The following is a 57,671-nucleotide window of genomic DNA, read 5'->3' as shown; positions in this document are numbered from 1 at the left end:
CAAGTACGCAGGCAAACATATTCAGCGCTTCAGCCCAATCTGGCGGTTGGCCCACATCACGTTTGCCTTGAGTCTGATGATTCTGACGCTCACCGGCATGCCGCTGTTTTACCCGTCTGCACCCTGGGCATCGGCCCTGATGACGGCCTTGGGTGGACCGCACATTGCGGGCCTGATTCACCGGGTCAATGCGGTGATCTTTGCGGCGGTGTTCTTCTGGCACCTGTTCTACATGGTGTGGGGCATCGTGCGCGACTGGAAGAATTTCAAGTTCTTTGGCCCCAACTCCATGATCCCGAACCTGAAGGACGGCATGGACATGCTGGGCATGTTCAAGTGGTTCTTTGGCAAAGGTCCACGGCCACAGTTTGACCGCTGGACCTATTGGGAAAAGTTTGACTACTGGGCACCGTTCTGGGGTGTCACCATCATCGGCGTCAGTGGCTTGGTGATGTGGCTGCCCAATGTGTTCGGCGCATTCCTGCCGGGCTGGGTGTTCAACGTGGCGGCCATCTTCCACGGCGAAGAGGCGTTCCTGGCGGTGGTGTTCCTGTTCACGGTTCACTTCTTCAACAACCACTTCCGCCCCGACAAGTTCCCGTTGGAGGTGGTGATGTTCACCGGTACCTTCTCGCTTGAAGAGTTCAAGCACGAGCACCCATTGGAGTACCAGCGCCTGGTTGATAACGGCGAGTTGGAGAGTCGCTTGGTTGATGCGCCGTCAGCGGCCAAGATGAGCGCGTCCCGAGTGCTGGGCTTCACGCTCATTGCCATCGGTCTGATCCTCTTGACGGGGGTCGGTATTGGCTTCTTCACCAGCCTGTAATGGCCGGTGAGGCTCAGATCTGAAAATTGGTATTCACACCAGTGAAGGAAAGAAAAACATGGAAATAGTCAACGTAGATGTCGCCATCGTGGGCGCGGGCGGCGCGGGTTTACGTGCTGCCATTGCCCTCGCACAAACCGATCCCATGCTGCGCATTGCGCTGATCTCCAAGGTCTACCCGATGCGCAGCCATACCTGCGCGGCCGAGGGCGGCGCAGCGGGAGTGATCAAGGCTGACGACAGCTTTGACATGCACTTTGACGACACCGTGGGCGGTGGCGACTGGCTGTCGGACCAGGACTGTGTTGAATACTTTGTCAAGGAAGCGCCCAAGGAGTTGACCCAGTTGGAGCACTGGGGCTGCCCCTGGAACCGCGAGGCCGATGGTTCGGTGGCGGTGCGCCCCTTTGGCGGCATGAAAAAGCAGCGAACCTGGTTTGCTGCCGACAAGTCGGGTTTTCACATCCTGCACACGCTGTTTCAGACCACGCTGCAGTTTGAGTCGATCCAGCGTTTTGACGAGTACTTTGCTTTGGACTTGCTGGTGGACGAGGGCCGCTGCCAGGGTCTGACGGCCATGGAAATGCGCAGCGGCATGGTCAAGCAGTTCAATGCCAAGGCCGTCATCATTGCCGGTGGCGGCGCCGGGCGGATCTTTCCGTTCAGCACCAACGGTGCCATTAAAACCGGGGACGGCATGGCGCTGGCTTACCGCGCCGGGGTGCCCCTCAAAGACATGGAGTTTGTGCAGTACCACCCCACCGGTCTGCCCAATACCGGCAGTTTGTTGACCGAAGCCTGCCGGGGTGAAGGGGGTGTACTGCTCAACAAAGACGGTAGGCGTTACTTGCAGGATTACGGCATGGGCCCTGAAACGCCGATGGGTAAACCCCAGCTCAAAACCATGGAGCTCGGCCCACGCGATCGTGTCAGCCAAGCCTATTGGCACGAACTGCAAAAGGGCAACACCGTCAGCACCCAATGGGGCGAATGCGTGATGCTGGACATGCGCCATTTAGGCGAAAAAGTCATTAACGAGCGCCTGCCACTGGTTCGCGAACTGGCTATTGCTTACCTCGGTGTCGACATCGTGACCGACGCCGTGCCGATTCGCCCGGTGGTGCATTACATGATGGGTGGCATCTCCACCAATACGCAGGCCGCCACCACGCTGCCGGGCTTGTTTGCTGCGGGCGAATGCGCCTGCGTCAGCCTGAATGGTGCCAACCGGTTGGGCTCCAACTCGCTGGTGGAATTGTTGGTGTTTGGCAAGTCGGCGGCCCTGTCTGCCATCGCCCATTTGCGAACGCAACCGCCACCCAACACCGCAGCGCTTGAGGCGCGCGCCAAAGCGTCGCAAGCGCGCATTCGTGAACTCTTTTCGCGCACCGACGGCACCGAGTCGATGTCGGGCCTGCGCAAGGAGATGATGGACACGATGGAGAAAAACGTAGGCATCTACCGCACCGAGGCGGGCCTGCAAGAAGCCGTCGCCAAGATCCATGAGTTGCGCCAGCGCTACCAAAAAGTGGTACTCAACGACAAGAGCAATGTCTTCAACACCGACTTGTTCCAGGTGCTCGAATTGGGCTCAATGCTCGATTGCGCCTCTGCCCTCACGGTCGGTGCTTTGGCGCGCAAAGAGTCACGCGGCGCCCACCAACGGCTGGATTATGTGCAGCGCGATGACCAAAACTACCTGCGTCACAGCATGGCGCATTTCCAGGGCTTGGCACTCCCCACGGTGGATTATCTGGACGTGGTCATCACCAAGTCCCCGCCCGGTGTGCGGGACTATTCGGGAGACCACAAATGAAAGAACGACTGGTTCAACTGGAGGTGATGCGCTACGACCCGGAGGGCGACACCGAGCCGCATTTTCAGCGGTATGAAGTGATGTGCAAGGATGAGTGGGTGGTGCTGGATGCCCTTAACGCCATCAAGGAAAGCCTGGACCCCACGCTGGCTTATCGCTGGTCCTGCCACATGGCGGTGTGCGGTAGCTGCGGCATGATGATCAATGGTGAGCCCAAGCTCTCGTGCCATGCTTTTTTGCGCGACTACCCCGGCGTGATCCGCGTCGAGCCGCTGGCTAATTTCCCGATTGAGCGCGATCTGGTCACAGTGGCCGATGACTTCATTGACAAGCTCAAGCGTGTCAAGCCCTACCTGATTCCCAAGGAAAAGAAAACCCTTGCCGAAGGCGAGTACAAGCAAACGCCGGCACAGTTGATGAAGTACCGGCAGTTCTCCATGTGCATCAACTGCATGCTGTGCTACGCCGCCTGCCCGGAATATGCGCTGCAGCCGAAGTTCCTCGGGCCGGCCGCCATCACGTTGGCGCACCGCTACAACCAGGATTCGCGCGATGGTGGGCGTGACGAGCGTCAGGAGGTCATCGCGACCAACGAGGGCGTCTGGGAATGTTCGTTTGTCGGGGCCTGCTCCGAAGTTTGTCCCAAGGCGGTAGACCCGGCAGGGGCGCTGCAGCAGGTCAAAGTTGCCAGCACGCTGGACTGGTTCAAGGAGCACTTGTTGCCTGGAGGTAGCCCAAAATGAGTCGCAAACCCTATGTTCGCCCGGTCTCCAAAACAGGCTGGTACTTCAAACACCCGCGCTACCTGCGCTATATGTCGCGCGAGGTGACGTGCATTTTTATCGGAGCCTTTGCCTTGCTGATGGTGTGCACGCTGGAGCGCCTCTCCAAAGGGCAAGCGGCCTTTGATTCGTTCATGGCGGCCCTCACCGGGCCGTGGAGCGCGCTAGGCCTGTTGGTGATCCTGGCATTTGCCGTGCACAACGCCACCAGCTGGTTTAATGTCACGCCCAAGGCATTGCCTGTGCAAATGGGCGAAGAGTTCTTAGCCGGCAAATACATCATTGGCGCGCACTACGCGGTGTGGTTGGTGACGACCGTGTCGGTATTGTTGTTTGCGGGGGTGTTTTAGCCATGGCCAAGTCCAATAAGCCAATCTTCTGGAGCCTGTTTGCTGCCGGTGGCACCTTGGCGGCTTTTCTGGCCCCGGTGCTGGTGTTGCTGTTTTTGTTGGCAGCTTGGGGCCATGCACCGAGTGTCCTGAGCTATGCCAACCTGCACGCCTTTGCGGCCAACTGGCTGGGTAAACTGGCGCTGCTGGGTGTGATTACCTTGTTTCTCTGGCATGCGGCACACCGCTTGCGTGTGACTTTGCATGACTTTGGACTGCGCCAAGATGGCCGGGTGGCACTGGTGGTGTACAGCGTGGCGTCAGTGGGGACGGTGCTGACTTTGTTGTACCTGATTCGCATCTAGCAAATTTTTAATATAGTGCAACTTGTTTGGGTCGCTTTGAGCACCTCTTGGCGGGGGCTCAAAGTGCCTGCTATTCATTTGAATTTCAAAGGTTATTTATGCCGTCTTGGTTGATGTATGTGGCGTACGCAGTTGTTTTTTTGCTTTCGAGCACCGCTCTGTTCTTTTTTACGCTGACGCGCGGCGCCTTGTTATTGCGCAGCGTTACGGGCCGTTCAGCAAACGACGATGCCCATATTTATCCGATCTATTCCGACATGCGGCTGATCAAGCTGATCGATTTCCAACCCCTGATTGCTGCCATCCTGTTGTTTCAGTACGACCGTCTGGTCTCGGCCATTACCCACGGCCTCGGACTCATGAATCTGCTGGAGAAAAAGGTGCTGATCACCTCCTGTGCCTTTGGTAACGTCATTCCGCGAGTTGTCAAAGCGTCCATTGAGTCGGGTGTACACAGTGTTTTGATTGCAGACATCATCAAAAATGAGCTTGTAAACGCGCATGACAAGACCAGCGAATACGCCGGACAAGTGGTGTTTCTGGAAGAAAACGCCATTGCCATGAAGCAAGCCGATGAGTCGGTGGCGGCCAATGTAATTTTCTTCTTGCTCCACGAGTTGCCCCACCCGCTCAAGGCGGAAGCCTTGAAGGAAGCTGTGCGGGTTCTGGAGCCGGGCGGTCAACTGTTTCTGGCTGAATTTCACCGGCCAGATGTCTGGGTCTTGCGGGCCCTCAGCTGGACCTACTTCAAGGTTTTCGAGCCCCTGGGGCTTGCGCTCTGGAGTACCCATGATCCCGTGAAGCAGCTGGAGTCGTTTGAAGGGATCACCTGCAAGCGACGCACCGTATTCTTTGGGAATTTCCAGGTGATTGTTGCGACCAAGGCAGGGGCCAAATGATGACGGGACGCTCGCTGTGAAAAATGTCCACAAATCCGTGTTGCTTTCTTACAGCCCGGAGGAAATGTACCGGCTCGTGACCGAGGTGGATCTCTACCCCAAGTTCTTGCCCTGGTGCGCCAGCGCCCGCGAGGTCACGGTGGACGAGAGCAGTACGGTGGTCGAAATGGGCATTGCCTTTCATGGCGTTGGGCATATTTTTACCACCCGAAACCACCATATTCCAGGTCGCCAGGTGACCATGACGCTGGTGGATGGCCCTTTTTCCCGACTGGATGGCGAATGGAACTTCATCCCTTTGGGCGATGGCAGTCAGCGGGCTTGCAAGGTGGAACTGTCACTGACCTATGGGTTTAACCATGTGACGCTGGAGAAATTCGTGGGCTCGGCGTTTGACCATATCGCGTTGAGCATGGTGGATGCCTTCGTGCGGCGCGCCGTTCAGGTTTACGGAGAATGACGCGCTCCTGAAAGCTTGCCGTGACTCTATGCGGCTAAACCAGCAGCGCAGCCAGCGCCACCAGCGCCGCGGTCTCGGACCGCAGCACCCGCGGACCCAGGGTGACTGGCGCAAAGCCGCAGGCCAGGGCCAGTTCTTCTTCGTTAGCGCTTAAACCGCCTTCGGGGCCCGACAGAAAAGTGATGGCTTCGAAGGTGTTCCCGGTGGTTTGATCCAGTGTGCTGACGACCGTGCGCAAACTTTGGGTACCCGTGCGCAAGGAGAGCAGCAACGATTGCCCGGCCAGTGTGGGCTGCGCCACCTGTGTCAGCGCCCGGGCTTTGGTCCAGGCGGCAAGGCTCATCACCTCGTGAATCACCGGCACCCGGTTGCCGCCGCATTGCTCACAGGCGGCAATCGCCACGCTTTGCCAGTGCGCCACTTTCTTTTCAGCCCGTTCACCGCTGAGCCGCAGCACGCTGCGTTCAGTCATGACCGGTTGCAGGCTGGCCACGCCCAACTCGGTGGCTTTTTCGACCAGCCAGTCCATGCGATCGTTGGCGGGCATGCCCACCACCAGATGAATCGCACGCGAGGCTTCGCGCTCTACTGGGACATGCGCGTCGATCTGCACCTGCACATCGCTGCGGCCCATGCGGGTCACGGTGGCTTCGAATTCGCCGCCACTGCTTGCCAGGCCCGGTCCGCCGTTGAACAAGGTGATGCCGTCACCCGGCTGCAGGCGCAGCACCTGCACATGGCGGGCGGCTCCGGCGGGCAACTCAAGCGATTCACCGGGAATCAAGGGGGTGGGGCAGTAAAAGCGGGGCATCTTAAAACGCTATGAAAATAGTAGCTGCTTACGCAAGTGGGACGGGGGCTAGAGCCTGATTAGGCTTAAACTTTACCAAAAGAGTAGCCATTGGCCACTTCAATGCCTTCGATGCGCTCGATCAGGCGCAGCAGTGGTTTGAGTTCGCGGTAGCGTTCGCAGGTGGCGCGGATGTAGTGGATGAAGCGCGGCGTGTCTGCCAGGTACTGCGGCTTGCCATCGCGCAGGGTCAGGCGGGCGAAGATACCAGCCACTTTCAGGTGGCGCTGCAGGCCCATCCACTCGACGCCGCGGTAAAACTCGCCAAAGTCGTCACCCACGGGCAGACCGGCTTTGCGGGCTTTGTCCCAGTAGCGGATGGTGATGTCCAGGCAAAAGTCTTCGTCCCAGCTCAAAAACGCGTCGCGCATCAGGCTGGCGATGTCGTAGGTGATGGGGCCATAAACAGCGTCCTGAAAGTCCAGTACGCCCAAACGGGCACCAGGAGCGGCCACCATTAAATTGCGCGGCATGAAATCGCGGTGCACATAGACGCTGGGCCAGGCCAGATTGCGTTCAATGATGACTTTGAAGGCGTCATCCAGTATCCGGCGCACATCGCCTTCTACCGCCACGCCCCGGTGCCGGGCTATATACCAGTCGGGGAATAACTCCAGTTCACGGCGCAACAGGGCTTCGTTGTAAGGGGGCAGCACACCCGGGGTGGAGGCCAGTTGCCAGGTAATCAGGGCGTCCACCGCTTGCAGATACAAGCCTTGGTTGGCAGCGGCGTCGTCCGGGTTGATGACCTGCATCATCGTCTGCGCACCCAGGTCGGTCAGCAGCATGAAACCACTGGCTTCGTCCCAGGCCAGCACTTCGGGCGCATGGATGTGTGCGGCCTGCATCAGCTGGGCGACCTTGGCGAATGGGCGGCAGTCTTCCTTGTCGGGTGGTGCGTCCATGATGATGAGGCTGGCTTGTTCGCCATCAACACGGAAATAACGCCGAAAGCTGGCATCGGCCGATGCGCTGCGCAGCGTGTCCAAACGCAGACCATAGGCCGGTGCCAGGGGGCTCAGCCATTTATTGAAATCGGCTTCACGCTGTGCGTCGGACCAGACGGGGGCGATGAAGGGGGTGGGTTCGGGGGTAGGTGCTTGGCTCATGGATAATCCATTCTACAAACCCGAACACACGGGCGTTCCTTCTAACCCGCTCCCTCACCCAAGACTGCCCTGCACGATGCGATTTTTGATGCGCGACCTGAAACACAGAGCGTCCACTTTCAGTTTTGCACCCACCCCAATCACGCTGGTTGCCTGGGTTGTGATGCAAGCCACCGCCCTCAGCGCGCAGGAGTTGACTCAAGGGGCAACGCCGCCGGTGCAGGATGTAGCGCCAGTCGTACTCAAGAGCAGTTCTTTACTGCAGGAGCAGATTCCTGACGATCAACGCAGCGCCTTGCCCACCTTTGTCTATGGCGAGCGCATATTTGGTCGACCTGACCTGGAAACGGTGGTCGAAGGCAACGCCATGCTGCGCCGGGGCGACATGGTGATCAAGGCCGACCGGCTCGAATACGACCAGCCCACCGATCTGGCCAAAGCCACCGGACAGGTGCGCATCAACCGTGCCGGCAATGTGTACGAAGGCCCGCTGCTGGAGCTCAAGCTGGAGGCCTTTGAGGGCTTCTTCAATCAGCCGCGGTTTTACTTTCTTAAAAACGACATGAACGGCGAGGCTGACAGGGTCGACTTTATTGATGATCAGCGCGCAGTCATTACCCATGCCAGCATGACGACCTGCCGCCGCTTGCCCGGCCCCGACTGGATGCCAGACTGGATTTTGCGAGCCACCAGCATCAGCATGGACAACGAAGAAGACGTAGGCACCGCGCAAGGTGCGCTGCTGAGCTTCAAGGGCGTGCCGCTGCTGCCCATTCCGTACCTCACCTTTCCCTTGAGTGACAAGCGCAAGTCAGGCCTCATGCCGCCCACGCTGGGGTTGGACAACGTCAACGGGGTCGAGGTATCGGTTCCTTACTACTGGAACATCGCGCCAAACCGGGATGCCACCCTCACCCCCACGTTCATGAGCAAGCGCGGCGTCAACCTGGGCAGCGAGTTTCGCTACCTGGAGGCTGATTATTCGGGCCAACTGCGCTTGGATCTGATGCCCTCTGATCTGCTGCGTGACAGCAACCGCTGGGGCCTGTCATATGCGCATCAGGCGACGCTTAAAAGCGATCTCACCAACTACTTCTCAGCCAGCGGCATGGCGCTGAGCCTCAACCTGAACCGGGTCAGTGACGATAATTACTGGCGTGACTTCACCCGTTCCGAGGCCTCATTGACGCAACGCCTGTTGTCCAACGATGCTGCGCTGACCTGGAGCAATGGCAACTTCTCGAACAGTGTGCGCATGCTCAAGTGGCAGACCTTGCAGGATGTCACGGCCCCGATCGTGCCGCCTTATGACCGCGTACCGCAGTTGGCCACGCGCTACGCCCGCAGCAATGTCAACGGCTTTGATTTTTCGGTGGACGCCGACTACACGCAGTTTCAGTCGAACAGCACACTCACCCTGCAACCCAATGCCCAGCGCGCTTTCTCGCGCTTGAGCGTGAGCCACCCCTGGTTGGCGCCCGCCGGTTTCTTCACGCCCAAGCTGCAATTGAACGCCACCCAGTACCAGTTTGACACGCCGTTGACCAACGGTGACAGCGCGGCAAACCGTGCGCTGCCGACTTTCAGCCTGGACACCGGGCTGGTGTTTGAGCGCGACGCCAACTTCTTTGGTCGGGCTTTGCGCCAGACGCTGGAGCCGCGCGCCTTTTACGTCAACACACCTTACCGCGACCAGAGCCTGTTGCCCAACTACGACTCGGGTAGCAACGACTTCAATTTCGCCACCATCTGGGCTGAAAACGCCTTTGTCGGCAATGACCGCATTTCGGACAGCAACCTGCTCACGCTGGGCCTGACCACGCGTCTGCTGAACCCGGATACCGGCGCGGAAGTGGCGCGTTTTGGCGTAGCCCAGCGGCTGCGCTTTACCGACCAGAACGTGACCTTGTTAAAAACAGATGCGCCTGCGGTCAGCGGTATCAGTGATTTGCTGTTGGGTGCCGCCGTCAACTGGGACCCCAAATGGGCCTTTGACGCCACCGTGCAATACAACCCGACCACCCGGGAGTCGGTGAGCTCAACCCTGGGTGCGCGCTACAACCCAGGCCTTTACCGGGCCCTGACGGCCGCTTACCGTTTCCAGCGCGTTGCCAGCGCGACGGCCATTGCCAGTGAACAAATGGATATTGGCTGGCAGTGGCCCGTGAATGATCTCTGGGGCGACAAAGGTCAGGATCTGGGGGCCGGACGTGGCCAGGGCGAGGGCCGCTGGTACAGCGTTGGCCGCCTCAACTACAGCATGGACGAGGGTCGCCTAGTCAATACCCTGCTTGGCTTTGAGTACGATGCGGGTTGCTGGCTGGGTCGAGTGGTGTTGGAACAACTGCAGGTCAGTACCACTGCGGCGACGCAACGCATCATGTTCCAGCTTGAGTTTGTCGGTTTTACACGCTTGGGCGTGAGCCCCCTGAAGACATTGAAAGACAATATTCCAAGTTACCAGTATCTGAGAGAGCAAACCAGCCCTCCCAGCCGTTTCAGCAATTACGATTGATCCATCATGACTCATCGACTTTTGGCCTTGACCGCGGCCAGCCTTGCCCTCTGTGCAGCCCTGAGTACGCAAGCCCAGGGGTTGAAACCCCTTGCCGCGCCAAACATCCGGCTTCAGCCCACGGCCACGCTTCAGGCCGATTTCATCGTGGCCGTGGTCAACTCTGAACCCATCACCAACAACGAAGTACGTGCCGAGATGCAGCGGCTTCTGCAACAACTTGCTCAGCAGCGCCGGGCACCGCCGGACAGCAAACTGCTGGCCGCGCAAGTGCTGGAGCGCCTCATCAACGACAAGGCGCAATTGCAGTTGGCACGCGAGTCCGGGGTGCGTGTGGACGACACAGCAGTTGACCTGGCAGAGCAAAACATAGCACGGCAAAACCAGATGGAAGTGGCCGAATTGCGCCGCCGCATCGTGGCTGACGGCATGGTGCTGAGTCAATTTCGCGACCAGTTGCGCGACCAGCTCATGTTGACCCGTCTGCGTGAACGTGACGTTGAGCCGCGTGTGCGGGTGTCTGACCTGGAGGTCGATCAATACCTGCGGGAGCAGCAACAGTCAGCCACTGTTGACCCCGCTTCCCTGGAAATCAATTTGTCGCAAATCCTGGTGGCAGTGCCTGATGCCGCTACCCCGGTGCAGATAGCCGCCTTGCAAACCAAGGCCCAGCGCGCCTTGGACCGGGCCCGAGCCGGTGAAGATTTTGTCACGCTGGTGCGAGAGTTCTCGGATGCCACCGACAGCGCCAGCCGTGCCAATGGCGGCCAGCTTGGCCTGCGCACGGCAGACCGTTACCCACCGTTGTTTGTGGAAGCGACTCAAGCACTGAGCGTGGGCGATGTCTCAGCGGTGGTGCGTTCTGGTGCCGGCTTCCATGTGCTCAAGGTGCTGGAAAAGAAAAATACCGGCTTGCCGGCCATGTCGGTGACACAAAGCCGGGCGCGCCATATTTTGTTGCGTGTCAGCCCGCAATTAAGCGAAGCGGCGGCCCGCACCAAACTTGCCGACTTCAAGAAACGCATCGTGGCGGGCCAAGCTGATTTCGCCACGCTGGCACGCGATAACTCTCAAGACGGCAGCGCTGCACAAGGCGGTGATCTGGGCTGGGCCAACCCTGGCATGTTCGTGCCAGAGTTTGAAGAAGTCATGAACCGGCTGACCCCCAGCCAGGTCAGCGATCCCTTGGTATCGCGTTTTGGTGTGCATTTGATCCAGCTGATGGAGCGCCGCAACACCGCTCTAAGTCCCCGCGAGCAACGCGAGACCGTACGTGCGATGCTGCGTGAGAAGAAACTCGACGAAACCTATGCGACCTGGTCGCAGGATTTGCGCGGACGCGCCTATGTCGAAATGCGTGAGCCACCGCTTTAAATGAAACACATTCCTCGCAAACGCTTTGGCCAGCATTTTCTGGCCGATCGCAGCATTATTGAATCCATCGTTGACGCGATTGGCCCCCAACCGGGCCAGCCCATGGTCGAAATCGGGCCGGGACTCGCGGCCTTGACGCAGCCTCTGGTGGAGCGATTGGGCCATCTGACGGTGATCGAACTGGACCGCGACCTGGCCGTTCGGCTGCGTGGACATCCACGGCTCTCGGTCATTGAGTCGGATGTGCTCAAAGTGGATTTTGCCCAAGTAGCGCTTGGGTTAAGTGCTACTAAATTAAGAGTGGTTGGCAACCTTCCCTACAACATCTCCACGCCCATTCTGTTTCACTTGTTGGAGTGTGTCGACGTCATCGAAGACCAGCATTTCATGCTGCAAAAAGAAGTGATCGACCGCATGGTGGCGCGACCCAGCACCTCCGATTACGGCCGCTTGAGTGTCATGCTGCAATGGCGCTACGAGATGGAAAACGTTCTCTTTGTGCCGCCCGAGAGTTTTGATCCGCCGCCCCGGGTCAACAGCGCGGTGGTGCGCATGGTGCCGCGTGAAAATCCAGCCCCGATTGATGTGAAGTTGTTGAGCGAACTGGTGCAGGTGGCTTTCAGCCAGCGCCGCAAGCTGATGCGACACACGCTGGGCAAATGGCTGACGGACAAAGCCTTTGCCGGTGAGTTCAATGTGCAGCGACGGGCAGAAGAGGTGCCGGTTGCGGAGTACCTGGCCTTGGCGCTGGAATTGGCCGGGGAAAGCAAGGGCGCTATCGCATCTTCAGCGTAGCGTAGCGACCGCGTTGCGATGAACGCCCAAGAAAAAAGGCCCAATCTTGCGATTGAGCCTTTTTTAATGTTGGTACTTAGGTCAGGTCAAGCGGCTGCCATCCAATAGCCCGCGTTAAATGGACTGCTCATGCGCAGGGCCAAGGGCGATATGTCCAAAAGTTTGTCGGTAGGCATTTTTTCACCGGATTCCGTGGTGAGTTCAATGCCGGCCATGGCGTGGTTGCCCACATCAGTGCCCTTTGCCTCGTTCGCCCGTTCTGCTTGGCTGGTGTTTGCAGAACGGGCTACAGAAAAGAATAGAAGCATCGGAAGGGGATCTTTCGATCGCCCCAGTAGTCGGCTGCATCCCGGAAGATGTCGAGCAATTGCTCGCGTGCTTCCTTGTCAAACTTGGTGTTGGCAGGAATATGCTCCAGCACAGCAATGAAGCCAGGCTGAACGCCAGACTTGTGCAGCGGGTCGGTCATGCTGTCATACAAAGCATCAAAATTTTTGCCAACATGCGCGGACAGTTTGAACTGTTGACCAATCAAGTCGAGCACATCTTGCTTGGTCTGGGCGTTGGCCAGATTGGCGTAAAGAAAATGCTGACCCAAAGTAACAGCAGCTTCCTGCAATTCAGGCACCCGAAAAGCCCGGATAGACTGAACGATGTTTGGACGAATGCCGCGAAGCGGCAGATCCGTTGGAGCACGTTGAGGTGCTGTTGTTTCTTGCATTAATGACATATTTATTCCCCGCTTCGCCTTCAAATTTAAAAACTAAAAACTACGGCACAATCTTGCGGAAGCTCGCATAGTGATCGGCTGTGTAATAACAAACTTCGGGCGCTTTGCTTGGTCCACCGCAAACAATGCGGCGCACTCCCCGGTTGCGAGAACCTGGTGTGGCGACGGTGTATTCATGGTAAAAACCACGTTTTTCAGTCGGAAGCAAACGCTCGCGATTGCCAAAAACCACACCGTCTTTTTCATGTACAAAGGGTCCGCCCTGAAGAATCAGGGCATACATTTGCGAACCTTGTTTGGGCAACTCGGCAACCGTCATGGTGGCCTTGGCGTCCATGACGACAGGCATTTTGGCCTGCACCAAACCGGTGGCAAAAACCCCCGCAAGCACGAAGCCAGTGAGCACCAACTTAAGGCTTGATAAACGAAACATGAAAAACACTTCCCACAACACTCCGGGTTTACCCGGAAATTTCAAGGTTCGTAGTGTCGCGTATTTGTAATAAAAATGCAAGCGGCTGCCCAAAAAATGAGCAGCCGCGAGAGGGTTTTTACTGAAGTAAGTTAGTGCCAGCTACGGCCAGAGCACTTATCGAGTGGCGTTTGCATCCGCCACTGTCAAGGCTGTCATATTTACAATTCGACGCACAGTGGTACTGGCTGTAAGAATATGCACCGGTTTGGCCGCGCCCAGCAGCACGGGGCCAATGGCAATGTTGCCGCCAGCGGCTGTTTTGAGCAGGTTGTAGGCAATATTGGCGGCATCAATGTTCGGCAGCACCAGCAAATTGGCGTCACCGACCAAGGTGCTGTTGGGCATGAGGGCCGCACGGGACTTGCCGTCCAGCGCCACATCGCCATGCATTTCGCCATCTACTTCCAGCCACGGTGCTTTAACGCGCAGAATCTCCAGCGTTTTGCGCATCTTGATGGCGCTGGGTTGGTCGCTGCTGCCAAAGTTGGAATGACTCAGCAAAGCCACCTTGGGTTTGATACCAAAGCGCAACATTTCCTCGGCGGCCATGACCGTGATTTCAGCCAACTGGTCAGCCGTGGGGTCGTAGTTGATGTGGGTGTCGACCAAAAACAGCTGACGCTCTGGCAGCACCAGACCGTTCATACAGGCATAGGTATTGACACCCGTACGTTTGCCAATCACCTGGTCCATGTACTGGAGATGCAAGGCCATGCTGCCCCACGTGCCGCAAATCAAACCGTCCACGTCGCCTTTGTGCAGCAACATGGCGCCAATGAGGCTTAAACGACGGCGCATTTCAATCTTGGCCATTTGCGCGGTGATGCCACTGCGTTCGGTCATGCGGTGGTAGGTTTGCCAGAAATCACGGTAGCGATGGTCTTGCTCCACGTTCACCACGTTGTAATCGTCACCTTCGCGCAGACGCAGGCCAAACTTTTCGATGCGCTCGGCAATCACCAGTGGGCGACCAATCAGGGTCGGCAATGCCAAGCCTTCGTCCACCACAATCTGGCAGGCCCGCAGCACGCGTTCGTCTTCGCCTTCAGAGTAGGCAACGCGTTTTTTCAGGGCTTTTTTGGCGGCCGTAAAAATCGGCTTCATGACCGTGCCAGAAGCGTACACAAAGCTTTGCAAACGTTCGCGGTAGGCATCCATGTCCAGAATCGGGCGCAAGGCCACGCCACTGTCTGCCGCGGCTTGCGCCACTGCCGGTGCGATCATCATCATCAAACGCGGGTCAAACGGCTTGGGAATCAGGTATTCAGGGCCAAAGGCGAGTTTCTCGCCAGCATAGGCTGCCGCCACCACTTCGCTTTGTTCCGCTTGGGCCAACTCAGCGATGGCGTGCACTGCGGCAATTTCCATCTCGATGGTGATCGTGGAAGCGCCAGCATCGAGTGTGCCCCGGAAAATATAGGGGAAGCACAGGACGTTGTTGACCTGGTTCGGGTAATCCGAGCGGCCAGTCGCGATGATGGCGTCGTCGCGAACCGCTTTAACTTCTTCCGGGAGAATCTCAGGTGTCGGATTGGCGAGGGCAAACACCAGCGGACGGGCCGCCATTCTGCGCACCATGTCGGGTTTGAGTACGCCGCCCGCCGACAGACCGAGGAACACGTCAGCGCCTTCAATGATTTCGCTCAGCGTGCGGGCCGATGTTTTTTGAGCGAATTGAATCTTGTCTTCGTCCATCAACTCGGTGCGGCCTTCATAGACCACGCCAGCCAGATCGGTGACATAAATGTTCTCGCGCGCAATCCCCAACTTGACCAGCAAGTTAAGGCAAGCCAGGGCGGCAGCACCAGCACCGGAGGTGACCAACTTGACGTCTTTCGGGTTTTTGCCAGCGACTTTCAGCCCGTTGAGGATAGCGGCGCCCACCGTGATGGCTGTTCCGTGCTGGTCGTCGTGGAACACAGGGATCTTCATGCGTTCACGCAATTTCCGCTCGACATAAAAACAATCCGGCGCCTTGATGTCTTCCAGGTTGATGCCGCCAAAGGTCGGCTCCAGCGAGGCGATGATGTCGACCAGTCGGTCAAGGTCGTGTTTTTCGTTGATTTCGATGTCAAACACATCAATGCCAGCGAATTTCTTGAACAAAACCGCTTTGCCTTCCATCACCGGCTTGGCGGCCAGCGGGCCAATGTCGCCCAAGCCGAGCACGGCGGTACCGTTGGTGATGACCGCGACCAAATTGCCGCGACTGGTGTACTTGAAGGCGTTATTCGGGTCTTTGACGATTTCTTCGCACGGGGCAGCCACGCCGGGTGAGTAGGCCAGCCCGAGGTCGAACTGGTTGACCAGTTGTTTGGTGGCAGCAATGGCAATTTTGCCGGGGGTTGGGAACTCGTGGTATTCGAGGGCCGCACGGCGCAGAATGGCGCGTTTGTCTTCGGCACTGACGGTCGTATGGGGCATTTTGTTGTCTCCTGCTGTAATCAGTATGACCGAAAAGCCAGCCCGTCAGCGTTTATTTGGAAGCGGAATTGTAGACCGAGACCTTACTTTAAACTAACAGGTGGTTTTGTATTTCATAATATGAAATTGACATGAAGCAATTGTGGGGAATTTAGCCCCCTCTTCTCCAATCCGCTGCCGAGTCGCCTTGCAAGCCCCTTCAGGACCACTTGGAAACACCGGTGCTTGTCTCAGGCTGTGATTAATCTGGCTTGTTCCGCGCGTCGCGTGGTTTGCGGACCCGTCAGAACAAAACCCAGTACCTGACCCTGCGAATTCACAAAATGCCAGACACCGGGCTCGATGGTTTGCCAGTCTCCCGCTGTGCCGGGCGCAGGAGCGGCGACCACAATCGGCAGTGCCGGGGTTTTAATGGCGACCGGCATCAAGGGGAACACCAGCGCGGTGCGCTTACCGGCGAGCGTGGCCGCCAGAGCTTTGGTGGCGTTCATGATCGGCATCACATAGGGCAGGCCCCGGTTGCCCGCGCTGGCGTACTGGGCGCCATCGCCCAGAGCGTAAATATGCGGATCGCTGGTTTGCAAGTTGACGTCGACCAGGATGCCGCGCTCACAGGCCAGTCCAGTGGCTTGCGCCAATGTGGTGTTTGCTCTTAATCCAATAGCACTCAGCACAATATCTACGTCGGCTAGAAAGCCATTTGATAGTTCGACTTGAAGTGCGGGTGCATCAGGCGCAGTTGCCTGATTGACTGATTTCACCGTGACGCCGAAGTGCCAGGTCACACCCAAGGCGCCCAGCGCCTCGCGCAGTTGCCCGCTGGCGTCGCTGGGCAACAAGGCGGAAATCGGGCCGTTGGACGGGTCCACCACGCTGACCTGGTAGCCGCAGGCGGCGAGGTCGTTGGCAAACTCGCAACCAATCAGGCCCGCACCCATGATGAGGACGTGCTGGGCAGCCTTGGTGCCACGGCTTGTCAGGCGGTCGTGAAAGACGGAAAAGTCCCCCAGACTATTAATTGACAGCACCTGATCGGCAGCATCACCCGCCAGTGGAATCCGAATCGCTTGTGCCCCGGTCGCCAACACAAGCTGGCTGTAACTGTACTCACCGTGCGATGTGTTGATGGTTTGCGCCTGCGGGTTGATGGTCTCAACCTGCGTCTGAGCCAGCAGCGTGACGTATTGCGCCTCCGCCATCTTGGCCGCCAGCGTGCTGACCAACTGCGCAGGTCCGCGTTTTTGAGCAAAGGCGTTGGACAGGGACGGCTTGGCATAAAAGTCGCCGTGGTCCTGGGTGATCAACATCACCGGCGTGGAGGCATCAAGCTTGCGGAACTCGCGCACTGTGGTCCAGCCTGCCAGACCGGCGCCGATGATGATGATCGGGTGTGTCATGGGTTGCTTTCTGAGTGCTTAGATTTCAACCGCTTCAAAGTCGGCTTTGGCGACGCCGCAGTCAGGGCATTCCCAACTGTCAGGCACATGGGCCCAGAGGGTGCCGGGCGCAATGCCGTCTTCAGGTCGGCCGGTCGCTTCGTCGTAAACAAAGCCGCAAACAATGCAAAGGTAGGTTTTCATAAGAGTTCCTGAAATTTAAGGTAAATCGGTCGCTAGCCCCCGCTGATATTGCGTGAGTAGCTATTAAAAATAGAGCGATTGAGGCGTTGGTTTACAGCGCCTGCGCGGTCACTTTGGCCAACTGCGCTTTGTAATGGTTGGCATGGCGCTCTTCGACTTTGGCCAAGGCGGCGAAGCGCTTCTGGGCTTTTTCCAGTGTGGCGCGGAACGCGGCTGCGTGTACTTTACTTTCTTCGATCTGCTCGTTCATCTCGGTGACGGCGGCGGCGTGGCCTTCTTCTTCCGCTGTCTTGCGAAATCCGGGGTACATGGTGGTGTATTCGTAGGTTTCACCGTCGATGGCGATTTGCAAGGCCTTGGCGGGTGTCATGCTGGCCTTGGGGTAGAGCAAATCAAGATGGCCAAAGGCGTGCATGATTTCCTGGTCGGCCGTGGCTTCAAAGGTGCGTGCGGTTTCTTCATCGCCCATCTCTCGCGCCAGTTTGGCGAAATAACGGTATTTAATGTGCGCCATCGACTCTCCGGCAAAGGCAGATTCGAGGTTGGCCATGGTTTTGATCTCGGGGCGTTGGGATGTAGTCATCAATAACTCCTGGTGGTTAAACAAGTTGTTGATAGAAGTTTTCGATCAACAATGCACTAATGTTAGTTCTCATCTATTTATTAGGCTAATTGCTTTTTACTAAAAGAACGATAGGCAGCGTTGAAAGAGAGGGATAGACTCGCGCCAAAAGAGGTGATCCATGACCGTCTTCAATATCAATCTGCATGAAGCCATCTATTCGCTTTCCGATGCGCTCGACCTGGTCGGTGTCACGCATATTCACCATGGCAAACGTGTGGCTTACATGGCGGCTGAATGTGGCAAATACCTGGGGTGGAAGGGACAACGCCTGGATGACTTGTTTCAGGCGGCCATCTTGCACGACAGCGGCGTTTCCAAAACGGCGGTGCATGCCAAACTGGCTCAATTCGAATGGGAAATGGAGAGTGACCATTGCCATGCAGGGGCTGCACTTCTGAGCGCCAGTCCTTTGCTGAGCCACCTCGCTCCAGTGGTATTGCACCATCACACGCATTGGGCCGAACTGAAAAGCCTGAATTTGCCGATGGAAATCAAGCTCAGTGCCAATTGCATTTATATGGTGGACCGGGTTGATATCTTGTCGCTGAAATACCTGGTGGAAGAAACCGATATTCTGTTGGGCAAACAAGAAATTCGCCGAACCATACTGGACAAGCGCGGCGACTGGTTCTGTCCGGAACTGGTGGACGCACTCATGGAGGTGTCTGAGTCCGATGGTTTCTGGTTCGCGCTGGAGACGCACCACCTGAACGGCTATGTCTCGACCTGGTTGTCCGAAACCACGCAGCAAGGCATGGCCTTTGAAGAGTTACGCAGTCTGGTGCACCTGTTTTCCTGCATCGTCGATGCCAAAAGCCCCTTCACCAAAGAGCACTCCGATGGCGTCGCTAACTTGGCGAGGTTTATTGGGACTTTGTTTGCACTGCCAGAAGAAACCTGTGAAATGCTCGAGCTTGCCGGTCTGCTGCACGACATCGGCAAACTCAGGGTACCCGATGACCTGTTGGAGAAAACCAGCAACCTCACTGAGAGTGAGTGGATCACCATGCGCCGCCACAGTTTCGATACCTACTGCGTACTCAAAAACATCAAGGGATTTGAACAGGTAGCTCTGTGGGCTGCGCAGCACCATGAACGTGTCAATGGAACCGGCTACCCGAACCACACAAGTGGCGAAGGCTTGTCCTTTGAAGCGCGCATTATTGCCGTGGCCGATGTGTTTCAAGCGCTAGCGCAGCGGCGCCCCTACCGTGAGCCCCTGCCATGTGAGCAAATTCTGCAGATCCTGAGATTGCAAATGCAAAGTGGCAAGCTCGACCCCCGCATCGTCGCGTGCGTGGCTGCTAATTTGCAGAAATGTTGGCAAGCCGCGCTATGGGTTAGCACGCGTATAGCCCCGGATGAAGCACTGACGGAGTCCGTGACCAATCGCTGACTGAGCCAACTTGTCTTAAATCAATTTAGCTAGATTTATAAGCACGCGCTCGTTTCCATTTGTATCCAAGCGAAGCGATTCGGCACACAATTGTTTTTCGCAGTCGTTTGCGAAAAACAGAGAGCTTGGCGCCAAGTCACCCCGTGACGATCTGAGGCATTCGAATCAATGACAACGGCATGAAAAATTCAGTCGCTCTCCCCGGACGACCACGCGTTTGGCACCGTTGGGGAGAATACAGACTCATTTTTGTCGTCGTTTCTCTAATATTCATAGGTTTGGTGGCGTATCAACTCACAGTCTCCTACCAGACCGCTCGTGAATCAGCGACCGAGCATGTGCAAAATCTTGCGCTGGTACTGGAGTCAAAACTCTATTCCGATCTGGATGCAGCGCAACGCAATGTCTCCGACATGGCCACTGCCATTGAGCCTGCTGCGATGGTGGCTGAAAATGTCAGTCGCTATGAAACCAAAATAACGCCCTGGCTGAAATCCCAAGTGCTGGATATTGCATCTGCGTCAGTTCTGCAAATTTTTGGCGCCAATGGCGATTTGCTCTACAGCAACCTCGGCAAGGAAGCGCCCCTCAACATTGCCGACTCGTCGCATTTCCTTCAACTCAAGGCCAACCCGGCCAGTTCAGCAATTTTTTCGGAAGTTCTGCAGTCGCGTGTTCCTCACAGTCCCGCATTGGTCGTGGCCAGACCCGTGCGCAACCCAGCGGGTGAATTCCTGGGGGTTGCGGTCGCCGCCATTGATCTCAACGCCATTCATGAGCAATTTCGCAATATCCAACTCGGGCGCGACGGCTCGGTGTTGCTTCGTCGGTTGGACACGGGTGCGCTGGTGGTGCGCTACCCTGATGTGGTGGATGTCAGTAACCAGCCATCTCCGGATGCGCCTGTTCGTTTGGCCATCTATAAGGAAGGCCCCAACGGAGTGCTGGAAACCACCTCGCCCGTGGATGGCGTCCATCGCCTCTTTGGCTTTCGTACGTTGGGCGAGTTGCCTTTCTTTCTGGCGGTTGGGATAGCGGATAAAAGCTACCTGGCCGGTTGGCGCGCAGACGCGCTTATTCTGGGTGTTGGGGCTTTGATATTTTTGATCATCCTGGCCATTTCAGAGTATTTGCGCAGCAGTAGCGAACTCAAAGTGATTGAAAGCGAGGAACGTTTTCGACATTTAATCAACCACAACCACGCCATCATTCTCCAGATTGATCCGGCCAGTGGTCGCATTCAGGACGCTAACGAATCCGCCTGCCTGTTTTATGGCTGGACGCATGCTGAGATGTGCGCCATGTTGATTCAGGACATCAACCAGATGAACTCGGTGCAAGTGGCGGCTGAATATGCCGCAGCCGTTCAAGGAAAACGAAACTATTTTGTGTTTCCGCACCGTCTGGCCAATGGAGATGTTCGAACGGTAGAAGTTCATTCCTCGCCGATCACGGTGGGTGATAAGCCCTTGCTGGTTTCCATCGTGCACGACATTACTGAACGTGAGCAAGCCGTCGAAAAACTGCGTGTGAGCTACCTGGCCCTCAAGGCGGTGTCGCAAGGCGTTTTGATCTCGGGCGTTGATGGCCTTATCCTCTCGGTGAATGACGCATTCATGGCCATCACCGGTTTTGATAAATCAGAAATCCTGGGCCACACCTGCCGTTTTGTTCAGGGGCCGCTGACCGATCCAAAGAACGTGGCCGCGATCCGTGTGGCCCGCGAAAGCCTCACCGACTTCGCCGGCGAGGTGCTCAACTACCGCAAAGATGGTAGCGTCTTCTGGAACGAATTGACGATCTCGCCCGTGCTGGATACACAAGGAAAATTAACCCATTTCATAGGTATCACACGCGACATCACTGAGCGGAAAACAGCGGCGCTGGCACTTCAGCAGAGCGAGGAATTCAAGCTGGCCATTCTGGATTCGGTGCCCGCCGAAATAGCGGTGGTCGACTACAAAGGCGTGATTCTCGCGGTCAATGAACACTGGCGGCGCTTCGCTCTGGAGAACGGCATCAAACCAGGTACACCAGCGGCAAACACCGAAGTCGGCACCAATTATTTATCAGTATGTCAAGAGGGTCAGGACGACAGTTCCGAAGGGGCTGCGGCTGCGCGTGATGGCATTCAGGCGGTGTTGGATGGAAAATTACCCAGCTTCAGGCAAGAATACCCTTGTCACTCGCCAGAAGAGGAGCGCTGGTTCACGATGAACGTCACGCCCCTGGGTCGGGATGCGCATGGCGGTGCCGTGATCACCCATACCAACCACACCCAGCGCCGCCAGATGGAAGAACAGGTACGCCAGTTGGCGTTTCACGACGGCCTGACCAAGTTGCCTAATCGGCTTCTTTTCAATGACCGGCTGATACAGTCCATGGCCGCCAGCAAGCGCGCAGGCTTCTACTGCGCACTGATCTTTCTGGATCTGGACAACTTCAAGCCGTTGAACGATTTGCATGGGCACGACGCTGGTGATTTGCTGCTGATCGAAGTGGCCAAGCGCTTGAAGTCTTGCGTGCGCGCGATGGACACCGTGGCTCGCTTTGGGGGCGATGAGTTCGTGGTGCTGCTCAGTGTGCTGCACGCCGAAAAGGACGAATCAACCGAGCAGGCCGCCATCATTGCCGAGATCATTCGTCGGACCTTGGCCGTGACGTACCTGCTGACCATTCAGCACGAGGGTAAAGCACCTACCCAAGTGGAGCACCATTGCACCGCGAGCATTGGCGTGACCTTGTTTGTGGACCATGAAACGAGCCCGGATGACATCCTGAAGGAAGCGGATTCAGCCATGTACGCGGCCAAAACAGCGGGCCGAAACCGGGTGAAGTTTCACGAGACAAGCGACTGAGAACAACTGTCAGGGTCTATACCTGTGGTAGCAAGAAGCGCCGTTCCCAGGCGCTGACCTCGTGCAGATAGCTCTCATATTCCAGCGCTTTCACGGCGCAAAAACCGGTCACAAAAGCATCTCCTAACAAGCGACGGTTGTTAGCGCTGCCCACCATTAGCGCATGCGAGGGCAGGAAGCTGCGCGGCAGATCATGGCCATGGTCTGAGGCGTTGTCGCTGACCAAAATAGGCGAGGTGGGCACCAGCGCCTCGTCCATGCCGGCCAGCCCGGCTGCCAGCGAGGCGGCGATCGCCAGGTAAGGGTTGGCGTCAGCGCCGCCAATGCGGTTCTCGACCCGGCGCGCAGCTGGGTGACTCACCGGAATGCGCAGTCCAGTGGTGCGGTTGTCGTAGCCCCAGTGCAAATTCACCGGGGCCTGACAGCCCTTGACAAAGCGGCGGTAGGAGTTGACGTGCGGCGCAAAGATCAGCATCAGGTCGGGCACATAGGTTTGCAGGCCGGCAATAAAGTGCCGAAAACTCGCGCTCTCGGTGTCGTCATCCTGGCTGAAAATATTGCGCCCCTGCGCGTCCACCACGCTTTGGTGCAGGTGCATCGAACTGCCCGAGGCACCGCTGATCGGCTTGGCCATGAAGACCGCATTGAGCCCGTGCTTGATGGCTATCTCTTTGGCCGCGTACTTGAATAAAAAGGCCTGATCGGCCACGTCCACGGCGTTGCCGTGCATCAGGTTGATCTCGTATTGCGTCTGGCCGACCTCGTGTATCCAGGTGTCGGCTTGCACGCCAAGCGCATCGAGCGCGGTGCGAAATTCATCCCAGAAAGGGGCCAACTCATTGAGCATGTTCAGGCTGAAGGCCGACTGGCCGACTTCAGCACGGCCATTGCGGGCGGCCGGGGCGCACAGCGGCAGGTTGGGGTCGGTGTTGGGCGCGGTCAGGTAAAACTCGATCTCGGGCGCCACCACCGGCGACAAACCCTGCGCCGTGTAGCGTGCCAAGACGCTTTTAAGCAGTGAGCGGGCGGCGAACGCACAGGGCTCGCCTGTGAGCTCCACACAGTCGTGGATGGCAACGGCGCGCGGCACGCTCGACCAGGGTGATACCTTCAACGTGGCGTAGTCGGGCACCAGTCGCACATCGGGGTCGGAGTCGGGAAAAATCGGGTCGTAGGAGTAGTCGCCGGTCACCGCCTGCATCGGGATCGCCTGGGCAATGCGCAACTCACCACCCGCGGCAAAGTTGTGGGCAGGCATCAGCTTGCCGCGTGGGTAGCCCGAGATGTCAGCAAACAAGCACTCCACATCACGGATGCCATGCTGGGCAAAAAAGGCCTGGAGTTCAGCGGTGTGGGCGGTGGTCATGGTCACATCTTGATGTTGAATTTTTTGCTGATGACCTTGAAAGCATCCGGGCTGTCCCAGGCTTCGGCGCCGTAGATTTTCTCCAGAATGCGGCCATTGGCGTCGATCAGCAACGTGAGCGGCAGGTGGTCGGCGCCGAGCATGTTTTCCAGTAACAGTTTGCTGTCAATGTAGTGGCTGAAGGTGGTTTTTGCTTTTTGCAGAAAGCCTTTTGCTGCTTCGGGGTAGTCGTCGGTAGAAATGCCGATCACGTTAAATTGCTGCGCGCCCTTGCTGCGCGAAAGGCGCTCCAGTGAGCCCATTTCCTGGCGGCACGGCCCACACCAACTGGCCCACACATTGATGATCAGGGGTTTGCCGCGAAACTCGGACAGCTTGCGCGAAGGGCCGGTCAAGCCTTGCAGCGTGGCCTCGCGCAAGGTGCCGCCTTTTTCAACTTCGCCTGGCGTTGTGGCGTGGGCGCCCACTGTTGCCAGGGCCAAAGACAACACGATGCACCGGTAGATTTTGTTCATCCGAAAGAGTCTACCAGCCGAGAATTACCAGTGTGGACGTGGGTGGTATGGTCAGACCCATGAAAACACAAATTGATCACTTAGTCGTCGTAGCAAAATCCCTTGAACAAGGCGTGCAGTGGTGCGAGGCCAAGCTGGGCATCACACCCGGCGTGGGCGCCGAGCAGGCGGCGCAGGGCACCCATACCCGCCTGTTCAAAATCGCCACCCCGGCCAACCCATTGGCTTATCTGGAAATCATTGCCATCAACCCCGCCGGTAAAAAAAGCGCCAGTCCGACGGCCCGGCGCTGGTTTGACATGGACGATGCCGCGCTGCAAGCGGCTGTGGCTATTGAGCCGCGTCTGGTGCATTTTGTGGCCCATACCGATGACATCCAGGCCGCCCGCAACGCCTTGAAAGCGCAAGACATTGACCGAGGGCCGGCGGTGCACGACAAACGCCACTCACGCCGTGGCGTCTTGCAGTGGCAAATGACGGTGCGCGAAGACGGGCAGCGCCTGTTCAATGGCGCGCTCCCGAGTTTGATTCAGTGGGGCAAGTCCGATGCCGCTGAGCCGCTGCGCCTGCACCCCCGCAACAGCCTGCCGCGCTCGGGTGTGACGCTGCAAAGCCTGACGATTACCCACCCAACGGCCAGCAAGCTGCAAGCAGCGTATGAAGCCATTGGCCTGTCGGACGTCGCGGTAGAAACCGGCCCCGCCAACCTGGTGGCCGCACTGAACACGCCGCTGGGTATCGTCGTGCTGGAGAGCCACGGTATTTAGGGCTCAGCCCCGCATCAGCGCCTCAATCTCCGCCACCGCAACCGGCACGCCGCGGCTGATCAGCTCGCAGCCGGTGGTCGTCACGATGGCGTCGTCTTCAATGCGGATGCCGATGTTGTGAAACTGCGCGGGCACGCCTTCGGCCGGGCGCACATACAGGCCGGGCTCGATGGTGAGCACCATGCCGGGCTGCAGAATGCGGGCCGGTCGGTCGATGATGGTTTCACCGGTCAGGGCGTCTTTGCGCTCGCTGGTCTGACCGATCTCTGACGGCTCGATGTAGCCACCGCAGTCATGCACATCCATGCCCAGCCAGTGGCCGGTGCGGTGCATGTAAAACTGAAAGTAGGCGCGTTTTTCGATCACATCCTGCAGCGTGCCGACCTTGTTTTTGTCCAGCAATCCGAGGTCCAGCAGGCCCTGCGCCAGCACTTTCACGGTGGCTTCGTGCGGGTCGGTAAAACGGGCGCCCGCCTTGGTCACCGCAATCGCGGCTTCCTGTGACGCCAGCACCAACTCATACAAGGCTCGCTGCGGCCCGCTGAAGGTGCCGTTGGCCGGAAAGGTGCGGGTGATGTCGCTGGCGTAACCGTCCAACTCGCAACCGGCGTCGATCAGCACCAGCTCGCCACTCTGCACCAAACCCGCGTCGGCGCGGTAGTGCAGCACGCAGGCGTTGGCACCGGCCGCCACGATGGAGCCATAGGCCGGGGCTTGCGAGCCATGGCGGCGAAACTCGTGCAGCAGTTCGGCGTCGAGGTGGTATTCGCGCACCGCCTGACCCTCACGCAGCATGCGGGCTGAGAGTTGCATGGCGCGGATATGACCACCGGCGCTGATCTGCGCGGCGCGGCGCATGGTGGCTTGCTCGCTGGCGTCTTTGACCAGTCGCATTTCGTCGAGGGGGCCACACAAGTCGCGTTGTTGTTCCGGGCACAAGGTGCCATAGCGCACCCGGGCGCGCACTTTGTTCAGCCAACCGTCGACCCGTGTCTCCAATCCTTTGTGGGTGGCAAACGGGTACCAGACGGCGTCACGGCCATCTAGCAAGCCGGGCAGTTGGGTGTCCAGTTCTGCTATTGAATATGCAGCATCAAGACCAAGTTCAGCGGGGGCTGCAGCGGGTCCGAGCCTGTAACCATCCCAGATTTCGCGCTCCACATCTTTGGGCGCGCAAAACAGGGTGGATTTGCCGTCGCCGGTGATCACGAGCCAGGCTTGGGGCTCGGTGAAGCCGCACAGGTAATAAAAGTAGCTGTCGGGCCGGTACAAAAAATCGGCATCGCGGTTGCGTTGCTGCTCGGGCGCGGTGGGGATCAGGGCGACGCCCTTGGGGCCGATCAGCGCGGCCAGTTGGGCGCGGCGTTGGGCAAAAACAGACGCTGGCGTTGGGAGATTCATGGCGGGTGTTCCGTTAAAGATTGAGCGCTTGCAGTCGCGCAGGCGTACCGACATCGGTCCAGGCGCCGGTGAAGAGCTCGGCACTCACCAGGCCATTGTCCATGGCGGCGCGAAGCAGGGGTGCCAGTGGGGCTTTGAGGCCGTCCGGGTTGCCTGGCGGAATGTCGCAATACGGTGGCGCGAACAAAGCCCGGTGGTACAGGCCGATGGTGGAGTAGGTGAAGCGCGGTTGCGGGTCGTCTTTGGGCAAGTTCAATGCCAGTGCCACAGCGCCAGAGTCAGGGGTCGATAAACCAAAGTCACCGCGTGGGTTGTGTTCGGGATTGGGCACGAGCCAGAGGTGGGCCAGTTTGCCGCTGGCCGCAAAACGGTCGACAGCATCTTGGCTAAACACAAAATCGGGTGCAAATACATCACCCGCCAACACCCAAAACAGGTCGGCTGGCGTGTTGCTGGCGTCAATCGGACAGAGCAGCGGCAAGGCCCGCACAATGCCGCCCGCCGTTTCCAGGGCGCCGCCAAAGTCGCGGCCTTCGTGCGAATAGCTGATGTCAGGTTGCTCTTGTATTAATAGCTGCTCACGCAGGTGGGACGGGGGCTTTAGCACTAAAACACTCATAAAGTAGTCTGAAATCTGGTCGCCCAGCCAGGCGGTGTTGACGACCACCTTGTGAAAGCCACCGCGCACCAGCGCTTCCAGCGACCATTGCATCAGTGGCTTGCCGCGCACCGTCAGCAGCGGTTTGGGCGTGGCGTCGGTCAGCGGGCGCATGCGCTCGCCGCGACCGGCAGCCAGCAGCATGGCAGAGATCGGGGCGGCAGTGGTGGTGTGTCTTTTGGGCATGGTCGCCACTATACGCACGCCGGGCCTCCAGATTGACGTAAATCAGGTCGCGATGCGGCGCCCGGTAAAATCCGTGGTTTCGTCCCTTTCCCCACCAGAACTATCCCGGAGTTGGCACCCATGGCTGATACAGAACAAATGCAAGCAGTAGAACAACTCGAACAGGCCGCCGTCCCAAGCAGCCCTAAAACGACCAGCCAAACCGACATGGCCAACGCCATTCGTGCCCTGACGATGGACGCCGTGCAAGCGGCCAACTCAGGCCACCCCGGTGCGCCGCTCGGCATGGCCGACATGGCCGTAGCCTTGTGGGGTTCCCACCTCAAGCACAACCCCACCAACCCGAACTGGCTCGACCGCGACCGCTTTGTTTTAAGCAACGGCCACGCCTCGATGCTGCTGTACTCGGTGCTGCACCTCACCGGCTACAAGTTGCCGATGGCCGAGTTGAAGAAATTCCGCCAACTGCACAGCAAAACCCCGGGCCACCCCGAAGTGGACGTGACGCCCGGCGTCGAAACCACCACCGGCCCGCTGGGCCAGGGCATCACCAACGCGGTCGGCATGGCGCTGGCTGAAAAACTGCTGGCACAAGAGTTCAACCGTGACGACCTCGATGTGGTCAACCACCACACCTTCACCTTCATGGGCGACGGCTGCCTGATGGAAGGCATCAGCCACGAAGCCGCCGCGCTGGCAGGCGCCTGGAAACTCAACAAACTGATTGCCCTGTACGACGACAACGGCATCTCGATTGACGGTCAGGTCGCGCCCTGGTTCATCGACAACACCGCACTGCGTTTTCAGGCTTACGGCTGGAACGTGCTCGGCCCCATTGACGGCCACGACGCCGAGTTGGTGGCCGACACCATCGCGCAAGCCAAGCTGTCCACCGACAAGCCAACGCTGATCATCTGCAAAACCGCAATTGGCAAAGGCAGCCCGAACCGCGCCAATACCTCCAAGGCCCACGGCGAGCCCTTCGGCGATGCCGAAATCGCATTGACGCGTGAAGCCCTCAACTGGCCGCACAAGCCGTTCACGATCCCCAAAGACGTGGTGGCTGCATGGGACGGCAAGGTGGCTGGCGCTGCCGCCGAGAAAGCCTGGAACGACAAGTTTGCCGCTTACAAAACCGCTCACCCCGAGTTGGCCAAAGAACTGGTGCGCCGCATGAAGGGCGACCTGCCCAAGAACTTCAACCAGGTCGCTGTCGACACCGCCGTGGCGGCCCACACCAAGGCCGACACCGTGGCCTCGCGCAAAGCGTCGCAGTTGGCGCTGGAATCTTTCACCGCCGCCTTGCCCGAAATGCTGGGTGGCTCGGCTGACTTGACCGGCTCCAACCTGACCAACACCAAGTGCACGCCCAACCTGCGTTTTGACGACGTGACCGGCGCCAGCAACGGTGGCCGCCACATCAACTACGGTGTGCGCGAATTCGGCATGGCCGCCATCATGAACGGTGTGGCGCTGCATGGCGGCTTCATCCCTTACGGCGGCACCTTTTTGACCTTCAGCGACTACAGCCGCAACGCCATCCGCATGGCCGCGCTCATGAAGCTGCGCGTGGTGCATGTATTCACCCACGACTCCATCGGTCTGGGTGAAGACGGCCCAACCCACCAGTCGATTGAACACGCTGCATCCTTGCGCCTGATTCCTAATCTGGACGTGTGGCGTCCGGGTGACACGGCTGAAACGGCGGTGGCCTGGGCCGTGGCCCTGCAAAACAAGAACAAGCCCACCGCTTTGCTTTTGAGCCGCCAAAACATCAACTACGCGCCGAAATCCGGCATGGGCGACATCAGCAAGGGCGCTTATGTGCTGGCCGAGCCGACCGAAGTCGGCATGAAAAAGAAGATGCAGGCCGTCATCATCGCTACTGGCTCTGAAGTACAACTGGCACTCAAGGCACAAGAGATTCTGGCGACCCGCAAGATTGCAGTGCGCGTGGTCTCCATGCCCAGCAATACCACGTTTGACAAACAAAGCGTCGAGTACAAGATCAGCGTGCTGCCGGCCGGCGTGCCCCGCATTGCGGTCGAGATGGGTGTTTCTGAGGGTTGGTGGAAATACGGCTGCGCAGCCGTGGTTGGCATCGATACTTTCGGCGAATCGGCCCCCGCGCCGGTGTTGTTTGATCTATTCGGTTTCACACCGGTCAATGTGGCCGATACTGTGGAAAAGGTGTTACGTAAGTAATCCGGTTCAGTTTTTTAACGCGTGGAGAAAAAGCAAATGACGATCAAGATTGGTATCAACGGCTTCGGCCGCATCGGGCGCATGGTATTTCGTGCTGCCGTTCAAAATTTCAGCGATATCGAAATCGTTGGCATCAACGACCTGCTGGAGCCAGAGTACCTCGCGTACATGCTCCAGTTTGACTCCGTGCATGGCCGCTTCAAGGGCGACATCTCGGTCGAAGGCACCAACCTGATCGTCAACGGCAAGAAGATTCGTCTGACCGCCGTCAAAGACCCGGCTGAACTGAAATGGAACGAAGTCGGCGCCGACATCGTGATCGAGTCCACCGGCCTGTTCCTGACCAAAGAAACCGCGCAAAAGCACATCACCGCTGGCGCCAAAAAAGTCATCATGTCGGCACCTTCCAAAGACGACACCCCGATGTTTGTCTATGGCGTGAATGACAGCACCTACAAGGGCGAGACCATCATCTCCAACGCGTCGTGCACCACCAACTGCCTGGCGCCTGTCGCCAAGGTGTTGAATGACAACTGGGGTATCAAGCGTGGCCTGATGACCACCGTGCACGCAGCCACCGCGACGCAAAAAACCGTGGACAGCCCGTCCAACAAAGACTGGCGCGGCGGCCGTGGCATTCTGGAAAACATCATTCCTTCCAGCACTGGCGCAGCCAAGGCAGTCGGCGTGGTCATTCCTGAGCTGAACAAAAAGCTCACCGGCATGTCGTTCCGCGTGCCAACTTCCGACGTGTCGGTGGTGGACTTGACCGTGGAACTGGACAAACCAGCGACCTACGCTGAAATCTGCGCCGCCATGAAGGCTGCTTCGACCGGCGCCATGAAGGGCGTGCTGGGCTACACCGAAGAGAAAGTGGTCTCCACCGACTTCCGTGGCGAAAGCTGCACCTCGGTGTTCGATGCTGACGCCGGCATGGCACTCGACAGCACGTTTGTGAAGGTCGTAAGCTGGTACGACAACGAATGGGGTTATTCAAGCAAGTGCCTGGAAATGGCACGCGTGTTGTCCAAGTAAGCGGTTTCTCGCTCACATAAAAAACGCGCCTTGATGGCGCTTTTTTTTTTGTAAAGACTATAACTATGGGACTCGCACACTTAGTGGCACAACTTCGTTTTGACAGTGTCACTTGGACACTTTCTAAGTCACACGCCCCAAGAGTCAGGGAATATACCCGCCAAGGTACAACTGTGGTTTCCGGTTTCTGGAGGTCGCCGCTCGATGTACATCACGTTGATGCGGGCCACATATTTTGACACCTGGCCACTGACGCGGCAGCCAATGTGGCGCACTGAGTGGGGGCCAAAACCGTGGCGGAAAAACAGGGCTGAACCCTTGCGTGGTTCCACGTCGACCGAGCTGCTATCCGGACGGAACAGGCGCGTGTTGCCACCCTCCACGCCTTCGGCAGGGCCATTGAGGTAGAGCAGCATGGTCAGGCCTGAACGTACCTGCGCCGGCCACTCCAGCATGGCGCTGCGGTCTTTGCTCAGGCTATAGCCGGGCCAACTTCCATCGGTGTGGATGTTGAAGACGTCACCATCGTCATACCGGTACATATTGAGCCGGTGACTCAAGTTGGGAAACAGCGTCTCGCCTGCCAGTGTTGGCGGCAACAGGTGCGCGATGCGCTGAAACAGGGGCGCCATCAGGGCCTCGTCAGCCACCCAATGCACCGATTTATTCATGCGCATCCCTGGCGGGGTGGCAATGCCGGGCGCCTCTTCGCGAAAGCCCATGCGCTCGGAGGCCATGATGATGGCGTTGGCCTCTGCATCGGTCACCACCTGGTCAATCACAAAGGCCAACAAGCCACCCAAGTCAATATCCTTTCGAGAGGGGTGCACAGTCTGCTGTGTATCGAGACACAGGGCGTGCGGCGTGCACTCGAACGCATGCACGGGTGTCATGGGGACCACGCCGCCCATAGGCAGGGAGCCCGGCAGGTGCGCCACCGCATGGTGCTGCGGCCAACCCAAGGCTGTGCTCACCATGTGCCCACGCTGCGCCGCCTTTGTGAAGGCTTGAAATTGCTCAAGTTCAACGCCCCAGTTGGGTCAGGCGGGCGGGTTCGACGATCTCGATCCAGTAGCCGTCGGGGTCCTTGATGAAGGCCACATCCTTCATCTTGCCCTGATCAGGTCGTTTCACGAAAGTGACCTGGTTGTCGTCAAACCACTGCACTGCGGCGTCCAGATCTGGCACTGAGAAGCAGATGTGGCCAAATCCCTGCGGTTGCGCGTTGCCGTCGTGGTACTTGAAGTCTGCATCCGTCTCCGTGCCCCAGTTGTGGGTCAGTTCCAGAATGCCACGCTGGCTGAAAGTCCAGGCGGTGCGTTCGCCTGCGTCCTCGGGCGTGCTGCTGTATTCCTCCGAGCGGTGCAAAAAATAGAGCGAGAACTTCATTTCCGGGAAGTCCAGCTTGCGCAGCAAGCGCATGCCCATCACACGGGTGTAGAAGTCCAGCGCTACTTGCGGATCCTTGACACGCAGCATGCTGTGGTTATAGACAAATCCGCGGGTGGCGTCGGCCACAGTAGCGCAGACACCAGGGTAAATTTCGGTCACAAAAGGCATGGAATTAAGCAATTTGAATGAGAGTTGAGAATACCGCCCCGACATTCTCGGAGCTCGCCGGGGTGATGCGATCGTCAGGTGTATTACCTGCCCACCGCAATCAAGGGCTTTGGGCCTGCATCGCGCGCCTGAATGCGTAAACCGGGTGCCAGGGTTGTGACCGTGGCGGTGGCGTCCGCAGAAGCTTCTGCCTTCTTCTCCATCGCCAACAGACTGCGGTGCAGGTAACGCATGCTGGTGACCCGCAAGAAGGAGGCGAAGTTGGGCACCTCGCCCCGGTGCGCCATAACCTCGTTGTGGAACTGGGCGATCAGGGCGTTGGTGGTGCAACCCTCGTCCTCCGCCATTTCCGCCAGAATGTCCCACACCATGTTTTCAAGTCTGATGCTGGTCAACGCGTTGCGGATGCGGACCGTGCGTGAGCGTTGCTCGTATTGGATGGGATCCGCTTTGACAAAGTATTCACACATGGTCTGCTCCGGTGTCTGGTTTCGGTTGGATTAAATGGCTCGTTCGGTCATTTGCTGGGCGATGTAATCGGCCTGGCGGATCGCCAGTGTCACGATGGTGAGCGTGGGGTTTTCTGCACCACCGGTGGTGAACTGGCTGCCATCGCTGATAAACAGGTTAGGAATGTCGTGCGTCTGGCCGTATTTATTCACCACACCGTCTTCGGGTCTGGCACTCATGCGACAGGTTCCCATGTTGTGCGTAGACGGGTACGGTGGTGTGCGGAACGACTTGATGGAGCCTGCTGCCTCGTAAATGCGCTCGGCCTGTGTGAACGCATGGTTGCGCATGGCGATGTCGTTTTCATGGTCATCGAAGTGCACATTGGGTGCGTAGTTGCCCCATTGGTCTTTGACGTTGGTGTTGAGCGTGACGCGGTTGCTCTCCCGCGGCATGTCCTCGCCCACCAGCCACATGCCAGCCAGGTTGGTGTAGCGGTCCATCCACCAGGCAAAGTCTGCACCCCAGCCACCCGGATTCAGGAAGGCGGCCATGAAGGGTATACCCAGTGACAGCGTTTCGAGTTCATAGCCACCCACAAAACCGCGGTTGGGGTTGTGCCCTGCTTCGTCGCGCACGATACCCGCCATGGTGGTGCCGCGGTACATGTGTACCGGGTTCTTGAAGGCGGCGTAGACCGAGCCCGTCATGTGACGCATGTAGTTGCGCCCGACCTGACCGGATGAGTTGGCCAGCCCGTCCTTGTACATGTTGGAGGCCGACAGCAGCAAGAGGCGCGGGGTTTCGATGGAGTTGCCGGCCACGCAGACAATGCGGGCTTTTTGCCGCTGCTCCTTGCCGTCACTGTCAAAGTAAACCACGCCGATTACCTTGCCAGAGGCGTTGTGTTCGATACGCGACACATGCGACTGGGCGCGGATTTCAAAGTTGCCGGTGGCTTCGGCCTTGGGAATTTCGGTGTACAGCGTGGACCACTTGGCGCCGCTCTTGCAGCCCTGAAAGCAAAAGCCCAGTTGCAAGCAGCGGCTGCGGCCGTCACGCGGCTGGCTGTTGATGGCCATGTTGCCGGTATGCACCTCCTTGTAGCCGAGCTTGGTGGCGCCGTTGTACATGACCTTGAAGTTGTTGTTGCCAGGCAGACCGGGAATGCCATTGGTGCGGGTCACCCCCATCTTGTTTTCGGCCTTGTCGTAGTAGGGCGCCAGGTCCTTCAGGGTGATGGGCCAGTCCAGCAGGTTGGCACCCTTGATTTCGCCATACACGCTCTTGGTGCGGAACTCGTGCTCCTGCAAGCGCAGCGAGGCACCGGCCCAGTGCGTGGTGGTGCCGCCCACCGTCTTGCAGATCCAGGCCGGCAGACCGGCAAAGTCCTTGGCCACGCGCCAGGACCCCGATGTGGTGCGCTTGTCCAGCCAGGCAAGCTGGCTGAAGGACTTCCACTCGTCGTTGATGAAGCTGGCGCTGGACTGCCGGGCGCCGGCCTCCAGTACCACCACCTTGATGCCTTTTTGGCACAACTCATTGGCCAGCGTGCCGCCACCGGCGCCTGAGCCAATCACAACAACGACGGAGTCGTCAGAAAAATCAAATTTCGCCATGCTTATCTCCTGTATTTTTTGTGTGCGTGTGATTAACCCAGATTGGGCGGCGGGCTGGCTTCTTTGGTGGGCGCGGGCAACCACTTAAGGTCCTGGAAGCCTCGGGTGATGTAGCCACCCTTTTCCCATGCCGAGCCTGGGTAGCCGAAAACGGCGTAGGCCATGTCGTTGTCGTACAGCGAAGTCACGCACTGGCCACGAGCGGTGGCGAAGAAGGCGGTGCCTTCCATGCCGCGCACAATTTCTTCGCGCTTGGCGGCGCTGGACTTGGCAAAGTTGCCGCCAGCCGATTTATTCAGCCAGGCAATGCCATCCTTGAGCATCTTGGCCGCACCCGCATCGCCGGAGGCCTTGGCATCCAGATCCTTGGACAGCAGGGCATACACCGCATCGGGCAGTTTCTGGTGAGGGAACAGCACGCGGCCCATGGCGATCAGGGTCTGGCCTTCAGCGGTGCTCAGGGTCTTAAGTTCCAGCGCCCAGGCGGTAGAGGGTGCCAAGCCCGCCAACAGGGTGCCGGTGGCCAGCGTTCCCAGCAAAACGCCAGAACCTTTGAGAAATTCACGGCGCGCCAAAGGCATCGTGACCTTGCGGACTACACCGCTTTCTTCATCGCAGCCCGCGACCTCGGGGCTTTGCGAAGCAATGGAAATCACACGCATATTTGTCTCCAGTTTGTTTAAAAATTTTCAGTTACTTTTAAAATTTTCAAACGAAGTATTGCGCAGATATGAGCCGCGCAGGTGATAGCTGACTACTTACAGGGCAAACCCTTGTATGCGCTTTGCGCGGCAGGATGGCGCAAACAAGTCAGCTTGGCGGCAGGCAATTTTTGGATGCTTAAGTCGCCACAGGCAGTGAGTCCACGTGTAAATAACTTATGGCACTGCATAATCCCGGCTCTTCTTCAACCCACTGCCCCCCCTATGTCCTGCGTCTTTTGTAACCTGCCGGCAGCGGCATGAGCCATGCGGTCGCGCGCCTGCGCGATGAAGGCCTGGCGCGCCGAGACGAGCCCTTTATTGCCCGTGGTTCGCGCGCCCCCCGCTGCCCCGCATGCCGTGTTATTTTTAGCCACTGCCTGTGCGCCTTGCGCCCGCAGGTACCGACTCGGGCCGGTATGTGTTTGATCATGAGCGACATTGAGCCGTTCAAACCTAGCAATACCGGCTGGTTGATAGCCGACGTCGTGCAGGACACGGCCGCCTTTGGCTGGGCACGCACGGTGGTGGACCCCGCCTTGCTGGAGCTGTTGGCCGACCCGCAGTGGCAACCCTATCTGGTGTTTCCCGGTGAGTTTGTTGCGCCTGAGCGGGTCGTGACCGATGTGCCGGTCGTACCCGGAAAACGCCCGTTGTTTGTCTTGTTGGATGCCACTTGGCCAGAGGCGCGCAAGATGTTTCGCAAAAGCCCTTATCTCGACAAGTTGCCGGTGCTCAGTCTGCAACCTGAGCAACTCTCGCGCTACCGCTTGCGCCGGTCAACCCGCGACGACCACCTGTGCACCTCGGAGGTGGCCGCGCTTTGCCTGAGCTTGGCAAATGAGCCGCGTGCAGCGGAAACTTTAGAGGCATATCTGGACGTCTTCACCCACCATTACCTGAATGCCAAGCAGTCCGTACTGCCAGATTTTGAAGACGCCGCGCATCAGCGTTTGCGCGCGCTAGCTGAACCCGCTCACTCGTTTCTGCGATCATCAAGCCCATGAATTTTGAAGCACCGACCCTTGACGCCTCTGTCCTTGTTGTCTGCCTGTGTGCCGAGTGGTGTGGCGTTTGCCGCGAGTATGAAGACCGCTTCGCCCAGATGCAATCGCGTTTTCCGCACGCCCGTTTTCTCTGGCTGGATGTCGAGGACGAGGCCGACCTCATGCACCCGCTGGACGTCGAGAACTTCCCCACACTGCTGGTGGCGGTGGGCAATGAGCCGCGATTTTTCGGACCAGTGACGCCACAGCCCGAGCTACTGGAGCGCCTGATCCGGGCTCAGACGCAGGATGCCTGCACGCCAACCTTGGCCGACCCTGCTGTGGCGCAATTGGTGCGCCGGATTCGAGAAGCCAAACACCTTTGATACTGCTATTCAAATAATAGCTGCTTGCGCAAGTAGCACGGGGTCTGGAGCCTGTTTTAGTACTGATCCAGCCAGCGCACCAAGGCCGCCAGTTGCATAGAATCACCCAGTGCCAACACGCCGCATGCCCGGGCGTCGTCACCCATCTGATTGCGATGGCGGGCGATCCAGGCGTCCACGCCCAAGCCGTCGCCACTGTCGGCCAGCGCCCTGAGTTGCGCCCAATCCAGCGTGGAGTCTATTGGCGGTGCAATCTCCGCAGGGGTTGCGGTCATCACTAAAGCGGCATCAGAGACCGGCACCTGCATCGACCAAGAAAACACGCTGCCTTGCCCGGGAGTGGACTGCACCACCAGCTCACCCCCCATCAAGCGCACCCATTGCCGGGCAATCGCCAAGCCGAGCCCGGAGCTGCCGGTGGCGCTGCGGGCGTCGAGTTGTTCAAACGGCTCAAAGATGCGTTCCAGGGCTTCCGGCGCAATGCCACGGCCGGTGTCACTGACCGAGACCTCCATTTGGGCGTTGACCCCATCGGCCGCCAGGGAGCTGCTCACTGCCAGCGTGATGAGCCCTTGGTGCGTAGCGACGCAGGCATTGGCCAGCAGATTGCGTAGCACTTGCTCGAACCGGGCGGCATCCATCACGACCTGTGAGACAGAAAGCTCTGTTTTCACCTCCAGTTTGTTGCCCTGATGCAGTGCCAGCCAGCGTGTGTTGCTGGCGATTTCCAGCACGTGTTGCAGCAGGTTGACGGGTGCGGTGACCAAGCTCAAATGCCCGGCTTCACCGCGCGCCAATTCAAGCAATTCGTCGGCGAGTTGCAGGATGTCTTTGCCGCTGCGCTGCATCGCCTGCACCGACTCCATCAAGCGATCTTGCTCTGCAGTGCTCCCGGTGCGTGGCAACTGGTCCAGTTCCCGTCGGGCCAGCGCGGCATTGCCGAGCAAGGTGTGCAAAGGGGTGCGCAGTTCGTGCGACACACGCGATAAAAATCGTTGTTTGAACTGGACCGCCGCTTCTGCCACGTCGCGCGACTGAATCAACTCTTGGGTTGCCCCCCGAATGGCGTCTTGCAACGTCACCTGGTAGCGTTGAGCCTCGCGCAGTTGCTGGCTGCGCTGGAGGCGCAACCGGTCGGCCATGGCCAGCATCAGCACGCCTGAGGTCAGCACCGCCGCCAACGGAACGAGCCAGTTTTCGAGCCACGGTGCACTCGCCAGCCAGCCGTGAATCACGGCTCCGCGCAACACCGAGGCGACGGCCAGAAAACTGAAACTCAGCAGCACAAAGCGCGCCGGGCTATCGCCATGGCGCCAGGCGCGCCATGCCAGCCAGGGGAGCATGAAAGGTAGCAAAAACCCGGCGAACTCGAGTAAGCCGATGCCCATTTCAAATCCAAATAGCAATACGACCAGCAAGCCCAGCAGGCTCAGGCCAGACAACCCAAGGGCAGCGCGCTGGCCCCAAACTGGCACGTGCGGAGCAGGAATAAATCGCAGGAAAAACAGGACGACGCAGACATGCGTGCCCGCCAGCGCGGCTGCCAGTGCCGGGAGCGTCCACGATAGGTGGGACGGCCAGAGCCACAGCACCGCTTGCCCGCTGAAACAGGATTGGTACACCAGCAAGCTGGCGCTGGCCCCCGCGTACCAAGCCCAGGTCGACTCACGCAGCCAGAGTGCAAACACCAGCGCCAGAAAGGTGATGAGCGCCAGCGCGCCGGCTTGTTGGCCCTCGTGGAGATCTACTATTCTTTCTTCCTGCGCGAGTGCGCTTGGCATCCAAAGGCTGATCTGGGGTCGTAATGAAGTTCGACTTTGCAGTCGCAATAAAACGGTCGAGGGGCCTTGCGGCAAGTTCAAAACCCATGCCGCGGTAGCCCCCGGCAGGGGTCGCTCGCCCAGCGGTACCGACAAACCAGAACGACCCAATGGCTGCGCTGGGCTGCCCGGTGGCCCGGCAATCAACCAGGCCTCCAACAACTCCGTGCGGGCGGGGCCTACCCGCAAGTGGCGTAGCACCGGCGACTGGGGGTTGTCGATATGCACCGCCACCCAGAGTGCGCCCTCAAGGCGCCCCAGGCGAGGGGTATTGGCACTGAGTGGCGCGAACGTGTTGATAAGTTGCTGCAAGTCGGCCAGCGTGAGGTCGCCCTTGGCGTCATGCCAGAGCAGGGCCGAAGGCGTCAGGTTCTGCGAATCGTGGCCCGGGTCAAGGCGGACAACCGTGGCGCTGGCGTGACTGCTGCAAGCGGCCAGCAAGACCAGCCCTGCCGCCAGTGCCCAGCGTGCCCAAACCTTCACTCGCCAAGTCCGATGGGCTGCTCTGAAAAAGTATGTCGTCCCAGGCGGTACTGAAGTGGTGAGATCCCAAAGCGCTCCCGGAAGGCCGTGGCAAAGTTGGCCGGGCTGGAGTAGCCCAGCGCCGCGCCTACGTCAGCCACTGATTTGGAGGTCTCGCTCATCTGCCATGCGGCTTCTTTCAGGCGGGACTCGCGCACAAACGCGGCCGGCGTGGTGTGCATTTGTGTGCGAAACGCATCTTTCAGTCGGTGCACCGTGGTGCCCGCTTCCAGCGCCAGTTTTTCCAGGTCTGGCGTTTCGGCCAGTGACGCTTGCAGGCGCTGCAAAACGACGGTCAGCCAGCGTGGCGTGGTGGACTCTTTATGGACGGAGCCCAGGCGTCGACCAAGGTTGGCGTGAAGGGCTACGCGAGCGACCAGTTCGGCTTCGGTAAAGGGCTTGGTAATAAAGTCGCGGCCGCCAGCGGCAAAACCTTCAAGCTTGGCTTCTTCCTCCAGCATACCGCTGACAAAAAGTACCGGAATGTTGAGGGTCTCGGGGTGGTCTTGCAACTCGCGGCAGACCGCAAAACCGTTGGGTGGTGGCAGTTGCACATCGAGCAGCACCACGTCCGGGCGCATGAGTTGGGCAAGCCGCATAGCTTCACCACCTTGTACCGCCATGAGAACTCGTGCACCGGCGTCGCCCAGAAAACGGGCAAGCATTCGAAGTTCATCAGGCATGTCCTCAACGATCAGTACGCAGAGGTTGGCGAGGGGCGGGGGCAAGGCTTCCGTCGCAATGGAATAGGTCATATAGTCAGGATTTTCTAAAACACCGAAATTTATTGTGGGTAATTAATGAAGGACTTTATTTTATAAAAGTTTTCGTTTTTTTCAAAAATAATAATTTTCGATGGTGGAGTTAAATCATGAATGAAGGTGCGCTTGGTGCGACAGAGGTCCCCTTTGGGTGAGGAATGCACACCCACGATGAAAGTGGGAAAAATTTGTAACGCCAAATTAAGTCAATCAGCCCACCTTGTTATTCCAAATGGTTCTATATTGAAGGTGAGTATTTTGAAAAAAACGTCTGTTCAATGCATGTCTGCAACACCTCGTCTCTTTAAACCTCTGGCGCTGGTCGCTGCATTGCTGGCCTTGTCGGCCTGTTCAGCTTTGGCGCCTGTGCCGCTCACGGCGCAAGCGATGGCGCCCGTTAACGAGTCAGATCGGTTGGCCATGCGCAATGATGTGCAGTCCATCACCGGCCCCTTGTCGCTGGACGAAGCCATTGCACGGGCCCTGAAGTTCAACCTGGACCGTCGCGCCAAAATGATGGAAGAAGCGATGGCGCTGAACCAGCTGGACGTCACCCAGTACGACATGCTGCCCAGACTGGTGGCGCAAGCCGGCTATACCTCGCGCGACAACGAGCGTGCCACCTACAGCAGCAGCTATAACGCGCCTGTGGTCGGTCCAAAAAGTAGCACTTCATCGCTGTCGCAAGAGCGCAACCACAACACGGCAGAACTGGGCTTGACCTGGAATCTGCTGGACTTCGGTCTGGCGCACTACAGCGCCAGCCAACAGTCGGCCCGCGTGCTGATTGCCGCCGAAAAACGCCGCAAGGCCATGCACCTGCTGATGCAGGACGTGCGCACCGCCTACTGGCGTGCCGCCAGCGCCCAGAAGCTGCGCATCGAAGTTGAAAAGACCATCGCGTTGGCCGAAGACGCGTTGAATGACTCCCGCAAGGTCGAGGCCGAGCGCTTGCGCAATCCGTTGGATGCCCTGCGTTACCAGCGCCAGTTGTTGGAAAACCTGCGCTTGCTGGAGGCCATCGACCAGGAGTTGTCGTCGGCCCAGGTGGAGTTGGCCTCGCTGATCAACGCACCGGTCGGACAAACGATCCAGATTGCTGATACGGATGTGAAAAACGTCGACGACGGCGTGCTCAAAGTCTCCGTGCAAGCCATGGAAGAAGCGGCCCTGGCGCAAAACGCCGACCTGCGCGAGCAGCACTACAACGCCCGCATCGCCCGCGACGAAACCCGCAAAACCCTGGTGCGCCTGTTCCCCAATGTGTCTTTGAGCTATGGCCTGAAGTACGACTCCGACAGCTACATGGTGCACAACAATTGGAACGAAGCCGGTTTGCAAATGTCCTTCAATTTGTTCAACCTGCTTACCGGGCCGACACAAATCAAACTGGCCGAGGCTGGCGTGGCGCTGGCTGACCAGCGCCGCATGGCCACCCAACTGGCGGTGCTGACGCAGGTGCATCTGGCGCGCCTGCAACTGCTCAATGCCCGCAACCAGTTTGATCGTGCCGATGCGATTTACTCAACGGACCTGAAAATTGCCGAGCACGTGCGCAACCGCGAAAGCGCACAGGCGCAGAGCAAGCTCGATAGTGTGAGCAACGCCACGGCGGCCATTTTGAGTTTGTTGCGCCGCTACCAGGCCTTGGCGCAAGTGCAGTCGGCTGAAAACCGCTTGCTGGCCAGCATGGGCCTGGAGCCCAAAATCGGCAGCACCAGCGAGCTGAGCCTGGCGCAACTGACCGCCCAACTCAAGAACAGCGGGACACCGTGGAGTGAGTTGCAAAAATCCACGACGCTCATCCAACCGGGCACCCTCTTGCCAACAACCGCAACCCAGCCCAAGGCAGCCCAGTGAAGCAAACTACCGGGCTGGCTTGCTTGGTGTACGCCATGGTCTTGGCGCATGGGGTGCAGGCTCAAACAGCGGCTCCACGTCCAGCTGTATCGTCCGCCGCCGTCGCCCCTGCAGCCAAACCCGCTCTGGAGCGTCAAGAAATTCGGGCCCAACTGCTGCCACGCCGCTACACCACGGTGGCGGCCGAGATTGGCGCCAAGATCAACCGCCTGCCAGTCGCCGAAGGCGGCGCATTCAAGTCCGGGCAACTGCTGGTGAGTTTTGACTGCACGCTGCAGCAAGCGCAACTGCAAAAAGCCCAGGCGGAGCTGGAGGGCACGGAGCAAACACTCAAATCCAACCAGCGCCTGGCCGAGCTCAATTCGGTAGGCCAGTTGGAACTGGACTTGTCCCGCTCAGCCGTGAGCAAGGCCAAAGCCGAGCTCGGAGCCAATCAGGCGGTGCTGGGCAAGTGTGGTGTATCTGCCCCTTTTGCGGGCCGCGTGGCCGAGCAAAAAGTGCGCGAGCAGCAGTATGTGCAGCCAGGCCAGGCCTTGCTCGACATCATTGATGACAGCGTGCTCGAACTGGAATTTTTGGTGCCTTCCCACTGGCTGAGCTGGTTGCGCGTGGGCGGTAAATTTCAGGTGCAAATCGATGAAACCCGCAAGGCTTACCCCGCCAAATTTATTCGCATCGGTGCCCGGGTCGACCCGGTCAGCCAGTCCGTCAAAGTGGCGGCCGCCATCGACGGCAAATTCCCCGAATTGATCGCCGGTATGAGTGGCCGCGTGCAAGTCAGCCCTCCTTAGCGCACAACCAGCCTGTTGACCTGACACCAAGGCTCACCTTTTTTACTTTCTCGCCCGCACAGACAGCTTGAGAACCGCATCATGAACAAAATCTACCGCAGCATCTGGAACGAAATCACCCGCACTTATGTAGCCGCAGCTGAAATTGTGCAAAGCCGGGGCAAAAGCTGTTCCAGCAGCAGCGACGGCACCTCTGGCGCTGAATGCGCATTGAGAAATCAGGATGCGCAGGCCAGCCCAAGTGGACTGCAGAGCCCGCCCATGGCGCGCCGGGGTCGCCTCCACTTTGGCGGCATTCGTCCACTTGTGCTGGAGCCGCGTTTCATGTTTGACGGTGCGGCACTCAGCGATACGGGCCAGGCCCGGGATGACACGTACCATCCGGTGGTACCCGATGCGATCGCCGGGGCCTCAGCCACGGCTCCTCGCGCGGATAGCAACACCAACAGTGTTGAAAAAAGCTTCCTTGACTTTATGGCCAGCCTGCAAAGTCAGACTTCCCGGACCGACATGCCCAGTGGCATCATCCGCGCAATGCCCAACGCGCGTGAAATTGTGTTCATAGACAGCGGCGTGGACGACATTGCCCAACTGCTCAAAGGCACCCGGGCCGATGTCGAGGTGGTGCTGCTTGATGCCAACCGCGACCCCTGGGCGCAAATGACCGCCGTTATCAGCACACATCAAAACCTGGATGCGGTGCATCTGGTGTCGCACGGAGCCGATGGTCAACTGGTTTTTAATGGCAAAACCTATGGTGCAAACAGCTTCGGCACGACTGAGGCGGCCGAGTTGACGCAATGGCAAAGCCACCTGAGTGCCAATGCCGACATTCTGATCTATGGCTGCAATGTGGCCGCCGGTGCCGATGGCGTGTTGCTGATCAACCAGATGGCCCGCCTGACGCAGGCCGACGTAGCAGCGTCGACCGACCTGACCGGCAGTGCGGCCAAAGGTGGCGATTGGGTGCTGGAGGCTGATACAGGGGTCATTGAAAGCAAGCTGGCGTTTGCTGACCGTACCCTCGACGCTTACGATCATGTGCTGGAAGTGCCCGTACTGGCTACACCCGCTACCCAGCAAGCCTACGAAGACACGGCCTTCAGCTTTAGCGCCTTGAGCGGTGTCAGCAGCCCAAGCAACCCGAATATGCGTGCTGTGGTGACGGTCACTGCGGGTAGTGCCACCATCAGCGATGGTGTCTCTGGCGGCACGCAACTCAACGGCGACGGCAATCTGGCAGGCATCAATGCCTTTATTCACAGCCTGACTTTTCAGGGTGCACAAAACTGGAATGGCACGGCAACGGTGCAGATACTGGTCAAGTCTGATTACAACGTAAGCCCAGGCGAAACCACCACGGTTTCATTTGACATCACCGTCTCAGCGACCAACGACGCACCCACCCGTTCGACCAGCAGCGTGACACTGACCGCCATCAACGAGGATCAAGCCACCTCGGCCAGTGATGCCGCCGTGCTGAACCCCGGTGCTACGGTCATCAGCCTGTTTGGCAGCAGCTTTAGCGATGCAACCGACACCGTCACCAGCGGCTCTGGCAGCAACAGCCTAGCCGGTGTGCTGATTGTCGGCAACACGGCCAATGCCACAACGCAGGGGGCTTGGCAATACGGGAGTGGCAGCACCTGGACTGCGGTGGGGGCAGTGTCAAGCAGCAACGGGCTGTTTGTTGCGTCTGCCGACAGCCTGCGTTTTGTGCCAGTGGCCGATTACAACGGCACACCGACCGGGCTGACGGTGCGTCTGTCGGACAACTCAACCGGCACTGCCGTGCCCACCACAGGCAGCCGAAGCATTGACGTGTCGGACGACAGTAGCAAGTCGGGCGGCACCACACGCTATAGCAACAGCAGCAACGCCGTGGCGCTGGATACCAGCATCAACGCACTCAACGATGCACCGGTGACGCAAGCCCTGGCGCTGACGGTGGACAAAAATTCTTTTGTCAGCTTTAGCCTGAGTTCTACTGATGTCGATGCAGGCAGCAACAGCAGTACCGATGCACGAGTCAACGCTTACAAAATCGTTGCCCTGCCCAGCAACGGCATACTGTTGGATGGTCAAGGCAACGCGTTTGTAGCCGGGGCTACGCTCACATTGGTGCAGGCCACTGGCATGAAATTTACGCCGACGGTCAACTACAGCGGTGCAGCCACATTCACGTTCCAGGCGATTGACGCGGCAGGTGCGACCAGCAGCGTCAGCACCGCCAGCATCACCGTCAGCTCGGTCAACGAGGCCCCGGTTGTCACCGTGCCGGGGGCGCAAAGCCTGAACGAAGACGGCACCTTGACGCTGCCCGACATTTCGCTGGCCGACCCGGATGCCGGCACCGAGCAGGTGCAAGCCACTGTTAGCGCCTTGCATGGCACCGTCACCCTGAGCGGCCTGACGGGTCTGTATCAAGCCGATGGCACAACCGCTGCCACCGTCGCTAGCGGGGCCAGCATCACGGTGCGCGGCAGCCTGACAGCCATCAACAACGCGCTGACGGGTGCAAGTTACACCCCCACGGCTGATTACAACGGCCCGGACACCCTCACCGTGGCCGTTGATGATTTGGCCCACACCGGCCCCACGGCCAAAACCGACAGCAAGACCATTGCAGTCACGGTCAACCCGGTGGCTGACAAGCCGGTGACCGATTCGACCGGCACCACCCCCCTGACTCTGGCGGCGGTGAATGAAGACACGCAGGACCCCAACGGTGTCTTGGTAGGGAGTCTGTTGCCAAACTTTTTTGATGCCGATGGCAACACCTTGGCAGGTGTGGCGATCAGTACCAATGCCAGTGATGCCGCCACACAAGGGGCCTGGCAGTATTCGCTCAACAACGGCGCAAGCTGGCAAAGCGTAGGCACAGTGTCAGCCGGCGCGGCCTTGCAACTTGATAAATCGGCGTTGCTGCGCTTTGTGCCGGTGGCCAATTACTACGGCACGCCGGGTAGCCTGACCCTGCACGCCATTGACAACAGCGTTGGCCGTACTTTTAGCACCAGCACACGCCTGACCACTGATGTGGCAGCCGTTGCTACCGACCTGGATGTCAGCGGCAAGCTGCTGACCACCATCATTACCTCGGTCAACGACGTATTTGTCATCGAGACCGACAAAGCCCTGAAGGTCAACGAAGGTGAAACTGTGGTGTTGAACAGCAGCATCCTCAAGATCACTGATATTGAGGCCACTGCTGCCAACATTGTCTATACCGTGCTGGTCAGCGGCACCAATTTGACCGAAGGCGCAATGCAGTTTGACAGCGATGCCAATGGCAGCTTCGAGTCCACGGTAACGACCGGCACCGTCTTTACCCAAGCCGATCTGAATGCCGGGCGTTTGCAGTATGTTCATAGCGGCGGCGAACCCACGGTGGCCCAGACCCTGGCCTACAGCGTGACCGACACAGTCAGCGGCGGTGGCGGCAGCACCGCTGACCGGGTGCTGAGCATCAAGGTCAGCCCGGTCAATGATGCGCCGGTGCTTTATACGCCGGGGCAAACGCCACCCATCGGCAGCGCACTGACCGCCAATGTCACCGAAGGTCATTCATTTGCCTTCAATGAGTTGTCGGTTTCCAGCATCCGCGTTATTGACCCCGACAACACCGATGTTCAACTGATATTCAAGCTCGAAAGTCTGCCAGTGCACGGCAGCTTAAGCTTCAACGGGCAACCGGTGGCCGCAGGCGTGAGCACCTTCAGCTATGCAGATCTAAATAAGCTGGTGTACCAGCATGACGGCCTCGGGTTGACAGCAGACAGCTTCACGGTCAGCCTGCGCGACGGCGCGGGTGGTTTCATCACTGCCACCACCGTCAACTTGACCATCGTGCCAGAAAACGCTGCGCCAACCGGCATAGGCAACCTGACTGGCTCCATTTACGAAGACCCGACCAGCTACGGTGCCTTGGCAAACAACAACGGCACGGTGCTTAAAGACTTTGCCAATTATTTCCTGTCGGATTCGGACTCAGGGGCAACAGTGGGTGCCATTGCCATCGTGGGGGGCAACACCGCTAATGCCGGTAGCCAGGGCACCTGGCAGTATTCAACCGACGGCACCTACTGGTCTGCGGTGGGCACGGTCAACGATACCGGCGCTGCCCTGGTGCTGGCACCCACAGCGCGGGTGCGGTTCAGCCCCGCCCTTAATTACAACGGCACCCCGCCGGTACTCCAGATTCGGGTGCTTGACAATACCTACACGGGTGCGCTGTCATCGAGCAGCGGCACATCCGAGTCCAGCGGCACGGAAGTCCGCCAAACGGTCAACACCGTCACGCGCGGTGGCACCACGGCGATTTCTGCCAACCTCAACACGCTGAGCATCAGCGTCACACCCGTCAACGACGACCCCTCGCTGGGCACCATCAACACACTGGTCATGGATGTGGCCGTTACGGGCGCGACAAAAACCATCACCACATCCCAGCTTTCAGCGACTGATGTGGATTCGGCCGTCATCACCTACCAGTTGGATACACGCCCCAGCCATGGCTGGCTGCTGCTCGGCGGCAACCCGCTGGGCGAAGCCGCCACCTTTACCCAAGCTGATATTGATGCAGGCCGTCTGATTTATCAAAAAAACACCGACACCAGCACCGCGGATGCCTTTGTCGTGACCATTCGGGATGGCGGCCGCCATGTGGTGTTCAATCGCCCCGGTGGTGTCTATCAAGACAATGCCAGCACAAGCCTTTTGCCGATCACCGTCAACATCGACATCACGAACCCGGCCAGTGTGCCCGGCGGCGGCGGGAGTGGCGGCGGTACGGGTGGCACCGATGCCTTCAACGATATTCTGACAACCTTGGAAGACACGGCGATCACTGTCAATCAGACGGTACTGCTAAGCAATGACAGTGGGGCTGCTAAAACCATTACATCTGTGACGAGTCCCGTGAATGGCAGTGTGGCGTTAAACAGTGGCAACATTACGTTTACGCCTTCCGCAGAGTTTTCTGGCATGGCGAGCTTTCAGTACACCATAACTTCTGATTCGGGCGTTGATAGTGCAGTGGTGACGGTTTATGTGATGTCGGTCAACGATGCCCCCACGCTGGTACAAACACCACTGGTTCTGGACGAAGGAACGGTGGCCACATTCACAATTACGAGCCTGAATGCCACCGACCCGGACAACACGGATGCCCAGCTCTTTTACACACTGCGTTCGTTGCCGAGCAACGGCATTCTGTATTTTGATTCAACGCCGGGTGATGACGTTGCCAACGCCTACAGAATGGCAACCGGCTATAGCTTTACTGAAGCAGATATCGGGGCTAACAGGATCAAGTTTGCGCATGATGGCAGCGAAGATTTTCTGTCGAGTTTCAACTTTACCTTGACCGACGGCTCGGGCAGCGTGGTTGACTACACCTTTAACATTGATGTGACGCCGGTCAATGACCAACCCGTCATTGGCACGGCAACGAGTCTGAACGTCCTTGAGGGCGCGTCGGTGCAATTGATGGGCGGCACTCTGTCCAACGTGTTGAACACGCTGTCATCTGGCGCTGCCGTGGGGGCCTACGACAGGGACGGCGGCGGCGACAAGAGCGCAGGCTTGGCGCAAACCAACACGCTGAGCTACACCGTCAGTAGCTTACCAATCAAGGGTGAGGTGCGCCTTGTCAAGGATGGCCAGACCTATGCTGCGGGCAATTTAATCACTTACGATGTTGTCACTACCACTACCCCCATCAGCCTGGCACAAATCAATGGTGGCAAGCTTTACTACGCCAATGACGGGACAGAAGCCACCACCGACACCCTGACTTTTACCGTGAACGACGGCTCGGGTGCCACCAACGCCACCGCCAGCGCAGTACTGACAATCAAGCTCATCCCGGTCAACGACGACCCGGTGATTCTTGTCAATTCCGGTGCTGTTTTTGAACACACGCCGCTCACAGCAGAGCACGCGGAGTCGATCGAAGCCAATTTTGTGGTTGCGGAAGGGGCAACCACCACCATCAGTGCATCCTATTTATCGGCGTTTGACTCAGACAACACCACGCAACAGCGCCAATTTCGCATTACCAGCAACGTTCAATATGGGCAGTTGCTGCGCGGAACTGAAGTGCTGGGCGTTGGCAGTGCCATTACCCAGGCGGAAATAGAACTCAACCAGATCAGTTATCGCCACGACGGATTGGAAAGCACCAGTGATTTCTTTTTCTACAAGCTGTCGGATGGTGGTGGCGGCAATGAGCCGGAGGGTAAATTTGTCATCACCATCATCCCGGTGAATGACGCACCGGTCATCACCGTGCCCACCGACCGTGTGGCGTTTGAAGAGCAGCCGCTGGTCATCAGCGGCATTAGCATTACCGACCCCGACAGCGTGGCACTCGATGGCAGCATCAGCAGCAGCTTTGGCCCGATCCAGGTCACGCTGACCGTCGGCAGCGGCACGCTGAACCTCACCGCCAGTGGCAGCGCCACACTGGGCACCAACCAGACCGTCAGGGTAACCGTGACAGGCAGCCTGGGCGACGTGAATGCCACGCTGGCCACGCTGGTCTATACCGGCGGCACAAATTTCAATGGCGCTGACGCCATCAGCATCCATGTCACAGACCAGAACGCGACCGGCTCCGGTGGCCCGCTGGTTGATGACAAGAGCCTGGCCATTACGGTACAGGCGGTTAACGATGCGCCAACCTTGACCGGCATCAGCGCCCAAAGCTACACCGAAGATGCCAGCGCTGTGGTGCTGGGCAACGTGGCCCACCCGGTTGATGTGGACATGGATGACTTCAACACGCTTAACGGCAACTGGAGCGGTGCCACACTGACCCTGTTGCGCACTGGTGGGGCCAACACGGCCGATGTGTTTGAAGCCAGTGGCTCACTGGCGGCGCTAACCGCAGGCCAGGCCCTGACGGTAGGCAGCACCACGGTCGGCAGCGTGACCAGCAACGCCAGCGGCAGCCTGGTGCTGACCTTTAACAGCGCAGCCACGTCGGCGCTGGTCAACAGCGTGTTCCAGCAAATAGCTTATCGCAACACCAATCAGACCCTGGCGGCGGCGGCGACTGCTGGCATCAGCATTGACTGGGTCGTCAACGATCGCAATGTCACCGCGCAAGGGGTCGGTGGGGCGCTGAGCGTGACGGTGACGCAGATCGTCACCATGACCGGTATCAACGATGCCCCCGTGTTGACTGCCGTTGGCAGCCTCAGCACCACAGAAGGCACCAGCACGACAGCGGTTGCGCTGTCAACGCTGGTGACGACCCGCAGCGACGTGGATGTTGGCAGCAGCCTGATGGGCCTGGCGATTGTCGGCAACTCTGCCAACGCAGCCACCCAGGGGACTTGGTATTACTCAAGCAATGGTACGGAATGGGTTGCGATTGGCACGGTGGATGACAGCACCGGTGCGCTGGCCTTGTCAGCGGCCACGCAAGTCAAGTTTGTGCCTTTTGGCGATTTCAACAATTTCAATCTAACCCCACCAGGCTTGGTGGTCCGGGCGCTTGACAACACTTATGCAGCTGGCTTTAGCAGCTATGATTCTGCTAGCGAAACACGGGTTGTGGTGAACACAGGCAGCTCAGGCGGCAGCAGCGCCATATCAGCCGCGTCCAAAACCATTGGCCTGAGCGTCAACGCCGTCAACGATGCCCCCACCGTGGGCGGCGGCGGTGATGCCGTAAATTACACCGAAGGCAGCGGCCCGGGTGTGGCAGGCACCCCGGTGCGGCTTGATGTGAACAATGACTTTGCCCTGACTGGCGATGTCGAGCTGATCACCCGGATTGAAGACACTTTTGCGTCAAGTACCTTGACGGTGTTGCGCCAGAGCGGCGCGATCAGCACCGACCGCTTCGGGCTGGACACCACCTATAACACCGACAGCCAAACCGTCAGCCTGAGTGGCAGCATCATTTCGTTTGGCAGCACGGCGGTAGCCAGCATCACCGACAACAGCAGCACAACGGGCCAGCTCGTCATCACATTTAACGCCGATGCCACACAAGCTGCCGTCAGCGCCGTGATGAAACGCGTCACCTACAGCAGCGTGGCCGACAATCCGCCCGGTGTAGCCCTGACCTTAACGGCGGTGTTTGCTGACGGCAATGCCGGGGCGCAAGGCTCTGGCGGCAATCTGACCGCGACAGCCACGTTCACGGTCAACGTCACCAACGTCAACGACGCGCCGGTCGCCACCGCTGCCGCGCTGGCACCGGTCAATGAAGATGCCGGCCTGGCCAGTCCAACGCCCAACCAAGACGCTTCTGTGGCCCCAGTCGGCGACACCGTGGCCAACCTGTTTGGCCCCCATTTCAGCGACACTGACCCTAGCGGTGTCAACAATGCGCTGGCTGGCATGGCCATTACCGGCAACGCCGCCAATGCCACCACCGAAGGCATTTGGCAATACTCAGTCAACGGTGGCGCAGACTGGACTGCTGTGCCGACCAGCGGCCTCGCCGACGACACGGCACTGGTGCTTGATACTGACGCCAAGATCCGTTTTTTGCCCAATGTAGCTCACTACAACGGCACCCCCGGCAGCCTGACAGTGCGGCTGTCGGATGGCCTGGGCTTTACTGCCAGCAGCAGCGTGAGTGATCTCAAGCCTCTGGCAACCACCTCGACCGCTGGCTGGTCCAACCCGGTAAGCCTGTCCACCAGCGTCAGCCAGATCAATGACCAACCGGTTATTTCTGACCTCAACGGCGATATCGTCGCTTTTGTCGAAGCAGTTGGGGTCAACATTGCCGGCATAGCCGTGCTGCTTGACAACAACACTGGTCTCAATATTGCGTCCAGTCTGGCGGATATTGAACTGACGGTGCGCAACGAGGCCAACTTTGCCGGTGCCACCCTGACGGTGCAACAGCACAGCACGGCTGATATCAAAGACTTTTTTGTCGTGCAGAACGCCAACGGCATTTCCACCACGGGCGGTGCCACCGAACCAGGCCCCGGGCTGCTGCTGTACAACGATGGCTCAGCCATCCGCTACGACAACGGCACCACCACCAAAGTGGTGGCTTACATCACTCAAAACAGCAGCGGCAGCGGCAAGCTGATACTGACCTTTACCGCAGATGCCAGCAAGGCTGCGGTCGATATCATTTTGCATAACCTGGCGTATTCCAACAATGAAGACTCACTGCTGAATTCCATTGCAAAAACCATCGACATCACCTTCAACGATGGCAATACCGGTGCGCAGGGCACCGGTGGGGCGCTGCCAACCACCGCGCAGGTGACGATCAACCTGACCCCAAGCAACGATGCGCCATCGTTGACAGCAGGGGCCACGCTGTCAGGCACCGAAGCCGACGCAGCCGGCTTGCCGCTGTTGCCAGGCAGCACCACCACGCTGGGGGCCTTGCTGGGTGGGGGTAACTTCACCGACCCGGATGGGGTGGCGCTCAACGCGTTGGCCGGGGTGGCGATTGGCAGCTTTAGCGACCACAGCACCAATGCCGCGATTGGCGGGCTGTGGCAGGTGTCTTTTGACGCTGGCGCGAACTGGGTGAACTTGTCAACGCTGCAAACGACCCTGGGTTCAAACATTTCTGTAAGCAAGGCGCTGCTGCTGTCGGCTACGACCTGCATTCAATTCTTGCCCGATGCCAATGCCAACACGGCCGGCCTGGCATTAACCCCGCCCCGGCTAACGGTGTTTGGTGTGGAAAGCAGCATCCCGACCAATGCCAACGACACAACGGGGCATGCGCCGCCAATCGTCTTTTCTACCTCGGCCGCACTGGCCGACCTGAAAACCTACAACACCACCACCGATACGCTCGAAGCCCGGGTGTCGGCGGGCAGTGTCAATATTGACGTGACGATTGCGGCGGTGAACGACGCGCCGCTGTTCAACGCCACGACCGCGTGGACCGGGTCGATCACCGAATCGCCCGTGGTGGGCCTTGGTACACCCCAACAGCAGTTGGTGACATTGGCCAATGTCACCGATGTGGACCTGGCAACCACCCTCAACCTGACCAGCACCATTTTTGGCGCTGGCAGCATCACTGTCCATATTGCCGGTGGCGTAACCGGTGATCTGTTTACTCTTTTTGGTAGCCCTGGCGGTGTAGCCAGCACCAATGGTGGTGCAGGTGCTACAGATTTTGCAATCACCCTGAGCGCCACGGCCACTGTGGCGGAGGTCAACGCCATTCTTGAAGCCATCCGCTTCGAAAACACCACCGATGCCCCGCCAACGACCGAACGCGCCTACACCATCACGCTCAACGATGGCAACAACGTGCAGGCCGGTGGCAACGCGGGTGGTGCGACAGCGCTGGCTGCGACGACCATGCTTGGCGGAACGATCACGATTACCCAGGCCAATGATCCCCCGGCTGGTGTCGGCAATCTGACCCTGACTGCGTTATTAGAAGATCAGGTGGCGAACGCTGGAACAGTAATAACTGCGCTTACGGGCTACAACTTTATAGACACTGATACGGCATCGCCCGGTAATCTGGTGGGCGGTATTGCGGTAGTTGGCAATACTGCCAATTCCGGCACGCAGGGTAGCTGGCAATACTCCAGCAATGGCACTGATTGGCACGATATTGGCACGGTTGGTGACACCAACGTCACCCAGGCACTTGTTTTGTCGGTGAGTTCCAAACTGCGCTTTGTGCCTGTCGAACACTACAACGGTACACCTGAGGGGTTAACTGTCAGAGCATTGGATAATACTTATGGTGCTGGCAGCCCCACCTGGACGACATGGATTGGTGCGACTGAGACAAGAGTGCTGCTCGACACCTCTTTGGTGGGAACGAATTCGACTATTTCCAACAACACCAATTCGATCTCGATTGTTGTCACCGCCGTCAACGATGCGCCAGCCGTAGAAAACCTGATCGCGACCTCGGTCAACACGTTTGTCGAAGGCCAAGACAGTGCAGGAAATCGCAGCGTACTGGGTACGCCAGTTGTGCTCGATGCCGATGTTCACATTGCCGACGTAGAAATCGTCAGCCGCGCGGAAGATAACTTTGGTGGCACAACTCTGACGGTCGCCCGCAGCAACGGCACAACTGGTTTCAGCGCCAACGCCGAAGACATATTTGGCATCGAAGCCAACGCGCAGGTGACACTGGCAACCACCGTCATCTCCTACAGCAGCACGGCCGTGGCCGACATTACGACCAACAGCGCCGGGCAACTCGTCATCACCTTCCGCTCGGGTGCTACCAGCACGCAAGTCGATGCCGTCATTAGTGCGATCAACTATGCCAATAGCTCTGATACCCCAGGCAGCACAGTCACTTTGCGCTATAGATTTAATGATGACAACCAGGCCAGCGTCCAAGGCAGCGGGGGCAGTCTGTATGGTGATGCCGTTGTCACGGTCAACATCACCGCGCAAAACGACATGCCACTGGCAGTCGATGACACACACCAAATCACCGAAGACAACACAAGCATAAGCGGCAACGTGCTGACCGGTGTCGGCTCCCCGAGCACCACGGCGGACAGCGACCCGGAGGGCACCGCTTTGACGGTGAGTGCCATCCGCACCGGCACTGAAGGCGGCAGCGGCACGACCGGCACAGTCGATGGCAGCACCGTGCTCACCGGTAGCCACGGCACACTGGTGATTGCAGCCAACGGCAGCTACACCTACACGCTCGACAACACCGACACGGCAGTCAACAAACTCAAGACCGGCCAGAGCCTGAGTGACAGCTTTACCTATACCAACAGCGACGGCAGCCTCACCGATACTGCGCAACTGACCATCACCATCAATGGGCGCACCGATGGCGCACCAACGATCACCCCGGTCGACGGCAATGCTGGTGCAACAGGGCAGGCAACGGTGACCGAAGCTGGCTTGACGGACGTGGGCAACACCACGGAGTCCACCACCGGCACGGTCAGCATCGCGGCACTTGACGGACTGACCAGCATCACCGTTGGTGGCACCACCGTTACCCGTGCCCAACTGGGCAGCCTGGGCGGTACGCCAGTGGTCATTGACACCGGTGAAGGCACACTGACGCTGACCGGCTACGGCAGCAGCACCAATGTTGGCGGCATTACCACCGCTGGCACACTGGACTACAGCTACACCCTCAAGGCCAACCTGAGCCAGTCAGGTGTGACTGCGACCAGCGACACCATCGCCCTGAGCATCCTCGATGAGGGTGCAGCCACCACCAACACCAACTTGGTGGTGCAAATCGTCGATGACACACCGACTGCCAATGCCGATGCCAACACGGTTGCCGAAGGGGTCACCACGGCCGCGACCACCACCACCGGAAACGTCTTTGCAGCAGGCAGCACCAATGACGTGGCTGACCGAATCGGTGCCGACAGCACAGTCACCCCGGTCACCGGCATCAGCTTCGGCGGCAACGCCAAGACCGTGGGTACGTCTTTCAACAGCACCTACGGCAGCCTGACCCTCGATGCCAATGGCGGCTACACCTACAGTGTCAACAACACCAACGTCACCGTCAATGCACTCAATGCCAGCCAGACGCTGACGGAAACCTTTGTCTATACCATCACCGACAGCGACGGTGACACCAGCAACGCCAACCTAGTCATCACCATCACCGGCACCAATGACGCGCCGGTATTGATCGACACGACACTGTCGATCACACACACCGAAGACGATGCAGCGCCACTTGGAGTTGTAGGCACGCTGGTATCAGCCTTGGTGGTCGGCATCAGCGATGTAGATAACGGGGCCGCCAAAGGCATTGCCATCGTCGGCGACAGCCAAACCAACGGCACTTGGTATTACTCGAAAGACAACGGAACCAACTGGAACACGCTGGCCGCTACCAGCGAAGGCGCAGCCCGTTTGATCGCTGTGGGCAGTGGTGCCACCGCCGGGCGGGTCTATTTCCAGCCCAATGCCAACTACAACGGTGCTATCGGCAACACCCTGACGATCCGCGCCTGGGATACCACCACCGACAGCAACGGTGGCACGGCCGATATCACCACTGTAGGCGTGGGTACGGATAGGGCCTACTCACTCGTCACAGATATAGTCAACGTCACGGTCACCGCCGTCAACGATGCGCCAGCCGTAGAAAACCTGATCGCGGCCTCGGCCAACACGTTTGTCGAAGGCCAAGACATTGCAGGAAATCGCAGCGTACTGGGTACGCCAGTTGTGCTCGATGCCGATGTTCACATTGCCGACGTAGAAATCGTCAGCCGCGCGGAAGATAACTTTGGTGGCACAACTCTGACGGTCGCCCGCAGCAACGGCACAACTGGTTTCAGCGCCAACGCCGAAGACATATTTGGCATCGAAGCCAACGCGCAGGTGACACTGGCAACCACCGTCATCTCCTACAGCAGCACGGCCGTGGCCGACATTACGACCAACAGCGCCGGGCAACTCGTCATCACCTTCCGCTCGGGTGCTACCAGCACGCAAGTCGATGCCGTCATTAGTGCGATCAACTATGCCAATAGCTCTGATACCCCAGGCAGCACAGTCACTTTGCGCTATAGATTTAATGATGACAACCAGGCCAGCGTCCAAGGCAGCGGGGGCAGTCTGTATGGTGATGCCGTTGTCACGGTCAACATCACCGCGCAAAACGACATGCCACTGGCAGTCGATGACACACACCAAATCACCGAAGACAACACAAGCATAAGCGGCAACGTGCTGACCGGTGTCGGCTCCCCGAGCACCACGGCGGACAGCGACCCGGAGGGCACCGCTTTGACGGTGAGTGCCATCCGCACCGGCACTGAAGGCGGCAGCGGCACGACCGGCACAGTCGATGGCAGCACCGTGCTCACCGGTAGCCACGGCACACTGGTGATTGCAGCCAACGGCAGCTACACCTACACGCTCGACAACACCGACACGGCAGTCAACAAACTCAAGACCGGCCAGAGCCTGAGTGACAGCTTTACCTATACCAACAGCGACGGCAGCCTCACCGATACTGCGCAACTGACCATCACCATCAATGGGCGCACCGATGGCGCACCAACGATCACCCCGGTCGACGGCAATGCTGGTGCAACAGGGCAGGCAACGGTGACCGAAGCTGGCTTGACGGACGTGGGCAACACCACGGAGTCCACCACCGGCACGGTCAGCATCGCGGCACTTGACGGACTGACCAGCATCACCGTTGGTGGCACCACCGTTACCCGTGCCCAACTGGGCAGCCTGGGCGGTACGCCAGTGGTCATTGACACCGGTGAAGGCACACTGACGCTGACCGGCTACGGCAGCAGCACCAATGTTGGCGGCATTACCACCGCTGGCACACTGGACTACAGCTACACCCTCAAGGCCAACCTGAGCCAGTCAGGTGTGACTGCGACCAGCGACACCATCGCCCTGAGCATCCTCGATGAGGGTGCAGCCACCACCAACACCAACTTGGTGGTGCAAATCGTCGATGACACACCGACTGCCAATGCCGATGCCAACACGGTTGCCGAAGGGGTCACCACGGCCGCGACCACCACCACCGGAAACGTCTTTGCAGCAGGCAGCACCAATGACGTGGCTGACCGAATCGGTGCCGACAGCACAGTCACCCCGGTCACCGGCATCAGCTTCGGCGGCAACGCCAAGACCGTGGGTACGTCTTTCAACAGCACCTACGGCAGCCTGACCCTCGATGCCAATGGCGGCTACACCTACAGTGTCAACAACACCAACGTCACCGTCAATGCACTCAATGCCAGCCAGACGCTGACGGAAACCTTTGTCTATACCATCACCGACAGCGACGGTGACACCAGCAACGCCAACCTAGTCATCACCATCACCGGCACCAATGACGCGCCGGTATTGATCGACACGACACTGTCGATCACACACACCGAAGACGATGCAGCGCCACTTGGAGTTGTAGGCACGCTGGTATCAGCCTTGGTGGTCGGCATCAGCGATGTAGATAACGGGGCCGCCAAAGGCATTGCCATCGTCGGCGACAGCCAAACCAACGGCACTTGGTATTACTCGAAAGACAACGGAACCAACTGGAACACGCTGGCCGCTACCAGCGAAGGCGCAGCCCGTTTGATCGCTGTGGGCAGTGGTGCCACCGCCGGGCGGGTCTATTTCCAGCCCAATGCCAACTACAACGGTGCTATCGGCAACACCCTGACGATCCGCGCCTGGGATACCACCACCGACAGCAACGGTGGCACGGCCGATATCACCACTGTAGGCGTGGGTACGGATAGGGCCTACTCACTCGTCACAGATATAGTCAACGTCACGGTCACCGCCGTCAACGACCCGGCCACGATCACGGGCGACATCAGCAAAACGGCTGACGAAGACACGACCATCACGGGTGACCTCAATGCCACCGATGCGGCTGACGGCCTGACCGATGGCACCTACTTCACGGTCACTGGCGCGCCCGGCCACGGCACGGCCACGATTGACGCTGAGACGGGCGCGTGGAGCTACACGCCCACGGCCGACTACAACGGCGCAGACAGCTTCACGGTGACACTCACCGACGATGACGGCCACACCCAGACCCAACTGATCAGCCTGACGGTGACGGCGGTGGCCGACATCGTGGCCGATACGCTGAGCACCGACGAAGACACGGCGGTGACGGCCAACGTCATCACCGGCACCAACGCGGCCAGCTTGGACAACTTTGAGGGCACACCGGTGCTCACCAGCGTGAGCCAAGGCAGCCACGGCAGCGTGACCTTCACTGGCGCGGGCTTGGTGACCTACACCCCGACGGCCAACTACAACGGTGCTGACAGCTTCACCTACACGGTGACCAGCCCGACGGGCGTGACCGAGACGGCCACGGTGAGCGTGACGGTGGTGGCGGTCAACGACCCGGCCACGATCACGGGCGACATCAGCAAAACGGCTGACGAAGACA

40 protein-coding genes (1 of these 40 running past the window's edge) are annotated in these 57,671 nt (G+C 58.7%); 20 read left to right on the top strand and 20 right to left on the bottom strand.

Annotated features, from left to right (window positions below; all coding sequences use genetic code 11):
- The 7 genes from WCG50_RS02370 to WCG50_RS02340 all read left to right on the top strand — a co-directional run.
- Positions 1-826: the 3' end of a cytochrome C gene (locus tag WCG50_RS02370; protein WP_336897959.1), read on the top strand. 1,175 nt of this gene lie to the left of the window's left edge; only the last 826 of its 2,001 coding nucleotides appear in the window; the start codon falls outside the window, past its left edge; its stop codon occupies positions 824-826.
- Positions 827-884: 58 nt separating this feature from the next.
- Positions 885-2,642 (top strand): fumarate reductase (quinol) flavoprotein subunit, encoded by a 1,758-nt coding sequence (gene frdA, locus WCG50_RS02365; protein WP_336897958.1) that lies wholly within the window; start codon positions 885-887, stop codon positions 2,640-2,642.
- The gene (locus tag WCG50_RS02360) at positions 2,639-3,385 is read left to right on the top strand and encodes a succinate dehydrogenase/fumarate reductase iron-sulfur subunit (RefSeq protein ID WP_336897957.1); all 747 of its coding nucleotides are present in this window, start codon (positions 2,639-2,641) and stop codon (positions 3,383-3,385) included. The genes frdA and WCG50_RS02360 overlap by 4 nt, the downstream gene beginning before the upstream one ends.
- On the top strand, positions 3,382-3,774 hold the full coding sequence (locus WCG50_RS02355; protein WP_336897956.1) for a fumarate reductase subunit C: 393 nt from the start codon (positions 3,382-3,384) through the stop codon (positions 3,772-3,774). Before WCG50_RS02360 ends, WCG50_RS02355 begins: the two co-directional genes overlap by 4 nt.
- 2 nt (positions 3,775-3,776) lie before the next feature.
- On the top strand, positions 3,777-4,118 hold the full coding sequence (gene frdD / locus WCG50_RS02350) for a fumarate reductase subunit FrdD (protein ID WP_336897955.1): 342 nt from the start codon (positions 3,777-3,779) through the stop codon (positions 4,116-4,118).
- Positions 4,119-4,216: 98 nt separating this feature from the next.
- Complete coding sequence (locus WCG50_RS02345; protein ID WP_336897954.1) at positions 4,217-5,017, top strand: class I SAM-dependent methyltransferase; 801 nt, start codon at positions 4,217-4,219, stop codon at positions 5,015-5,017.
- Between the two features lie 16 nt (positions 5,018-5,033).
- Positions 5,034-5,477, top strand: coding sequence for a type II toxin-antitoxin system RatA family toxin (locus tag WCG50_RS02340; protein ID WP_336897953.1), 444 nt, complete (start codon positions 5,034-5,036; stop codon positions 5,475-5,477).
- Between the two features lie 34 nt (positions 5,478-5,511).
- Here the strand turns inward: WCG50_RS02340 and WCG50_RS02335 are convergent, their stop codons facing one another.
- Both WCG50_RS02335 and WCG50_RS02330 read right to left on the bottom strand, forming a co-directional pair.
- A complete protein-coding gene (locus WCG50_RS02335) occupies positions 5,512-6,288 on the bottom strand; it encodes a 16S rRNA (uracil(1498)-N(3))-methyltransferase (protein ID WP_336897952.1) in 777 nt (258 codons plus the stop codon).
- Between the two features lie 65 nt (positions 6,289-6,353).
- Positions 6,354-7,436: a phosphotransferase gene (locus tag WCG50_RS02330; RefSeq protein WP_336897951.1), complete on the bottom strand. Its 1,083-nt coding sequence runs from the start codon at positions 7,434-7,436 to the stop codon at positions 6,354-6,356.
- A 163-nt stretch (positions 7,437-7,599) separates the two neighbouring features.
- Here WCG50_RS02330 and lptD point away from each other — a divergent pair, with 163 nt between their 5' ends.
- From lptD to rsmA, 3 genes are read left to right on the top strand one after another with little or no spacing between them, the layout of a single operon-like run.
- Complete coding sequence (gene lptD / locus WCG50_RS02325; protein ID WP_336897972.1) at positions 7,600-9,951, top strand: LPS assembly protein LptD; 2,352 nt, start codon at positions 7,600-7,602, stop codon at positions 9,949-9,951.
- Between the two features lie 6 nt (positions 9,952-9,957).
- Positions 9,958-11,325 (top strand): peptidylprolyl isomerase, encoded by a 1,368-nt coding sequence (locus tag WCG50_RS02320; RefSeq protein WP_336897950.1) that lies wholly within the window; start codon positions 9,958-9,960, stop codon positions 11,323-11,325.
- On the top strand, positions 11,326-12,120 hold the full coding sequence (gene rsmA / locus WCG50_RS02315; RefSeq protein ID WP_336897949.1) for a 16S rRNA (adenine(1518)-N(6)/adenine(1519)-N(6))-dimethyltransferase RsmA: 795 nt from the start codon (positions 11,326-11,328) through the stop codon (positions 12,118-12,120).
- Positions 12,121-12,206: 86 nt separating this feature from the next.
- Here the strand turns inward: rsmA and WCG50_RS02310 are convergent, their stop codons facing one another.
- The 7 genes from WCG50_RS02310 to WCG50_RS02280 all read right to left on the bottom strand — a co-directional run bounded on the left by WCG50_RS02310 (position 12,207) and on the right by WCG50_RS02280 (position 17,912).
- Entirely contained in the window at positions 12,207-12,428 is a 222-nt protein-coding gene (locus WCG50_RS02310) for a hypothetical protein (RefSeq protein ID WP_336897948.1), read from the bottom strand.
- Entirely contained in the window at positions 12,407-12,850 is a 444-nt protein-coding gene (locus WCG50_RS02305; RefSeq protein ID WP_336897947.1) for a barstar family protein, read from the bottom strand. The genes WCG50_RS02310 and WCG50_RS02305 overlap by 22 nt, the downstream gene beginning before the upstream one ends.
- 40 nt (positions 12,851-12,890) lie before the next feature.
- Positions 12,891-13,199: a ribonuclease gene (locus tag WCG50_RS02300; RefSeq protein ID WP_336897971.1), complete on the bottom strand. Its 309-nt coding sequence runs from the start codon at positions 13,197-13,199 to the stop codon at positions 12,891-12,893.
- A gap of 240 nt (positions 13,200-13,439) precedes the next feature.
- Positions 13,440-15,749 carry an NADP-dependent malic enzyme gene (locus WCG50_RS02295; RefSeq protein WP_336897946.1) on the bottom strand — a complete coding sequence of 770 codons (2,310 nt, stop codon included), beginning with the start codon at positions 15,747-15,749 and terminating at the stop codon, positions 13,440-13,442.
- 230 nt (positions 15,750-15,979) lie between these two features.
- Positions 15,980-17,146, bottom strand: coding sequence for an FAD-dependent oxidoreductase (locus tag WCG50_RS02290; RefSeq protein ID WP_336897945.1), 1,167 nt, complete (start codon positions 17,144-17,146; stop codon positions 15,980-15,982).
- An 18-nt stretch (positions 17,147-17,164) separates the two neighbouring features.
- Positions 17,165-17,329: a rubredoxin gene (locus WCG50_RS02285; RefSeq protein WP_336897944.1), complete on the bottom strand. Its 165-nt coding sequence runs from the start codon at positions 17,327-17,329 to the stop codon at positions 17,165-17,167.
- A 91-nt stretch (positions 17,330-17,420) separates the two neighbouring features.
- Complete coding sequence (locus WCG50_RS02280) at positions 17,421-17,912, bottom strand: rubrerythrin family protein (protein ID WP_336897943.1); 492 nt, start codon at positions 17,910-17,912, stop codon at positions 17,421-17,423.
- Between the two features lie 160 nt (positions 17,913-18,072).
- Here WCG50_RS02280 and WCG50_RS02275 point away from each other — a divergent pair, with 160 nt between their 5' ends.
- Entirely contained in the window at positions 18,073-19,350 is a 1,278-nt protein-coding gene (locus WCG50_RS02275) for an HD domain-containing phosphohydrolase (RefSeq protein ID WP_336897942.1), read from the top strand.
- A gap of 281 nt (positions 19,351-19,631) precedes the next feature.
- Positions 19,632-22,208 (top strand): PAS domain S-box protein, encoded by a 2,577-nt coding sequence (locus WCG50_RS02270; RefSeq protein WP_336897941.1) that lies wholly within the window; start codon positions 19,632-19,634, stop codon positions 22,206-22,208.
- A 16-nt stretch (positions 22,209-22,224) separates the two neighbouring features.
- On the opposite strand, the gene WCG50_RS02265 is transcribed toward WCG50_RS02270, so the two are convergent.
- Together WCG50_RS02265 and WCG50_RS02260 are read right to left on the bottom strand one after the other, a co-directional pair.
- Complete coding sequence (locus WCG50_RS02265) at positions 22,225-23,574, bottom strand: glutamine synthetase family protein (RefSeq protein ID WP_336897940.1); 1,350 nt, start codon at positions 23,572-23,574, stop codon at positions 22,225-22,227.
- 2 nt (positions 23,575-23,576) lie between these two features.
- Positions 23,577-24,089, bottom strand: coding sequence for a TlpA disulfide reductase family protein (locus WCG50_RS02260; protein ID WP_336897939.1), 513 nt, complete (start codon positions 24,087-24,089; stop codon positions 23,577-23,579).
- 59 nt (positions 24,090-24,148) lie between these two features.
- Between WCG50_RS02260 and WCG50_RS02255 the strand changes: the two genes are divergently transcribed.
- Entirely contained in the window at positions 24,149-24,856 is a 708-nt protein-coding gene (locus tag WCG50_RS02255; protein WP_336897938.1) for a VOC family protein, read from the top strand.
- A gap of 3 nt (positions 24,857-24,859) precedes the next feature.
- Here the strand turns inward: WCG50_RS02255 and WCG50_RS02250 are convergent, their stop codons facing one another.
- Entirely contained in the window at positions 24,860-26,257 is a 1,398-nt protein-coding gene (locus WCG50_RS02250; protein WP_336897937.1) for an aminopeptidase P N-terminal domain-containing protein, read from the bottom strand.
- Positions 26,258-26,270: 13 nt separating this feature from the next.
- Positions 26,271-27,101, bottom strand: a complete 831-nt coding sequence (locus tag WCG50_RS02245; protein ID WP_336897936.1) for a nucleotidyltransferase family protein — start codon at positions 27,099-27,101, stop codon at positions 26,271-26,273.
- 207 nt (positions 27,102-27,308) lie between these two features.
- Here WCG50_RS02245 and tkt point away from each other — a divergent pair, with 207 nt between their 5' ends.
- Positions 27,309-29,306, top strand: coding sequence for a transketolase (gene tkt, locus WCG50_RS02240; protein WP_336897970.1), 1,998 nt, complete (start codon positions 27,309-27,311; stop codon positions 29,304-29,306).
- 36 nt (positions 29,307-29,342) lie between these two features.
- Positions 29,343-30,341, top strand: a complete 999-nt coding sequence (gene gap, locus WCG50_RS02235; protein ID WP_336897935.1) for a type I glyceraldehyde-3-phosphate dehydrogenase — start codon at positions 29,343-29,345, stop codon at positions 30,339-30,341.
- 128 nt (positions 30,342-30,469) lie between these two features.
- On the opposite strand, the gene WCG50_RS02230 is transcribed toward gap, so the two are convergent.
- The 5 genes from WCG50_RS02230 to WCG50_RS02210 form a co-directional block, all read right to left on the bottom strand.
- Positions 30,470-31,315 carry a 2OG-Fe(II) oxygenase gene (locus WCG50_RS02230; RefSeq protein WP_336897934.1) on the bottom strand — a complete coding sequence of 282 codons (846 nt, stop codon included), beginning with the start codon at positions 31,313-31,315 and terminating at the stop codon, positions 30,470-30,472.
- Positions 31,316-31,364: 49 nt separating this feature from the next.
- Positions 31,365-31,901 carry a lactoylglutathione lyase gene (gene gloA, locus WCG50_RS02225; protein ID WP_336897933.1) on the bottom strand — a complete coding sequence of 179 codons (537 nt, stop codon included), beginning with the start codon at positions 31,899-31,901 and terminating at the stop codon, positions 31,365-31,367.
- Positions 31,902-31,984: 83 nt separating this feature from the next.
- Positions 31,985-32,371, bottom strand: a complete 387-nt coding sequence (locus WCG50_RS02220) for a ribbon-helix-helix domain-containing protein (protein ID WP_336897932.1) — start codon at positions 32,369-32,371, stop codon at positions 31,985-31,987.
- A gap of 30 nt (positions 32,372-32,401) precedes the next feature.
- Complete coding sequence (locus tag WCG50_RS02215) at positions 32,402-33,970, bottom strand: GMC family oxidoreductase (protein ID WP_336897931.1); 1,569 nt, start codon at positions 33,968-33,970, stop codon at positions 32,402-32,404.
- Positions 33,971-34,002: 32 nt separating this feature from the next.
- Entirely contained in the window at positions 34,003-34,551 is a 549-nt protein-coding gene (locus WCG50_RS02210; protein WP_336897969.1) for a twin-arginine translocation signal domain-containing protein, read from the bottom strand.
- 380 nt (positions 34,552-34,931) lie between these two features.
- On the opposite strand from WCG50_RS02210, the gene WCG50_RS02205 reads away from it, so the two are divergent.
- Together WCG50_RS02205 and WCG50_RS02200 are read left to right on the top strand one after the other, a co-directional pair.
- Positions 34,932-35,678, top strand: a complete 747-nt coding sequence (locus WCG50_RS02205; protein ID WP_336897930.1) for a tRNA-uridine aminocarboxypropyltransferase — start codon at positions 34,932-34,934, stop codon at positions 35,676-35,678.
- Positions 35,675-36,043: a thioredoxin family protein gene (locus WCG50_RS02200; protein WP_336897929.1), complete on the top strand. Its 369-nt coding sequence runs from the start codon at positions 35,675-35,677 to the stop codon at positions 36,041-36,043. Before WCG50_RS02205 ends, WCG50_RS02200 begins: the two co-directional genes overlap by 4 nt.
- Before the next feature lie 56 nt (positions 36,044-36,099).
- Here the strand turns inward: WCG50_RS02200 and WCG50_RS02195 are convergent, their stop codons facing one another.
- The gene (locus tag WCG50_RS02195) at positions 36,100-38,346 is read right to left on the bottom strand and encodes a sensor histidine kinase (protein WP_336897928.1); all 2,247 of its coding nucleotides are present in this window, start codon (positions 38,344-38,346) and stop codon (positions 36,100-36,102) included.
- Entirely contained in the window at positions 38,343-39,140 is a 798-nt protein-coding gene (locus tag WCG50_RS02190) for a response regulator (protein ID WP_336897927.1), read from the bottom strand. Before WCG50_RS02190 ends, WCG50_RS02195 begins: the two co-directional genes overlap by 4 nt.
- Positions 39,141-39,428: 288 nt before the next feature.
- Between WCG50_RS02190 and WCG50_RS02185 the strand changes: the two genes are divergently transcribed.
- The 3 genes from WCG50_RS02185 to WCG50_RS02175 form a co-directional block, all read left to right on the top strand.
- The gene (locus WCG50_RS02185) at positions 39,429-41,006 is read left to right on the top strand and encodes a TolC family protein (protein WP_336897926.1); all 1,578 of its coding nucleotides are present in this window, start codon (positions 39,429-39,431) and stop codon (positions 41,004-41,006) included.
- Entirely contained in the window at positions 41,003-41,797 is a 795-nt protein-coding gene (locus WCG50_RS02180; protein WP_336897925.1) for an efflux RND transporter periplasmic adaptor subunit, read from the top strand. Before WCG50_RS02185 ends, WCG50_RS02180 begins: the two co-directional genes overlap by 4 nt.
- An 81-nt stretch (positions 41,798-41,878) precedes the next feature.
- Positions 41,879-57,671, top strand: a 15,793-nt coding sequence (locus tag WCG50_RS02175) for an Ig-like domain-containing protein (protein ID WP_336897924.1), incomplete at its 3' end; no start/stop codon positions are given.

Origin of the sequence: Rhodoferax sp., from assembly GCF_037143375.1 — a bacterium.
Lineage (GTDB): Bacteria > Pseudomonadota > Gammaproteobacteria > Burkholderiales > Burkholderiaceae_C > Rhodoferax.
The sequence above is the reverse complement of the archived record's forward strand: the minus strand, read 5'-3'. Positions and strand labels throughout refer to the sequence as shown.

Bases quoted from the DNA above. Each gene is read 5' to 3' on its own strand.
- frdA (WP_336897958.1), top strand. From the start codon at position 885: ATGGAAATAGTCAACGTAGATGTCGCCATCGTGGGCGCGGGCGGCGCG.
- WCG50_RS02360 (WP_336897957.1), top strand. From the start codon at position 2,639: ATGAAAGAACGACTGGTTCAACTGGAGGTGATGCGCTACGACCCGGAG.
- WCG50_RS02355 (WP_336897956.1), top strand. From the start codon at position 3,382: ATGAGTCGCAAACCCTATGTTCGCCCGGTCTCCAAAACAGGCTGGTAC.
- frdD (WP_336897955.1), top strand. From the start codon at position 3,777: ATGGCCAAGTCCAATAAGCCAATCTTCTGGAGCCTGTTTGCTGCCGGT.
- WCG50_RS02345 (WP_336897954.1), top strand. From the start codon at position 4,217: ATGCCGTCTTGGTTGATGTATGTGGCGTACGCAGTTGTTTTTTTGCTT.
- WCG50_RS02335 (WP_336897952.1), bottom strand. From the start codon at position 6,288: ATGCCCCGCTTTTACTGCCCCACCCCCTTGATTCCCGGTGAATCGCTT.
- WCG50_RS02330 (WP_336897951.1), bottom strand. From the start codon at position 7,436: ATGAGCCAAGCACCTACCCCCGAACCCACCCCCTTCATCGCCCCCGTC.
- lptD (WP_336897972.1), top strand. From the start codon at position 7,600: ATGCAAGCCACCGCCCTCAGCGCGCAGGAGTTGACTCAAGGGGCAACG.
- WCG50_RS02320 (WP_336897950.1), top strand. From the start codon at position 9,958: ATGACTCATCGACTTTTGGCCTTGACCGCGGCCAGCCTTGCCCTCTGT.
- rsmA (WP_336897949.1), top strand. From the start codon at position 11,326: ATGAAACACATTCCTCGCAAACGCTTTGGCCAGCATTTTCTGGCCGAT.
- WCG50_RS02310 (WP_336897948.1), bottom strand. From the start codon at position 12,428: ATGCTTCTATTCTTTTCTGTAGCCCGTTCTGCAAACACCAGCCAAGCA.
- WCG50_RS02305 (WP_336897947.1), bottom strand. From the start codon at position 12,850: ATGTCATTAATGCAAGAAACAACAGCACCTCAACGTGCTCCAACGGAT.
- WCG50_RS02300 (WP_336897971.1), bottom strand. From the start codon at position 13,199: ATGCCTGTCGTCATGGACGCCAAGGCCACCATGACGGTTGCCGAGTTG.
- WCG50_RS02295 (WP_336897946.1), bottom strand. From the start codon at position 15,749: ATGCCCCATACGACCGTCAGTGCCGAAGACAAACGCGCCATTCTGCGC.
- WCG50_RS02290 (WP_336897945.1), bottom strand. From the start codon at position 17,146: ATGACACACCCGATCATCATCATCGGCGCCGGTCTGGCAGGCTGGACC.
- WCG50_RS02285 (WP_336897944.1), bottom strand. From the start codon at position 17,329: ATGAAAACCTACCTTTGCATTGTTTGCGGCTTTGTTTACGACGAAGCG.
- WCG50_RS02280 (WP_336897943.1), bottom strand. From the start codon at position 17,912: ATGACTACATCCCAACGCCCCGAGATCAAAACCATGGCCAACCTCGAA.
- WCG50_RS02275 (WP_336897942.1), top strand. From the start codon at position 18,073: ATGACCGTCTTCAATATCAATCTGCATGAAGCCATCTATTCGCTTTCC.
- WCG50_RS02265 (WP_336897940.1), bottom strand. From the start codon at position 23,574: ATGACCACCGCCCACACCGCTGAACTCCAGGCCTTTTTTGCCCAGCAT.
- WCG50_RS02260 (WP_336897939.1), bottom strand. From the start codon at position 24,089: ATGAACAAAATCTACCGGTGCATCGTGTTGTCTTTGGCCCTGGCAACA.
- WCG50_RS02255 (WP_336897938.1), top strand. From the start codon at position 24,149: ATGAAAACACAAATTGATCACTTAGTCGTCGTAGCAAAATCCCTTGAA.
- WCG50_RS02250 (WP_336897937.1), bottom strand. From the start codon at position 26,257: ATGAATCTCCCAACGCCAGCGTCTGTTTTTGCCCAACGCCGCGCCCAA.
- WCG50_RS02245 (WP_336897936.1), bottom strand. From the start codon at position 27,101: ATGCCCAAAAGACACACCACCACTGCCGCCCCGATCTCTGCCATGCTG.
- tkt (WP_336897970.1), top strand. From the start codon at position 27,309: ATGGCCAACGCCATTCGTGCCCTGACGATGGACGCCGTGCAAGCGGCC.
- gap (WP_336897935.1), top strand. From the start codon at position 29,343: ATGACGATCAAGATTGGTATCAACGGCTTCGGCCGCATCGGGCGCATG.
- gloA (WP_336897933.1), bottom strand. From the start codon at position 31,901: ATGCCTTTTGTGACCGAAATTTACCCTGGTGTCTGCGCTACTGTGGCC.
- WCG50_RS02220 (WP_336897932.1), bottom strand. From the start codon at position 32,371: ATGTGTGAATACTTTGTCAAAGCGGATCCCATCCAATACGAGCAACGC.
- WCG50_RS02215 (WP_336897931.1), bottom strand. From the start codon at position 33,970: ATGGCGAAATTTGATTTTTCTGACGACTCCGTCGTTGTTGTGATTGGC.
- WCG50_RS02210 (WP_336897969.1), bottom strand. From the start codon at position 34,551: ATGCCTTTGGCGCGCCGTGAATTTCTCAAAGGTTCTGGCGTTTTGCTG.
- WCG50_RS02205 (WP_336897930.1), top strand. From the start codon at position 34,932: ATGAGCCATGCGGTCGCGCGCCTGCGCGATGAAGGCCTGGCGCGCCGA.
- WCG50_RS02200 (WP_336897929.1), top strand. From the start codon at position 35,675: ATGAATTTTGAAGCACCGACCCTTGACGCCTCTGTCCTTGTTGTCTGC.
- WCG50_RS02190 (WP_336897927.1), bottom strand. From the start codon at position 39,140: ATGACCTATTCCATTGCGACGGAAGCCTTGCCCCCGCCCCTCGCCAAC.
- WCG50_RS02185 (WP_336897926.1), top strand. From the start codon at position 39,429: ATGTCTGCAACACCTCGTCTCTTTAAACCTCTGGCGCTGGTCGCTGCA.